This window comes from Nocardioides aurantiacus (assembly GCF_003752505.1).
Classification (GTDB): domain Bacteria; phylum Actinomycetota; class Actinomycetes; order Propionibacteriales; family Nocardioidaceae; genus Marmoricola; species Marmoricola aurantiacus.
Window position 1 is genome coordinate 2,272,858 of the sequence record NZ_RKHO01000001.1, and the last position, 56,189, is coordinate 2,329,046.

54 protein-coding genes (2 of these 54 only partly in view) are annotated in these 56,189 nt (G+C 73.9%); 22 read left to right on the top strand and 32 right to left on the bottom strand.

What is annotated here, in order from left to right:
• A protein-coding gene (locus tag EDD33_RS10900; RefSeq protein ID WP_123390801.1) for an aconitate hydratase crosses the window boundary here: on the bottom strand, positions 1 to 1,796 show its 5' portion. The gene continues 1,039 nt to the left of window position 1, outside the view; the window shows 1,796 of its 2,835 coding nt (coding positions 1-1,796); it begins with the start codon at positions 1,794 to 1,796; the stop codon falls past the left edge of the window.
• Positions 1,797 to 1,961: 165 nt separating this feature from the next.
• Here EDD33_RS10900 and EDD33_RS10905 point away from each other — a divergent pair, with 165 nt between their 5' ends.
• On the top strand, positions 1,962 to 2,990 hold the full coding sequence (locus tag EDD33_RS10905) for an aldo/keto reductase (protein WP_123393295.1): 1,029 nt from the start codon (positions 1,962 to 1,964) through the stop codon (positions 2,988 to 2,990).
• Between the two features lie 53 nt (positions 2,991 to 3,043).
• Here EDD33_RS10905 and EDD33_RS10910 read toward each other — a convergent pair whose 3' ends face one another.
• From EDD33_RS10910 to EDD33_RS10920, 3 genes are read right to left on the bottom strand one after another with little or no spacing between them, the layout of a single operon-like run.
• Positions 3,044 to 3,391 carry an MmcQ/YjbR family DNA-binding protein gene (locus EDD33_RS10910; protein WP_211332514.1) on the bottom strand — a complete coding sequence of 116 codons (348 nt, stop codon included), beginning with the start codon at positions 3,389 to 3,391 and terminating at the stop codon, positions 3,044 to 3,046.
• Between the two features lie 14 nt (positions 3,392 to 3,405).
• Positions 3,406 to 4,596, bottom strand: coding sequence for a class I SAM-dependent RNA methyltransferase (locus tag EDD33_RS10915; RefSeq protein WP_123390803.1), 1,191 nt, complete (start codon positions 4,594 to 4,596; stop codon positions 3,406 to 3,408).
• On the bottom strand, positions 4,593 to 6,620 hold the full coding sequence (locus tag EDD33_RS10920; RefSeq protein ID WP_123390805.1) for an APC family permease: 2,028 nt from the start codon (positions 6,618 to 6,620) through the stop codon (positions 4,593 to 4,595). The genes EDD33_RS10915 and EDD33_RS10920 overlap by 4 nt, the downstream gene beginning before the upstream one ends.
• 75 nt (positions 6,621 to 6,695) lie before the next feature.
• Between EDD33_RS10920 and EDD33_RS10925 the strand changes: the two genes are divergently transcribed.
• Entirely contained in the window at positions 6,696 to 7,343 is a 648-nt protein-coding gene (locus EDD33_RS10925; protein WP_425463865.1) for a potassium channel family protein, read from the top strand.
• Positions 7,343 to 8,017, top strand: coding sequence for a potassium channel family protein (locus EDD33_RS10930; RefSeq protein WP_123390809.1), 675 nt, complete (start codon positions 7,343 to 7,345; stop codon positions 8,015 to 8,017). Before EDD33_RS10925 ends, EDD33_RS10930 begins: the two co-directional genes overlap by 1 nt.
• Positions 8,018 to 8,023: 6 nt before the next feature.
• On the opposite strand, the gene EDD33_RS10935 is transcribed toward EDD33_RS10930, so the two are convergent.
• The 4 genes from EDD33_RS10935 to dut are packed head-to-tail and all read right to left on the bottom strand — an operon-like array spanning position 8,024 to position 10,398.
• Positions 8,024 to 8,764 (bottom strand): DUF3159 domain-containing protein, encoded by a 741-nt coding sequence (locus EDD33_RS10935; protein ID WP_123390811.1) that lies wholly within the window; start codon positions 8,762 to 8,764, stop codon positions 8,024 to 8,026.
• On the bottom strand, positions 8,764 to 9,231 hold the full coding sequence (locus tag EDD33_RS10940) for an OB-fold nucleic acid binding domain-containing protein (protein ID WP_246003470.1): 468 nt from the start codon (positions 9,229 to 9,231) through the stop codon (positions 8,764 to 8,766). Before EDD33_RS10940 ends, EDD33_RS10935 begins: the two co-directional genes overlap by 1 nt.
• 13 nt (positions 9,232 to 9,244) lie before the next feature.
• A complete protein-coding gene (locus tag EDD33_RS10945) occupies positions 9,245 to 9,916 on the bottom strand; it encodes a DUF3710 domain-containing protein (RefSeq protein WP_123390813.1) in 672 nt (223 codons plus the stop codon).
• On the bottom strand, positions 9,913 to 10,398 hold the full coding sequence (gene dut / locus EDD33_RS10950) for a dUTP diphosphatase (RefSeq protein WP_123390815.1): 486 nt from the start codon (positions 10,396 to 10,398) through the stop codon (positions 9,913 to 9,915). Before dut ends, EDD33_RS10945 begins: the two co-directional genes overlap by 4 nt.
• Before the next feature lie 52 nt (positions 10,399 to 10,450).
• Here dut and EDD33_RS10955 point away from each other — a divergent pair, with 52 nt between their 5' ends.
• Entirely contained in the window at positions 10,451 to 10,948 is a 498-nt protein-coding gene (locus EDD33_RS10955; protein WP_123390816.1) for a DUF3093 domain-containing protein, read from the top strand.
• Positions 10,949 to 11,013: 65 nt separating this feature from the next.
• Positions 11,014 to 11,349 carry a DUF4235 domain-containing protein gene (locus EDD33_RS10960; RefSeq protein ID WP_056543547.1) on the top strand — a complete coding sequence of 112 codons (336 nt, stop codon included), beginning with the start codon at positions 11,014 to 11,016 and terminating at the stop codon, positions 11,347 to 11,349.
• Between the two features lie 105 nt (positions 11,350 to 11,454).
• Here EDD33_RS10960 and EDD33_RS10965 read toward each other — a convergent pair whose 3' ends face one another.
• The 3 genes from EDD33_RS10965 to EDD33_RS10975 all read right to left on the bottom strand — a co-directional run bounded on the left by EDD33_RS10965 (position 11,455) and on the right by EDD33_RS10975 (position 13,874).
• Positions 11,455 to 11,745, bottom strand: a complete 291-nt coding sequence (locus tag EDD33_RS10965) for a DUF4193 domain-containing protein (RefSeq protein ID WP_091727494.1) — start codon at positions 11,743 to 11,745, stop codon at positions 11,455 to 11,457.
• Positions 11,746 to 11,959: 214 nt separating this feature from the next.
• The gene (locus EDD33_RS10970) at positions 11,960 to 12,772 is read right to left on the bottom strand and encodes an inositol monophosphatase family protein (protein ID WP_123393300.1); all 813 of its coding nucleotides are present in this window, start codon (positions 12,770 to 12,772) and stop codon (positions 11,960 to 11,962) included.
• Between the two features lie 10 nt (positions 12,773 to 12,782).
• Positions 12,783 to 13,874, bottom strand: a complete 1,092-nt coding sequence (locus tag EDD33_RS10975; protein ID WP_123390818.1) for a ferrochelatase — start codon at positions 13,872 to 13,874, stop codon at positions 12,783 to 12,785.
• Here EDD33_RS10975 and EDD33_RS10980 point away from each other — a divergent pair.
• Positions 13,873 to 15,141 (top strand): MFS transporter, encoded by a 1,269-nt coding sequence (locus tag EDD33_RS10980; protein ID WP_123390820.1) that lies wholly within the window; start codon positions 13,873 to 13,875, stop codon positions 15,139 to 15,141. The two genes, EDD33_RS10975 and EDD33_RS10980, sit on opposite strands and share 2 nt — an antisense overlap.
• Positions 15,101 to 16,396, top strand: coding sequence for a D-arabinono-1,4-lactone oxidase (locus tag EDD33_RS10985; protein WP_123390823.1), 1,296 nt, complete (start codon positions 15,101 to 15,103; stop codon positions 16,394 to 16,396). The genes EDD33_RS10980 and EDD33_RS10985 overlap by 41 nt, the downstream gene beginning before the upstream one ends.
• 13 nt (positions 16,397 to 16,409) lie before the next feature.
• Here EDD33_RS10985 and EDD33_RS10990 read toward each other — a convergent pair whose 3' ends face one another.
• On the bottom strand, positions 16,410 to 17,051 hold the full coding sequence (locus EDD33_RS10990; RefSeq protein WP_211332516.1) for a trimeric intracellular cation channel family protein: 642 nt from the start codon (positions 17,049 to 17,051) through the stop codon (positions 16,410 to 16,412).
• A gap of 101 nt (positions 17,052 to 17,152) precedes the next feature.
• Here EDD33_RS10990 and sepH point away from each other — a divergent pair, with 101 nt between their 5' ends.
• From sepH to EDD33_RS11005, 3 genes are all read left to right on the top strand, one after another.
• Positions 17,153 to 18,154, top strand: coding sequence for a septation protein SepH (gene sepH, locus EDD33_RS10995; RefSeq protein WP_123390824.1), 1,002 nt, complete (start codon positions 17,153 to 17,155; stop codon positions 18,152 to 18,154).
• A gap of 145 nt (positions 18,155 to 18,299) precedes the next feature.
• Complete coding sequence (locus EDD33_RS11000; RefSeq protein WP_123390826.1) at positions 18,300 to 20,309, top strand: SDR family oxidoreductase; 2,010 nt, start codon at positions 18,300 to 18,302, stop codon at positions 20,307 to 20,309.
• 2 nt (positions 20,310 to 20,311) lie between these two features.
• On the top strand, positions 20,312 to 20,827 hold the full coding sequence (locus tag EDD33_RS11005; RefSeq protein ID WP_123390828.1) for a DUF952 domain-containing protein: 516 nt from the start codon (positions 20,312 to 20,314) through the stop codon (positions 20,825 to 20,827).
• A 12-nt stretch (positions 20,828 to 20,839) separates the two neighbouring features.
• Here the strand turns inward: EDD33_RS11005 and EDD33_RS11010 are convergent, their stop codons facing one another.
• Positions 20,840 to 21,598 carry a class I SAM-dependent methyltransferase gene (locus EDD33_RS11010; RefSeq protein WP_123390830.1) on the bottom strand — a complete coding sequence of 253 codons (759 nt, stop codon included), beginning with the start codon at positions 21,596 to 21,598 and terminating at the stop codon, positions 20,840 to 20,842.
• Complete coding sequence (locus EDD33_RS11015; RefSeq protein WP_123390832.1) at positions 21,591 to 22,541, bottom strand: EamA family transporter; 951 nt, start codon at positions 22,539 to 22,541, stop codon at positions 21,591 to 21,593. The genes EDD33_RS11010 and EDD33_RS11015 overlap by 8 nt, the downstream gene beginning before the upstream one ends.
• Positions 22,542 to 22,612: 71 nt before the next feature.
• Between EDD33_RS11015 and EDD33_RS11020 the strand changes: the two genes are divergently transcribed.
• Positions 22,613 to 23,515 carry a LysR family transcriptional regulator gene (locus EDD33_RS11020; protein WP_123390834.1) on the top strand — a complete coding sequence of 301 codons (903 nt, stop codon included), beginning with the start codon at positions 22,613 to 22,615 and terminating at the stop codon, positions 23,513 to 23,515.
• A 1-nt stretch (position 23,516) separates the two neighbouring features.
• On the opposite strand, the gene EDD33_RS11025 is transcribed toward EDD33_RS11020, so the two are convergent.
• Positions 23,517 to 24,362: a sulfurtransferase gene (locus EDD33_RS11025; protein WP_123390835.1), complete on the bottom strand. Its 846-nt coding sequence runs from the start codon at positions 24,360 to 24,362 to the stop codon at positions 23,517 to 23,519.
• A 16-nt stretch (positions 24,363 to 24,378) separates the two neighbouring features.
• Here EDD33_RS11025 and EDD33_RS11030 point away from each other — a divergent pair, with 16 nt between their 5' ends.
• Positions 24,379 to 25,038 carry a thymidine kinase gene (locus EDD33_RS11030; protein WP_123390837.1) on the top strand — a complete coding sequence of 220 codons (660 nt, stop codon included), beginning with the start codon at positions 24,379 to 24,381 and terminating at the stop codon, positions 25,036 to 25,038.
• Positions 25,039 to 25,054: 16 nt separating this feature from the next.
• Here the strand turns inward: EDD33_RS11030 and EDD33_RS11035 are convergent, their stop codons facing one another.
• The 3 genes from EDD33_RS11035 to EDD33_RS11045 form a co-directional block, all read right to left on the bottom strand.
• Positions 25,055 to 26,206, bottom strand: a complete 1,152-nt coding sequence (locus EDD33_RS11035) for an alkaline phosphatase family protein (RefSeq protein ID WP_123390839.1) — start codon at positions 26,204 to 26,206, stop codon at positions 25,055 to 25,057.
• A 5-nt stretch (positions 26,207 to 26,211) separates the two neighbouring features.
• Positions 26,212 to 26,802 carry a DUF5998 family protein gene (locus EDD33_RS11040; RefSeq protein WP_123393304.1) on the bottom strand — a complete coding sequence of 197 codons (591 nt, stop codon included), beginning with the start codon at positions 26,800 to 26,802 and terminating at the stop codon, positions 26,212 to 26,214.
• Positions 26,803 to 26,866: 64 nt separating this feature from the next.
• Positions 26,867 to 29,584, bottom strand: coding sequence for a bifunctional acetate--CoA ligase family protein/GNAT family N-acetyltransferase (locus tag EDD33_RS11045; RefSeq protein WP_123390841.1), 2,718 nt, complete (start codon positions 29,582 to 29,584; stop codon positions 26,867 to 26,869).
• Positions 29,585 to 29,661: 77 nt separating this feature from the next.
• On the opposite strand from EDD33_RS11045, the gene EDD33_RS11050 reads away from it, so the two are divergent.
• Genes EDD33_RS11050 through EDD33_RS11065 form a run of 4 tightly spaced genes read left to right on the top strand, consistent with a single transcriptional unit; the run spans position 29,662 to position 35,240 of the window.
• Complete coding sequence (locus tag EDD33_RS11050) at positions 29,662 to 32,139, top strand: DNA gyrase/topoisomerase IV subunit A (protein ID WP_123393307.1); 2,478 nt, start codon at positions 29,662 to 29,664, stop codon at positions 32,137 to 32,139.
• Positions 32,140 to 32,143: 4 nt separating this feature from the next.
• Positions 32,144 to 32,854, top strand: a complete 711-nt coding sequence (locus tag EDD33_RS11055; protein WP_123390842.1) for an LppX_LprAFG lipoprotein — start codon at positions 32,144 to 32,146, stop codon at positions 32,852 to 32,854.
• A gap of 9 nt (positions 32,855 to 32,863) precedes the next feature.
• Positions 32,864 to 34,681, top strand: coding sequence for an MFS transporter (locus EDD33_RS11060; protein WP_123390844.1), 1,818 nt, complete (start codon positions 32,864 to 32,866; stop codon positions 34,679 to 34,681).
• 58 nt (positions 34,682 to 34,739) lie between these two features.
• Positions 34,740 to 35,240 carry a beta-class carbonic anhydrase gene (locus EDD33_RS11065; RefSeq protein ID WP_123390846.1) on the top strand — a complete coding sequence of 167 codons (501 nt, stop codon included), beginning with the start codon at positions 34,740 to 34,742 and terminating at the stop codon, positions 35,238 to 35,240.
• Positions 35,241 to 35,294: 54 nt separating this feature from the next.
• Here the strand turns inward: EDD33_RS11065 and EDD33_RS11070 are convergent, their stop codons facing one another.
• Entirely contained in the window at positions 35,295 to 37,352 is a 2,058-nt protein-coding gene (locus EDD33_RS11070; RefSeq protein ID WP_123393309.1) for a DNA gyrase/topoisomerase IV subunit B, read from the bottom strand.
• A 354-nt stretch (positions 37,353 to 37,706) separates the two neighbouring features.
• Between EDD33_RS11070 and EDD33_RS11075 the strand changes: the two genes are divergently transcribed.
• The 3 genes from EDD33_RS11075 (at position 37,707) to EDD33_RS11085 (ending at position 39,345) form a co-directional block, all read left to right on the top strand.
• On the top strand, positions 37,707 to 37,931 hold the full coding sequence (locus tag EDD33_RS11075) for a DUF7455 domain-containing protein (protein ID WP_056543607.1): 225 nt from the start codon (positions 37,707 to 37,709) through the stop codon (positions 37,929 to 37,931).
• 89 nt (positions 37,932 to 38,020) lie between these two features.
• Positions 38,021 to 38,506: a DUF456 domain-containing protein gene (locus tag EDD33_RS11080; RefSeq protein ID WP_123390854.1), complete on the top strand. Its 486-nt coding sequence runs from the start codon at positions 38,021 to 38,023 to the stop codon at positions 38,504 to 38,506.
• Positions 38,503 to 39,345 (top strand): EamA family transporter, encoded by an 843-nt coding sequence (locus EDD33_RS11085; protein ID WP_211332517.1) that lies wholly within the window; start codon positions 38,503 to 38,505, stop codon positions 39,343 to 39,345. Before EDD33_RS11080 ends, EDD33_RS11085 begins: the two co-directional genes overlap by 4 nt.
• A gap of 30 nt (positions 39,346 to 39,375) precedes the next feature.
• Here EDD33_RS11085 and egtD read toward each other — a convergent pair whose 3' ends face one another.
• The gene (egtD, locus tag EDD33_RS11090) at positions 39,376 to 40,347 is read right to left on the bottom strand and encodes an L-histidine N(alpha)-methyltransferase (RefSeq protein WP_123390856.1); all 972 of its coding nucleotides are present in this window, start codon (positions 40,345 to 40,347) and stop codon (positions 39,376 to 39,378) included.
• A gap of 295 nt (positions 40,348 to 40,642) precedes the next feature.
• Here egtD and EDD33_RS11095 point away from each other — a divergent pair, with 295 nt between their 5' ends.
• On the top strand, positions 40,643 to 41,734 hold the full coding sequence (locus tag EDD33_RS11095; RefSeq protein WP_123390858.1) for an acyltransferase family protein: 1,092 nt from the start codon (positions 40,643 to 40,645) through the stop codon (positions 41,732 to 41,734).
• On the opposite strand, the gene egtC is transcribed toward EDD33_RS11095, so the two are convergent.
• From egtC to EDD33_RS11140, 9 genes are all read right to left on the bottom strand, one after another.
• Positions 41,731 to 42,423, bottom strand: a complete 693-nt coding sequence (gene egtC / locus EDD33_RS11100) for an ergothioneine biosynthesis protein EgtC (RefSeq protein WP_123390860.1) — start codon at positions 42,421 to 42,423, stop codon at positions 41,731 to 41,733. The genes EDD33_RS11095 and egtC overlap by 4 nt on opposite strands.
• Positions 42,424 to 43,788, bottom strand: a complete 1,365-nt coding sequence (gene egtB, locus EDD33_RS11105; protein ID WP_246003471.1) for an ergothioneine biosynthesis protein EgtB — start codon at positions 43,786 to 43,788, stop codon at positions 42,424 to 42,426.
• The gene (gene egtA, locus EDD33_RS11110) at positions 43,781 to 45,142 is read right to left on the bottom strand and encodes an ergothioneine biosynthesis glutamate--cysteine ligase EgtA (RefSeq protein WP_123390862.1); all 1,362 of its coding nucleotides are present in this window, start codon (positions 45,140 to 45,142) and stop codon (positions 43,781 to 43,783) included. The genes egtB and egtA overlap by 8 nt, the downstream gene beginning before the upstream one ends.
• A gap of 164 nt (positions 45,143 to 45,306) precedes the next feature.
• A complete protein-coding gene (locus tag EDD33_RS11115) occupies positions 45,307 to 46,446 on the bottom strand; it encodes an aminotransferase class V-fold PLP-dependent enzyme (RefSeq protein ID WP_170169786.1) in 1,140 nt (379 codons plus the stop codon).
• A gap of 152 nt (positions 46,447 to 46,598) precedes the next feature.
• Positions 46,599 to 47,318 (bottom strand): hypothetical protein, encoded by a 720-nt coding sequence (locus EDD33_RS11120; RefSeq protein ID WP_123390865.1) that lies wholly within the window; start codon positions 47,316 to 47,318, stop codon positions 46,599 to 46,601.
• Positions 47,319 to 47,480: 162 nt separating this feature from the next.
• Positions 47,481 to 48,191, bottom strand: a complete 711-nt coding sequence (locus EDD33_RS11125; RefSeq protein ID WP_123390867.1) for a gamma-glutamyl-gamma-aminobutyrate hydrolase family protein — start codon at positions 48,189 to 48,191, stop codon at positions 47,481 to 47,483.
• A complete protein-coding gene (locus EDD33_RS11130) occupies positions 48,191 to 48,970 on the bottom strand; it encodes a 3-oxoacyl-ACP reductase (protein ID WP_056543632.1) in 780 nt (259 codons plus the stop codon). The genes EDD33_RS11125 and EDD33_RS11130 overlap by 1 nt, the downstream gene beginning before the upstream one ends.
• 61 nt (positions 48,971 to 49,031) lie before the next feature.
• Positions 49,032 to 50,393: an aldehyde dehydrogenase family protein gene (locus EDD33_RS11135; RefSeq protein WP_123390869.1), complete on the bottom strand. Its 1,362-nt coding sequence runs from the start codon at positions 50,391 to 50,393 to the stop codon at positions 49,032 to 49,034.
• Between the two features lie 57 nt (positions 50,394 to 50,450).
• A complete protein-coding gene (locus EDD33_RS11140) occupies positions 50,451 to 51,815 on the bottom strand; it encodes a glutamine synthetase family protein (protein ID WP_123390871.1) in 1,365 nt (454 codons plus the stop codon).
• Between the two features lie 228 nt (positions 51,816 to 52,043).
• Between EDD33_RS11140 and EDD33_RS11145 the strand changes: the two genes are divergently transcribed.
• Positions 52,044 to 52,643 (top strand): hypothetical protein, encoded by a 600-nt coding sequence (locus EDD33_RS11145; protein WP_123390872.1) that lies wholly within the window; start codon positions 52,044 to 52,046, stop codon positions 52,641 to 52,643.
• A gap of 320 nt (positions 52,644 to 52,963) precedes the next feature.
• On the opposite strand, the gene EDD33_RS11150 is transcribed toward EDD33_RS11145, so the two are convergent.
• Complete coding sequence (locus EDD33_RS11150; RefSeq protein ID WP_425463866.1) at positions 52,964 to 54,184, bottom strand: RNA polymerase sigma factor; 1,221 nt, start codon at positions 54,182 to 54,184, stop codon at positions 52,964 to 52,966.
• 166 nt (positions 54,185 to 54,350) lie between these two features.
• Positions 54,351 to 54,911 carry an HhH-GPD-type base excision DNA repair protein gene (locus EDD33_RS11155; RefSeq protein WP_123390874.1) on the bottom strand — a complete coding sequence of 187 codons (561 nt, stop codon included), beginning with the start codon at positions 54,909 to 54,911 and terminating at the stop codon, positions 54,351 to 54,353.
• A gap of 78 nt (positions 54,912 to 54,989) precedes the next feature.
• On the opposite strand from EDD33_RS11155, the gene EDD33_RS11160 reads away from it, so the two are divergent.
• The gene (locus EDD33_RS11160; RefSeq protein ID WP_123390876.1) at positions 54,990 to 55,499 is read left to right on the top strand and encodes a hypothetical protein; all 510 of its coding nucleotides are present in this window, start codon (positions 54,990 to 54,992) and stop codon (positions 55,497 to 55,499) included.
• Between the two features lie 11 nt (positions 55,500 to 55,510).
• Here EDD33_RS11160 and EDD33_RS11165 read toward each other — a convergent pair whose 3' ends face one another.
• On the bottom strand, positions 55,511 to 56,189 hold the 3' end of the coding sequence (locus EDD33_RS11165; protein WP_123390878.1) for a glutamate-cysteine ligase family protein. 800 nt of this gene lie beyond the right edge of the window; only the last 679 of its 1,479 coding nucleotides appear in the window; its start codon lies off the right edge, out of view; it ends in the stop codon at positions 55,511 to 55,513.

Sequence of the window (56,189 nt, forward strand, 5' to 3'; positions counted from 1 at the left end):
TTCATCTTCACGTCGGGGTTGATCCGGCCCTCGAAGTTGCGGTTGCCCGAGAGCACCGAGACGACCGCGAGGTCACCGGCGTTCACGGCGTCGCTGACCTCGGGGATGAGCGGGCCGGAGTTGCCGATGCAGGTGGTGCAGCCGTAGCCGACGAGGTTGAAGCCCAGCTTGTCGAGGTACGGCGTGAGCTCGGCGCGCTCGTAGTAGTCCGAGACCACCTTCGAGCCCGGCGCCAGCGTGGTCTTGACCCACGGCTTGGTCGTGAGGCCCTTCTCGACCGCGTTCTTGGCCAGCAGCGCCGCGCCGATCATCACCGAGGGGTTGGAGGTGTTGGTGCACGACGTGATCGCCGCGATCGTCACCGCCCCGTGGTCGAGCTCGAACTCGGTGCCGTCGTCGAGACGCACCTGCTGCTTGTTGGAGGGGCGGCCGTGGCCGCTGCCCGCCGGGTGGTTGCGCCAGTCGTCGGGCTTGCCCGCGCCGTTGCCGCCCTCGGAGATCGAGGGGGCGTCGCTGGAGGGGAAGGACTCCGCCGAGGCCTCGTCGACCTTGGAGCTCACCGAGTCGGTCTCCTCGCCGTCGACGTAGTCGGCCAGCGAGGTGCGGAAGGCCTGCTTGGCGTCGGAGAGCGAGACCCGGTCCTGGGGACGCTTGGGGCCGGCGAGCGAGGGCACCACGGTGGCCAGGTCGAGCTCGAGCCGCTCGGAGAAGCGGGGCTCGGCCTCGGGGTCGTGCCAGAGGCCCTGCTCCTTGGCGTAGGCCTCGACCAGCGCGATCTGCTCCGCGCTGCGGCCGGTGAGCTCGAGGTACTTCGTGGTCTCCTCGTCGATCGGGAAGACCGCGATCGTGGAGCCGAACTCGGGGCTCATGTTGCCGATGGTGGCGCGGTTGGCGAGCGGCAGCGCGGAGACGCCGGGGCCGTAGAACTCCACGAACTTCCCGACCACGCCGTGCTGGCGCAGCATCTCGGTGATGGTGAGCACGAGGTCGGTCGCGGTCGCGCCCTCGGGCAGGTCGCCGCCGAGCTTGAAGCCGACCACGCGCGGGATCAGCATCGACACCGGCTGGCCGAGCATGGCCGCCTCGGCCTCGATGCCGCCGACGCCCCAGCCGACCACGCCGATGCCGTTGACCATCGTGGTGTGGGAGTCGGTGCCGACGCAGGTGTCGGGGTAGGCCACGACCGTGCCGTCGGCGGACTCGCGGGTGAAGACCGTGCGTGCCAGGTGCTCGATGTTGACCTGGTGGACGATGCCGGTGCCCGGGGGGACGACCTTGAAGTCGTCGAAGGCGCCCTGGCCCCAGCGCAGGAACTGGTAGCGCTCGCGGTTGCGCTCGTACTCGATCTCGACGTTGCGCTCGAAGGCCTCCGGCGTGCCGAAGACGTCGGCGATCACGGAGTGGTCGATGACCATCTCGGCGGGGGCGAGCGGGTTGATCTTCGAGGGGTCGCCGCCGAGGTCGCTCATCGCCTCGCGCATGGTGGCGAGGTCGACGACGCAGGGCACACCGGTGAAGTCCTGCATGATCACGCGGGCGGGGGTGAACTGGATCTCCTTGTCGGGATCCGCGTCGGCGTCCCACCCGGCCAGCGCCCTGATGTCGTCGGCGGTGATGTCGGAGCCGTCCTCGGTGCGCAGCAGGTTCTCGAGGAGCACCTTGAGCGAGTACGGCAGCGAGGCGACGTCGAGCCCCTCGCCCTGCACCGCGTCGAGCCGGTAGATCTCGTAGCTGTCGTCCCCGACCTCCAGGGTGCCCTTGGCACCGAAGCTGTCCTGTCGCTCGCCTGCGCTCATGGTTCTCCTCGTTGCCTCGTCTGACCCGGTGGTGTCCGCTCCATCTTGCCGCCGTCGCGGCAGCGGTGGGAAGGAAGGGGACCCTCACCTCGGGATGTATCTTGACGTCAAGATATCACGTGGGGCCACGCCCCGGGTGCTGGTGCGACGGCTACGGTGACCGACATGCGCTACCGCACCCTGGGCCACAGCGGCTGCTCGGTCTCCGAGCTCTGCCTGGGCACGATGACCTTCGGGGCCGAGACCGACGAGGCCGGCTCCCACGCCCAGCTCGACCGCTTCGTCGAGGCGGGCGGCACCCTCGTCGACACCGCCGACGTCTACTCGGCCGGGGTCTCGGAGGAGATCATCGGACGCTGGTGGGCCGACCGCCCCGCCGACGTCACCGACGGGGTGGTGCTGGCCACCAAGGGCCGCTTCCCCACCGGCACCGGCCCCAACGACGTGGGCACCTCGCGCCGGCACCTGACCCGCGCGCTGGACGCCTCGCTGGCGCGGCTCGGCGTCGACCACGTCGACCTCTACCAGGCCCACGCCTGGGACCCCCACACCCCGCTCGAGGAGACGCTGCGCACCCTGGACTCCTTCGTCCGCAGCGGCAAGGTCGGCTACTACGGGTTCTCCAACTTCTCCGGCTGGCAGCTCACCAAGGCGGTGCACCTGGCCCGGGCGCTGGGCCTGGCCGCCCCGGTCACGCTGCAGCCGCAGTACAGCCTGATCGTGCGCGAGATCGAGTGGGAGGTCGTCCCGGCCGCCCTGGACGCCTCCATGGGACTGCTCCCCTGGAGCCCGCTCGGCGGCGGCTGGCTCACCGGCAAGTACGACCGCGACCAGCGCCCCACCGGCACCACCCGCCTCGGCGAGGACCCCGGGCGGGGCATGGAGGCCTGGGAGCGCCGCGGCACCGACCGCACCTGGGCGATCGTCGACGCCGTCCAGTCGGTGGCGCAGGCCCGCGGCGTCTCGATGGCCCAGGTGGCGCTGTCCTGGGTCACGGACCGACCGGCCGTCACCTCGACGATCCTCGGCGCCCGCACCCTGGAGCAGCTGGAGGACAACCTGGGAGCGGTCGACGTACGCCTGGCTCCGGAGGAGACCGCCCGCCTCGACGAGGCCAGCGACCTCCGCGCCACCGACTACCCCTACGGCTCCCTGGGCCTCGACCAGCGCTCCCGGGACCTCGCGGGCGGCTGACGCCTCCCGCTCTCCTGCCCCTCGGGGACGCCGGGCCTCCGCCGCCGGACCACCTACTCCGGCAACCGCTCCCCGCGGGCCTGGACGAGGTCGGGCGGGGCGGTGAGGCGCCAGGCCTCGAAGACCAGCTCGGCGAGCTCGGCGCGGTCGAGGCCGTCGAGGTGCACGACGACCCAGCCGAAGCCCCCGGCGGTGAACTGGACCTCGAACACCCCGGGACGCTCCCCCACCAGCGCCGCCTGCTCGACCAGGGTCTGCTTGAGGCCCATCGTGCGGGTGGGCTCCCACAGGTAGCCGAAGGTGCGGCCCGTGACCTGGAACGACCGGTAGCGGCGGTGCTCCTGGACCGCCACGTCGTCGAGCTGGGCGACCAGGGCGAGGGCGTCGGCGGTGGTGGGCACGGGTCGGGGTCCGGTCAGGCAGGCACGAACAGCGCCACGCACTCCACGTGGTGGGTCATCGGGAACAGGTCGAAGGCGCGCAGCGTCTCCAGCCGGTAGCCCTGCTCGGCGAAGTAGCCGACGTCGCGGGCCAGCGCTGCCGGGTCGCAGGCGACGTAGACGACCGCGCGGGGGGCCAGCGCGGTGACGTGGCGCACCACCTGGCGCTTGGCGCCGACCCGCGGCGGGTCGAGCACGACCACGTCGGCGGGCCCGACGCCGTGGTGCAGCGCGCGGTCGACGCGACCGGTGACCACGCTGGCGGCGGGCACGTCGGCCAGGTTGCGACGGGAGAGCCGCGAGGCCGCGCCGTCGCCCTCGACGGCCACGACGGAGCCCTCGGGACCCACCTCCTGACCGAGGTACGCCGCGAACAGGCCGACGCCGGCGTAGAGGTCCAGCACCCGCTCGCCGGGCTGCAGCGCGGCCAGCTCCAGGACGGTCTCGACCAGCAGCCGCGGCGCCTCGACGTGGGGCTGCCAGAACCCGTCGGCGGCCACCTCGAAGGAGCGCGTGCCGGCGTAGGTCGTCACGGTCTCGGTCACCGTGGCCGCCGGTGCGCCGGGGCGCGGCCCGGCCCCCGCCCGCCGGTCGTCGGTGGTGGTCGAGACGGTCACGACCGCCTCGGGCGACTGGATCAGGCAGTCCTCCACGGCGACGACGTCGTGCGAGCGGTGGGCGCGCAGGCCGACCTGGTCCTCGGGGAGGGCGACGTACTGCATCCGCGAGCGCCAGCGCAGGCCGTCGTCGTCGCCTGCACCCGTCACGGGCACCGGCTCGACGACGACCTCGCGCTCGACGCCGGCGAGGCGGGACAGCTGCTCGGAGACGACGTCGCCCTTGAGCCGTCGCTGGGCGGGCAGCGCGACGTGCTGGAGGTCGCAGCCGCCGCAGGCGCCCGGACCGGCGTACGGGCAGGGCGGCTCGACGCGGTCGGGCGAGGCGTCGAGCACCTCGACGGCGTCGGCGCGCAGGAAGCGGCCGTCGTCCTCGGTCACCTCGGCGAGCACGCGCTCGCCGGGCAGCGCGTGGCGCACGAAGACCACGAGGCCGGACTCGCCGGTGCGGGCGACCACGTGGCCGCCGTGGGCGATCGGACCCGCGGCCAGCTCGAGCCGGTCGCCGACCTGGGGGCGCGAGGGCTCCAGCGCCTCGGGGGCGCTCACTTGCCGGTCCTCGTCCGGCCGCGCCGCTCGTCACCGGGACGCACCCGCGTGAAGTCGCGGTCGGTGCGGCGCTTGGCCTCCTCGGCACCGCGCAGCTGGTAGGGCACCGAGGTGACCATGACGCCCGGGCTGAACAGCAGCCGGCCCTTGAGCCGCAGGGCGGTCTGGTTGTGCAGCAGCTGCTCCCACCACCGGCCCACGACGTACTCCGGGATGTAGACCGCCACCACGCCGCGCGGGTTGGACCGGCGGATCTCGGAGGTGTAGGCCACGATCGGGCGGATCACCTCGCGGTAGGGCGAGTAGAGCATCTTCAGCGGGACGTCGATCCGCATCGCGTCCCACTCGTCGACCAGGCGCGTGGTGCGCTCGCTGTCGGCGTCGACGAAGACGGCCTCCAGCACGTTGGGCCGGGTCGCCTTGGCGTAGGCCAGCGCCCGCATCGTGGGCTTGTGCAGCTTGGAGACGAGCACGATCGCGTGGACCCGCGTCGGCATGATCGGGTCGGAGTCACCGACCTCGAGCTCGAGCTCGACCCGGTCGTAGTGACGCCGGATCGCGCTCATGATGGCGTAGAAGGTGCCCATGGCCAGGATCGTGATCCAGGCGCCGGAGAGGAACTTGGTGACCAGCACGATCACCAGCACCACCGCGGTCAGGCCCAGGCCGAAGGTGTTGATGGCCCGCGAGCGCACCATCCTGCGGCGCTCGGCGGGGTCGCGCTCGGACTGCAGGAGGCGGGTCCAGTGCCGGATCATGCCGAGCTGACTGAGGTTGAAGGAGACGAACACCCCGACGATGTAGAGCTGGATCAGCTTGGTGGTCTGGGCCTCGAAGACCACGATGAGCACGATCGCCATCACGGCCAGGAACACGATGCCGTTGCTGTAGGCCAGCCGGTCGCCCCGGGAGCCGAACGCGCGCGGCATCAGCCCGTCCTTGGCCAGGATCGAGCCCAGCACCGGGAAGCCGTTGAACGCGGTGTTGGCGGCGAGCACGAGGATCACGCCGGTCACCGTCACCACGAAGTAGAAGCCGGGCGGGAACCCGTCGAAGATGGCCCGGGCCAGCTGGGCGATCACGGTCTGCTGGACGAAGTCCTCCGGGAGCGCGGCGCCACCGGGCAGCCGGAGGTTCTCCAGCTCGGCGGGGTCGACGTAGCGCAGCCCCATCTGTCGGGCCAGCGTGATGACGCTGACCATCATCGTGACCGCGATCAGGCCGAGCAGCAGCAGCGTGCTCGCCGCGTTGCGGCTCTTGGGCTTGCGGAAGGCCGGCACGCCGTTGGAGATCGCCTCGACCCCGGTCAGCGCGGCGCAGCCCGAGGAGAACGCCCGCGCCAGCAGGAACACCAGCCCGATCGTGGTCAGCGGCTGGTCCCAGCCCTCCCGGGGGACGATCTCGTAGCCGGCGGTCTCCACGTCGGGCAGCGTGCCGGTCGCGAGCCGGAGCAGGCCCAGCAGGCACATGCCGAGGATCGCGACCATGAAGAGGTAGGTCGGGATCGCGAAGAGGGACCCCGACTCGCGCACGCCGCGCAGGTTCAGCGAGGCCAGCACCACGACCAGCAGCGAGGCGGCGACGACCTGGTGCTCGTGGACGAACGGCAGCGCCGCCCCGGCGTACTGCGCGGCCGAGGAGATCGACACCGCCACGGTGAGGATGTAGTCGACCAGCAGCGCGCTGGCGACGGTCTTGCCCGCCTTGACGCCCAGGTTGACGGTGGCGACCTCGTAGTCGCCGCCGCCCGAGGGGTAGGCGTGCACCGTCTGGCGGTAGGACGCGACGACGGTCAGCATCACCAGGGCGACCGCGAGCGCGATCTTCCACGACCAGACGTAGGCCGAGCTGCCGGCGATGGCCAGCATGATGAAGACCTCGTCGGGCGCGTAGGCCACCGAGGACAGCGCGTCGCTGGCGAAGACGGGGAGGGCGATGCGCTTGGGCAGCAGGGTCTCGCCCAGCTGCGAGCTCCTCAGCTTGCGTCCGAGCAGGATGCGCTTGCTGACATTTCCCACGCCCACCAGGCGAGGCTATGGCACGCCCGGCCACCGCCGTGCCCTGACTCCACTACTGTGCGAGATGTGCACGTCGTGATCATGGGCTGCGGCCGCGTCGGCTCGACGCTCGCCCGCAGCCTCGAGGACCGGAACCACACCGTCAGCGTGATCGACAGCAACCCCGACGCCTTCCGACGACTGGGGCCCTCGTTCAACGGCACCAAGGTCACCGGCTACGGCTTCGACCAGGCCGTGCTGACCGAGGCGGGCATCTCGCGCGCCGACGCCTTCGCGGCCGTCAGCAGCGGTGACAACTCCAACATCATCGCGGCGCGCGTGGCCCGGGAGTCCTTCGGGATCGACCAGGTCGTGGCCCGGATCTACGACCCGGGGCGTGCCGAGGTCTACCAGCGTCTCGGCATCACCACCGTCGCCACCGTGAAGTGGACGGCCGACCAGGTGCTGCGCCGGATCCTGCCCGCCGGCGCCGAGCCCGACTTCCGCGACCCCTCCGGCACCATCCGTGTCGACCAGGTGCCCGTGCCCGAGCACTGGGTCGGCGTGCGGACCATCCACTTCCAGGAGCAGTCCGGCAGCCGGATCGCCTGGATCGACCGGCTCGGCGAGGGCATGCTGTCCAGCCGCGAGACGGTGCTGCAGGAGGGCGACGTCCTCCACCTGGTGATGCGCGAGGAGAACGCCACGCGCGTCTACGACGTGCTCAAGAAGGGCCCGGAGACAGACTGATGAAGGTCGCCATCGCAGGAGCCGGCGCCGTCGGCCGCTCGATCGCCCGCGAGCTGATCGGCAACGGCCACCAGGTCCTGCTCATCGACAAGTCGCCGCACGCCATCAAGCCCGACCGGGTGCCCGACGCCGAGTGGCTGCTCGCCGACTCCTGCGAGCTGTCCTCGCTGGAGGAGGCCCGGCTCCAGGAGTGCGACGTCGTCATCGCCGCCACCGGCGACGACAAGGTCAACCTGGTCACCTCGCTGCTGGCCAAGACCGAGTTCGGGGTCCCCCGCACGGTCGGCCGGGTCAACCACCCCAACAACGAGTGGCTGTTCACCGAGGCCTGGGGCGTCGACGTCAACGTCTCCACCCCGCGCATCATGTCGGCGCTGGTCGAGGAGGCGGTCACGGTCGGCGACCTGGTCCGGCTGTTCACCTTCCGCCAGGGCGGCGCCAACCTCGTGGAGATGACGCTGCCCGCGGACTCGCCGTACGTCGGGAAGCCCTCGGGCCTGATCCCCTTCCCCGACAACTGCGCGCTGGTGACGATCCTGCGCGACGGCCAGGTCTACGTGCCCGACCCGGACCAGCCGGTCGAGGCGGGCGACGAGCTGCTGCTGGTCGTGCCCGCAGAGCTGGAGGACCAGCTCGAGGTGCTGCTCGCCCCCGAGGAGCACCGGGCCAAGTAGGCGCTGCTAGACCTGCGGGGCCGGCCGGCCCGGCTCGACGGGGGTCTTGTTGCGCGTCAGCACCCAGACCATCCCGGCCAGGCAGGCCACCTGCAGCGGCCAGCCCATCACGAGCTTGGCGACGCCGAGCGCGGCCACGGCCGACCCCGTCGACCACCAGCCCTCGGTGCCGGCGTACCAGATCGGCAGCTGCACGGCGACGCGCAGCAGGCACGGCAGCGCCAGCAGCCAGGTCAGCAGCGAGCACAGCCGCACCACGCGCCGGTCGGCGTGCCAGGCCGTGGGGTCGCCGGTGACGCTGCCGACGATGAAGCCCACCAGCGGCCAGCGGATCGCGATGGTGAAGACCATCAGCGCGGCGTAGACGGCGTTGTAGATCAGGCCGGGCAGGAAGTAGGCCAGCGCCTGCTCCCCCTCGTCGCCCCCGCCCCGCGCGGCGCGCCACGCGAACAGCGCGCCGATGCCGATGCCGAAGAGCGCGTTGAGCACGAACTGCACCGAGGACCGTTGCACCAGCCGTACGACGAGCAGCACCGCCGCCGCCGCGACGCTGACCGTGATCGCCAGCCGCAGGTCGTGCAGGGTCAGGAAAAGCACCGTGAAGCAGACCGTCGGCACCGCGGCCTCGAGCATGCCCCGGACGCCGCCGAGGGCCTCGCCGAGCTGCTTGCGCACGACCTCCTCGACGGTCGCCGCCGACGGAGGGGCGGCGGGGGGCGTGGTGGCGGGTGCCTCGGGCTCGGTCATCAGGGCCTCAGGAAGTAGCGCGGGTTGTACATCACGCGGTGGCCGTCGTGGACGCCCACGCGTCCCATCACGCGGATGCCGCGGCCCGGCGTGATCCCGGCGATCCGGCGCCGGCCGAGCCACAGCACGGTGATCGACCCGGACCCGTCGTAGAGCTCGGCCTCCAGCGCCGGCACCCCGCCACGGGGACGGAGCGAGACGGTCTTGAGCGTCCCCTGGAGGATGACCGGCTCGCGGTCAGGGGCCTCGGCGACGGTCACCAGGCCCGCCTTGCGGGTGTCCTGGCGCAGCTCGCGGGCCTCCTCGCGGTCGCTGCTGGCCCATCGGCTGATGGACGCGCGGAGCCGGCTGCGGTGCTTGTGGTCCTCCCCGTCGTCGCCGTGGTGGTGACCGCCCCGGGGTTCGTCGACCTCCCGGTCGGACTGACGGGCCGCCCGGGCGGCGCGGCGCTCGTGCTGCTCGGCCATGTGCGGGTCTCCCCTACTCCGACGCGGGCCTGGCGTCGGGCGGCAGCACCAGCGGCAGCGGGGAGCCGGGCGGCATCGCCTCGGCACCGCGACGCACGACCACCGACCGGATCAGCGCGTCCCACGGCAGCGCCTTCTCGGGGTCGACGGCCGGGTTGCCCATCAGGTTGGAGCGCAGCAGCCAGGTCGGGCCGAGGTGGCCGACGAAGCGGCTCGCCTGGGTGGCCGACTCGCCCTCGGAGGAGGTGACCGGCACCAGGCACAGCAGCTCGGTGCCGAAGGGGCCCTCCTGCTCGGTGGCGGTGCCGCCGACCCGCTCGGTCTCGGTCGCGATCCGCGGTCGCAGCTCCTCCCAGGCCTCGCCGCCGCGCGAGGCGGCGAAGGGACGCAGCTCCAGGGCGCCGTCGGCGCCCACGAGCAGCACGGCGGCGACGTTGCCGGAGTCCTCCTCGACCTGGAGCCGCAGCTCGACGCCGTCGGCGGGCTCGAGCAGCAGGCTGCCCAGGTCGACCAGCTGACGCTCCTCGAGGTCGACCTCGGAGACGTCGTAGGGACCGGTCTCGGGGGTCTCACGGGTGCGCGCGGGCGGCTCCTCGCCGTCCCGCTCCCCGTCCTCGACCACCTCGTCGACGGGAGCGTCTGCTCCCTCGTCGCCGGGTCCCGAACGCCTGCGGCCGAACCTCACGATGCTGCGCCTTCCCTCGTCGACTGCTCCGCGGAGGCGAAGCCTCCCGTCGAACCGTAGCCCCCGTCGCCCCGGTCGGACGCGCCCAGGTCGGCGACGTCGGCGACCTCCTCGAACACGGCCGTCTCGCAGCGCTGCACGACCAGCTGGGCGATCCTGTCGCCGCGGCGCACGGTGAACGGCGCCTCGCGGTCGGTGTTGACCAGGCACACCTGCACCTCGCCGCGGTAGCCCGCGTCGATCGTGCCCGGCGCGTTGACGATCGAGATGCCGTGGCGCGCCGCCAGCCCCGAGCGCGGGTGCACCAGGCCGACGTGGCCCTCGGGCAGCGCCAGGGCGATCCCGGTCGGGACCAGGGCGCGCTCGCCGGGGGCGAGGGTGACCTCGGTGGCGGCGTGGAGGTCGGCGCCGGCGTCGCCGGGGTGGGCGTACGACGGGAGCGGCAGCCCGGGGTCCAGCCTGGTCACAGCGATGCGCACCATGGGGCGCGACCCTACCCGCGCCGGCGGACCGCGCGGGTGACAGGCTTGGACCGTGCCGCCGACCGACTCCCCCGCGCCGTCCGGCGCGTCGGGGACCGCCTACTCCGAGCGCCTGCACGTGCCGCTGCGCTGGTGGGTGCAGGCCACGATGCTGCTCGCGACGGTCTGGCTGGCGTTCGTGGTCGCGATGCCCCCGTGGGTGGCGTCCCTGCTCGCGGGCGGGCTGCTGGTCGCGACGTACGCCTTCTTCGCGTGGGTCGGCAGCGCGGTCGTCGCGGTCCGCGACGGCGAGCTGCGGGCCGGTCGCGCCCACATCGCCACCCGGCTGCTCGGCCCGGCCGAGCCGCTCGACGCCGAGCAGACCCGGCGGGTGCACGGCGTGGACGCCGACGCCCGGGCGTTCCTGGTGACCCGCCCCTACCTCAAGCGGGCGGTGCTCGTGCCGGTGCTCGACCCGGCCGACCCGACGCCGTACTGGCTGGTCTCCACGCGCCACCCCGGCCCGCTGGCCGCGGCGCTCGAGGGCTCGGCGGGCACGCCCGGCGCGTAGCCCTAGGGTGGGTGGGTACCCCTGCAGGACCGTGGGGAACGCACCACGCACACGAGAGGCAGGACATGGCCAAGCACGACGAACCCGCGAAGGACAGCTCGAAGGTCTGGTCGATCTTCTCCCTGGCAGCGGCGCTGCTGGGAGCGACCGTGGCTCGCAAGACGGTGACGAAGTCCTGGCAGGCGGCCACCGGCAAGAACCCGCCCGCCAACCCCGCCGACCCCGACGTCCAGATGTGGGAGGCGGTCCTGTGGGCCGCCGCCAGCGGCATGGCCATCCAGATCGCCCGGATGCTGTTCTCCCGCAAGGCGGCGGACTACTACGCCAAGTCGACCGGACACCTGCCCCCCGGTCTCGGCAAGGACGACCAGAGCACCAAGGCCGACCCCGCCACCACCTGAGGCCACCACCTCAGCGGCACCCAGCGGCACCGCACGACGAAGGGCCGTCCCCCACCGGGGGACGGCCCTTCTCGTCGGTGACCGGCCTCGAGGCCGGCGCGCTGCTCAGATGCAGTCGCGGCAGATGAGCTTCTTCTCGTCGGCGAGCTGGCTGCGGTGGTGCACCAGGAAGCAGCTCATGCAGGTGAACTCGTCCAGCTGCTTGGGCTTGACCTCGACGGCCAGCTCCTCGTGCGAGAGGTCCGCACCCGGCAGCTCGAAGGACTCGGCCGCCTCGGCCTCGTCCTCGTCGACCTTGCCGGAGTTCTTGTCGTGCCGACGGGCCTTGAGCTCCTCGAGGCTGTCTTCGTTCTGCTCCTCCTCGGTCTTGCGAGGGGCGTCGTAGTCGGTTGCCATGTTGCTTCTCCTGCTCCAGGTCCCAGTGGTGTCCGGCGGTGGACGTCCGTGGTGACGGCGCGATTGTGCACCAGTCCCCGCGAAATAGCACACCCGGACCCCGGGGTCGGCCCCCGAGGTGGTGGACCTCACCTGAACACGGGTCGCCCTCGCGATGTTCCCGTAACCGAATCGGTGCGATCCACACGCTCCGAGGGGCCGCGGGCGGGGGGTCTCAGCCCCGGAAGCCGCACTCCCGGACCAGCCGCTCGAACCCGTCGTACGCCGCGGCGGGCGCCGCCACCACGAGGTCCAGCTCGGGCCCCGCCGAGACGTCGACCACCGCCCCCGCCTCGGTGGCCACCAGGCCGGCGGCGGCGTGGTCCCACCAGTACGGCCCCTCCTCGACGTAGGCGTCGACCGCGCCCTCGGCGAGCGCGCACAGGTCGAGCGCGCACGAGCCGCCCCGGCGCACGTCGCGGACGCGGGCGAGCAGCTCGGCGACGGCCCGGCCCTGGCGGGTCCGGACGTCGCGGGAGTAGCTGAACCCGGTGGCCACCAGCGCCGCCTCGGGCGCCGCCGGCTCGCGCACCTGCAGCCGGACGCCGTCGCGCCAGGAGCCGGCGCCGTGGAGCGCGGCGTACTCGCGGCCGAGCACCGGGGCGACGACCGCGCCGGCCACGACCTGCTCCACGCCGTCGACGGTGCGGGCCGCGGCGACCGAGACCGCCCAGTGGGGCAGGCCGTAGAGGTAGTTGACGGTGCCGTCGACCGGGTCGAGGACCCAGCGCACCCCGGAGCCGCCCCGGACGTCGTCGCCCTCCTCCCCCACGATCGCGTCGTCGGGGCGTGCGGCCAGGATCCGCTCGCGCAGCAGCTCCTCGCTGGCGCGGTCGGCCCGGGTGACGACGTCGGTGTCGCTGGACTTGGTGGCCGCGACCTCGACCCCCTCGTGGCGCATCCGCAGCGCGAGCGCGCCCGCCTCGCGGGCGACCCTCAGCGCCAGGTCGAGCAGCTCCCGGTCGGTGCCGTCCCCCTCGGGGACCACGCCGGCCACCTCAGTCCTGCCCGCTGAGCGCGGGCCGGGCGCCGCGCGGGTTGGGGCAGCAGCCCACGGGGCAGACGTCCCACGAGGCGGGGCTGCCGACCGCGGCCCGCTCGACGGGCTGGTCGGTGGGCTGGTCGGCCTCGACCGCGGCCCGCTCGAGCAGCAGGTCGCGGGCCATCGCCACGAAGCGCGGGTCGACGCCGGCGGTAGCGGCGCGGGCGAAGGGCAACCCGATCTCCTCGGCCGTGGCGCGGGCCTCGGTGTCGAGGTCGTAGATGACCTCCATGTGGTCGGAGACGAAGCCGATCGGCACCACGACCGCGCCGGGCACCTCGCGGGCGTGCAGGTCGCGCAGGTGGTCGTTGACGTCGGGCTCGAGCCACGGCACGTGCGGCGGGCCGGAGCGGGAGCAGAACACCAGCTCGGCCGGGTAGCGGTGGCCGGTCTCCTGGCGGACCCGGGCGACGACCTGCTCCATCACCAGGCGGTGCTGCGCGGTGTAGGCGTTGCCGTCGGGGCCGCTGCTGTCGTCCATCGAGACCGGGATCGAGTGGGTCACGAAGGCCAGGTGGCCCGCCCGGCGGGCCGCCTCGGGCAGCTCGGCGAGGGCCGCCAGCGTCGCGTCGACCATCGGCTCGAGGAAGCCCGGGTGGTTGTAGTAGTGGCGCAGCTTGTCGATGCGCGGCGCGCCGGGCACCTCCGCGACGGCGGCGGCGAGGTTCTCGCGGTACTGGCGACAGCCGCTGTAGGAGGAGTAGGCGCTGGTGACCAGCGCGGCCGCACGCTGCACCCCGTCGTCGCGCATCTGCGCCAGGGTGTCGGCCAGGTAGGGGTCCCAGTTGCGGTTGCCCCAGTAGACCGGCACGTCGACGCCGTCAGCGGCGAGGTCGGCCCGCAGCGCCTCGACGAACGCACGGTTCTGGTCGTTGATCGGGCTGCGGCCACCGAAGCCGTAGTAGTGCTCGCCGACCTCCTCGAGGCGGGCGTCGGGGATGTTCTTCCCGGCGGTCACGTTGCGCAGGAACGGGACGACGTCCGCGGGCTTCTCGGGCCCCCCGAAGGAGACCAGCAGCAGGGCGTCGTACGGGGTCGGGGAGGCCATGGCGACCAGCCTAGAGTTCGACCCGATGCTCACCCCCTACCGCCGGGTCTTCGCGCACCCCGGCGCCGCCCTGTTCTCCGCGACCGGCGTGGTCGCCCGGCTGCCGATCTCGATGACGACGCTGGGGATCGTGCTGCTGGTCAGCGCGCTGTCGGGGTCCTACGCGCTGGCGGGCCAGGTGACGGCCGCCTTCATCGCCGGCAACGCCGGGTTCGCGGTGCTGCACGGCCGGCTCACCGACCGGTTCGGCCAGACCCGGGTGCTCTCGGTGGACACGGTGGCCTTCGGGCTCTCCTCGAGCCTGATGGTGGTGGCGGTCACCGAGGGCTGGTCCTTCCCGTGGCCCCACCTGCTCGCCGTGGTCGCCGGCACGGCGATGCCCCAGGTCGGCACGATGGTCCGCGCCCGGTGGGCCCACCTGCTCGACGACCCGGCCGAGCGGCACACCGCCTTCGCGGTCGAGGGCGTCGCCGACGAGGTCGTCTTCGTGACCGGGCCGGCGCTGGTCACCGTGCTGGCGACGTCCTTCGCCCCGCAGTCCGGGCTGGTGGTCGCCGTGGTGGCGGGCACGCTCGGCTCGGTCGCGCTCGCGCTGCAGCGTCGTACGGCGCCGCCGGTGCAGGTCCGCTCCGCCGACACGGTCCGCACCCCCATGCCGTGGCGGCTGATCCTCCCCCTCGCGGTGGGCGCCCTCGCCCTGGGCAGCCTGTTCGGTGCGCTCGAGGTCGCGACCGTGGCCCTGGCCGAGGACGAGGGCCGCAAGGTGCTCTCGGGACTGATGCTGGCGGCGTTCTCCTTCGGCAGCCTCGTGGCGGGCGTCGTGGCGGGCACGATGACCATGCGTCGTACGCCGCTGGCCCGGGCCCGGCTGGGGATGACCCTGCTGGCGGTCGGCACCTGCGCGCTGCCGCTGCTGCCCGGCCTGCTCGTCGTCTCGGTGGCGCTGCTGCTCACCGGGCTGGCGCTGGCCCCGACGCTGATCAGCCTGTTCTCCCTCATCGAGGGGTCCGTGCCGTCGGGGCGGCTCAACGAGGCGATGGGGGTCGTCCAGACCGGGATGAGCGCCGGCATCGCGCCGGGGGCGTGGGGCGCCGGCGTGGTGGCCGACGCGTCCGGCGGGTCGGCGGCGTACTGGGTGTGCGTGGTCGCGGCCGTGCTCGCCGCGCTGGCCGGGCTCACCGTGCGCGGGGACGTCGCGACGGGTCCGCGCGGCTACGCTCGGACGGGTGAGCACGTGGACCAGCTGGGCGGGGCTGAGCAGCTGTAGCCCGGCGCAGGAGCGCCGACCCGTCGACGTCGGCGACGTCGTCGAGGCCGTCCGCGACGCCGCCGACCGCGGCGGCCGCGTCAAGATGCCCGGCACCGGCCACTCCTTCACCGACATCGCGCTGACCGACGGCACCCTGCTCCACCCGACCGCGCTGACCGGCGTGGTCGGCGTCGACCGGGCCGCGATGACGGTGACCGCGCTGGCCGGCACCACGCTGCGCGAGCTCAACGCGACCCTCGCCCGGCTCGGACTGTCGCTGCACAACATGGGCGACGTCGAGGAGCAGACGGTCGCCGGGGCCATCTCCACCGGCACCCACGGCACCGGCGGCGTCACGGCCTCGCTGAGCGCGCAGGTGGTCGGGCTCGAGCTGGTCACCGGCACCGGCGAGGTGCTGCGCGCCGACCGCACCCGGCACCCCGACGTGCTCGACGTCGTGCGCCTCGGGCTCGGCGCGACGGGCGTCCTGACCGCGGTCACGCTCGAGGTCGAGCCGCTGTTCGTGCTCGAGGCCCACGAGCGGCCGATCCAGTGGGACGAGGCGGTCGCCGGGTTCGACGGGCTCGCCGAGCAGCACCACCACGCCGAGATGTACTGGTTCCCCCACACCGACCGGCTGCTGCTCAAGACCAACGACCGCACCCTCGAGGACCCCGAGCCGCTCTCGCGGCTGCGGGAGTGGTGGGACGACGACCTGCTCTCCAACCACGTCTTCGACCTCGTCAACCGGGTCGGCAACGCCCGTCCGGCGCTGGTCCCCCGGCTCAACGCGCTCTCGGCCCGGGCGCTGGGCGAGCGCCGCTACCGCGACGTCCCGCACCGCGTCTTCACCACGCGGCGCACGGTCCGCTTCCGCGAGATGGAGTACGCCGTGCCGCGGGCCGCCGGCCTGACCGCGCTCGCCGAGGTCCGGGACCTGGTCGAGCGCTCGGGCTGGCGGATCGGCTTCCCGTTGGAGTACCGCGTCGCCCCGGCCGACGACGTGCCCCTCTCCCCCGCCCACGACCGCGACGTCGCCTGGATCGCGGTGCACGTCAACGCCGCCGCCGACCACACCGACTACTTCGCCGGGGTCGAGGCGGTGCTGCGGGCCCACGACGGCCGCCCGCACTGGGGCAAGCTGCACACCCGCACCGCCGCCGACCTCGCGCCGGCGTACCCCCGGTGGCAGGACGCCCTGGCGGTCCGCGACCGGATCGACCCGCAGCGGCTCTTCACCAACGCCTACCTCGAGCGGGTCCTCGGGCCCTGACCGGCGCGCCGGCTCAGACGCTGGCGGGGCCCCGCGGCAGCGGGGCCTTCCAGTCGCGCCACAGCGCCAGCATCCGCAGCCCGAAGCACAGCAGTGCGCCGGGCACCGTGACCGCGACCTCCACGAACCCGGCGAGGGTCGCCAGCACCGCCCACGTCGCACCCAGCAGCGCGGGCGTCGCGTAGAGCTCGCTGGAGAACACCGCCGGGGTGCGCCCGGCCAGCAGGTCGCGCGCGATGCCGCCGCCGATGCCGGTGACCATGCCCATCAGCGCGGCCGGCACCGGGCCGAGGCCGTACTCCAGGGCCTTGACCGCCCCGGTCACGCAGAACAGCCCGAGCCCCGCGGCGTCGAAGAGCGTCACCACGCGCTCGGCCCGGCCCAGCGCCGGGTGGAAGGCGAAGGTCAGCAGCCCCGCGAGCACCGGCACCAGCAGGTAGCGCCAGTCCGACAGCGCGGCCGGCGGGGTGGCGTCGATCAGGACGTCGCGCAGGAAGCCGCCGCCCAGCCCCGTGGTGCCCGCGAGGACCAGCACACCGAAGACGTCGAGCCGGCGGCGTACGGCCACGAGGGCACCGGAGATGGCGAAGACGAAGATCCCGCTGAGGTCGAGGACCAGGAGCAGGAGGCTCGGCCCGCCGGTCGCATCACCCACGGGAGCACAGCCTAGGTAGGCTCGGCCACCACCACGACGTCAGGCACCCCAGCCCGGACCGGGAGCACCAGGACCCGGACGGCGCAGAAGCAGGAGAACCGATGGACAGCGCGCTGCGGCCCCGCGACATCCAGGCGCGCATCCGCTCCGGCGAGTCGGCCGAGGAGGTCGCCGCCGCCGCGGGCACCTCGGTCGAGGTGATCATGCCCTACGCCTCGCCGGTGCTCGCCGAGCGTGCGCACGTCGCGTGGAACGCCCAGAAGTCCTCGCTGCGCCGCGCCTCCGGCCCCTCCGGCGGCGGCCGCACGCTGGGCGAGGCGGTCGAGCTGTTCCTGGGCGAGCACCGGCTCCACGACGACGACGTCGCCTGGGACTCCTGGCGCCGGGCCGACGGTCGCTGGGTGCTCACCGCCGACATCGACGCCCAGGGCGTACGCCGCTCCGCGGAGTTCGTCCACGACGTCGCCGGCCGCTACGTGGTGGCCGAGAACGACGACGCCCGCACCATCACCGGCGAGCTGGGCGCCGGCCCCGCCGGCCCGGCGCCGCGCCGGCTGACCTCGCTGGTCGGTGGCCACGACCAGGACCTGCCGCTGGGCGACGACGCGATCGAGCTGGTCCGCGACCGCGAGGACGAGCCGACCGACGTCGAGCAGCCCGACGTCGAGCAGCCCGAGGTCGAGCAGCCCGAGCACCGGCCCTTCGAGGTGCCGGTGGGCGACGCCGACTGGATGCGCGTCGACGGGGCGGCCCCGGTCGAGGAGCCGACCGACGTCCCGCCGCCTGGGGCGACCCGGTCCGCCGAGGAGCCGGACCCCGTCGCGGACGCCGACGCACGCCCGGACCCGGACTCCGAGGACACCGCCGAGATCGTCGTCGCCGCGGCCGACCCCGAGGTGGTGGCCGAGGTCCGCGAGCGGCCGGCGGGACGGTCCCCCGAGCCCGACTCCGGGCCCGAGCGGCCCGCCGAGCCCGAGGAGCCCGAGCTCGACCTGGGCGTGGAGCCGCAGGAGACGGCCGCCCAGAAGACGGCCAAGCGCAAGGGCCGCGCCTCGGTGCCGTCGTGGGACGAGATCATGTTCGGCGGCGGCCCCGACAGCTGACGCCGTCGGCTCCCACGGGGCCCGACGGGCCCTCGACGCCGTCGTTACCGGACGGTAATCTCGCCCGACACGCGGACCTCCACCCGCATCCGGGGTTGGATGGGGGACCTCGCGCATCCGACGCAACCCGAGAGTGGTGGGGCCCGTGGCCTACTTCGTGACCGGCGCGACCGGCTTCATCGGTCGCTACCTCGTCCAGCAGCTCGTCGACAACCGGGAGGGCACGGTCTACGCGCTCTGCCGGGAGGGGTCCCGGCACCGGCTCGACGCGCTGGTCGAGCAGTGGGGCACCGACCGGGTCGTCCCCGTCGTGGGCGACCTGTCCGAGCCCGACCTCGGCGTCGACCCGCAGTGGATCGCGTCCGAGGCCGGCGAGGTCGAGCACTTCTTCCACCTCGCGGCCATCTACGACATGACCGCCTCCGACGAGCTCAACGAGCAGCTCAACGTGGGCGGCACCCGCAACGCCCTGGACCTCGCCGCCCGGCTGCGGGTCGGGCACTTCCACCAGGTCTCCTCGATCGCGGCCTCCGGGGACTTCCGCGGCGTCTTCGACGAGTCGATGTTCGACGAGGGCCAGCGGCTGCCCTCGCCCTACCACCGCACCAAGTTCGAGTCCGAGCGCATCGTCCGCGAGCAGGCCGAGGTGCCGTGGCGGGTCTACCGTCCTGCCGTCGTGGTCGGGGACTCCGAGACCGGCGCGATGGACAAGGTCGACGGGCCCTACTACTTCTTCCCGCTGCTCAAGCGGATGCGCGACCTGCTGCCCGGCTGGGTCCCGCTCGTGGGCATCGACCTCGGCGACACCAACGTGGTGCCGGTCGACTACGTCGCCAGCGCGATGGACCACCTCGCCCACCAGCCCGGCCTCGACGGCCGGGCGTTCCACCTGGTCAACCCCGAGCCGCAGAGCACGGTCGGGCTGATCAACACCTTCGCCGCCGCAGCGAGCGCCCCGCAGTTCGCGGTCCCGGTCGACCGCACGATCACCTCGCGCGCGACCGGCCTGCTCCCCCGCGGCCTGCGGCCGGCCTCGCTCGTCGCCCGCGCGGTGCGGCTGGCGCCGGTGCACGCCGCCCTCGACCAGACCCTCGGTCGCCTCGGGATCCCGCCCGAGGTGCTCGAGCACGTCTCGTTCCCGACCGTCTACGCCTCGCGCGAGACCGAGAAGGCGCTGGCCGGCTCCGGCATCTCGGTGCCCGACATCGACTCCTACGCCTCGGTGCTGTGGTCGTGGTGGGAGGAGAAGCTCGACGAGTCGATCCGCTCCGACGCGCCGGTCGTGCGCGCGCTGGCCAACAAGACGGTCGTCATCACCGGCGCCTCCTCGGGCATCGGGCTGGTCACCGCGATCCAGGTCGCCAAGGCCGGCGGCGTGCCCATCCTGGTGGCGCGCGGCCAGGAGAAGCTGGAGGAGACGGTCCGGCTGATCCAGAGCCAGGGCGGCACGGCGTACGCCTATCCGTGCGACCTCTCCGACCTCGACGCCATCGACGCGCTCACCAAGCAGCTGCGCGAGGACTTCGACCACCTCGACTTCGTCGTCAACAACGCCGGGCGCTCGATCCGGCGGTCGTTGAAGCTCAGCGAGGACCGCTTCCACGACTTCGAGCGCACCATGCAGCTCAACTACTACGGCGCGATCCGGCTGGTGATGGGCATCCTGCCCGCGATGCGCGAGCAGGGCTCGGGCCACGTCGTGAACATCTCCAGCATCGGGGTGCTCACCAGCCCGCCGCGGTTCTCGGCGTACGTCGCCTCCAAGGCCGCGCTCGACGCCTGGAGCAACGTCGTGTCCAGCGAGCTGGTCGGCGACGGCATCTCGTTCACCACGATCCACATGCCGCTGGTGCGGACCCCCATGATCGCGCCGACCAAGCTCTACGACCGGTTCCCGACGATCAGCCCCGGGCAGGCCGCCCGCAAGGTGATCACCGCGATGGTCGAGCGGCCGCACGAGATCAACACCCTCACCGGCAGCCTGGGCGCGCTGGCGCACTACCTCGCACCCAAGTCGGCCTTCCGGGTGCTGCACCTCGCCTACCAGGTGTTCCCCGACTCCACGGCCGCCAAGGGCGGCAGCACCGGCGAGAAGCCGCACTCCGAGAACGAGCAGCTGATGCTGGCGCGGCTGCTCAAGGGGGTGCACTGGTAGGCGTGCAGGTCTTCCACGTCGCCACCGCCGCGGACTGGGAGGAGGCGCAGCGCACCGGCGCGTACACCACCTCCACCCGCGGCCGCACCCTCGAGCAGGAGGGCTTCATCCACGCCGCCCGCCGCGAGCAGGTGCCGGGGGTCTACCAGCGCTACTACGCCGACCTCGCCGAGCCGATGGTGCTGCTCACCATCGACACCGACCGCCTCGACGTGCCCTGGCGCGAAGACCCCGTCGGCGAGGACACCTACCCCCACCTCTACGGGCCGCTCCACCCCCGCGCCGTCGTCGCCGCCCAGCCCTTCGGTGCCAACGGCAGCGGCGACTCGTTCACCTCGATGTTCGTCTCCGAGATGGTCTGGCGCATCGGCCTCGCCCTGGTCGCGATGGTGCTGGCCGGTCTCGGCAGCGTCCTGCTCGGCCTCACCGGCTGGGCCCAGGGCCCGCTCGTCGGCGCCCTCGCCGGCCTGGCCGTGGGCGTCGTGGTCTTCGTGGTCGTGCTGCGCCGCCGCCGCTAGCCCCGCGCGGCGTCAGGCGCGGGTGGCGCTGACCATGACCCGGCGGGTGAGGTCGAAGGTCTCCAGGACGGTGAGGGCCTCTTCGCGCAGCTCCTGCAGGGCGCGGTCCTCGCCGGGGGCGAGGGTGGCCGCCTCCTCCCAGAGGGCGCGCTCCGACGCCGCCCAGTCGGGGCAGTCCTCGACCTCGACCTCGGTGAAGCCGGCGACGGTGAGGCCGTCGCGCCAGCGGCGGCCGCGCAGGCCGGGGGCCACCCGCTCGTCGTCGGGGTCGCGGGCCTCCCAGGCGGTCAGCACCAGCCGGCCGTCGACGTCGAGCACCCGCGCCGCCTCCGCGAAGGCCCGCTCGGGCAGGTCCACGAACTGGAGGGCGTCGACCACCAGCACCGCGTCGACGCTGGCGTCGGGCAGGCCGGTGTCGGTCAGCGAGCCGACCTCGAAGGTGGCGGCGCGGTCCTGGGCTGCGGCGTTGGCCGTGGCCTGGCGCACCGCCTCGACGGAGAAGTCCATGCCCAGCAGGCGGGCCCGGGTGCGGCTCGCCACCTCCAGGCCGTAGCCGCCACGTCCGCAGGCGAGGTCGAGCAGCACCTCGCCGGGCACCAGCCGCAGCGAGGTGGTCACGGCCTCCAGCCCCGACCAGGGCAGCAGGCTGGTCGAGAGCATCTCGGGCGGCAGCCCCAGGTGGCGGCGGACGAGGTCGTCCTTGACCCGGGAGACCGCGAGGTCGGCGTACCAGCGGTCGAAGGCCTCGCTCGAGGTGCTGTCGTCAGTCACGCCCCGACCCTAGTGCTCCGGCCGGGACCGGCCCCGACATCGGCCCCGACATCGGCACCGGCACCGGTGCGGCCCGTACGCCGCGGCGCAGCGTCGCGAGCAGCACCCCGCCCACCACCAGCGTCGCGCCGGCCAGCTCCAGCGGCGCGGCCTGCTCGCCCAGCACCACCCAGGCGCCGCTCATGCCGACCACTGGCACCAGCATCGAGAACGGCGCCACCTGGCTGGCCGGGTGCCGGGCCATCAGCCAGGTCCACAGCCCGGAGCCGACGACGGTCCCGACGAGCACGGTGTAGGCCAGCCCGGCCAGTGCCAGCACCCCGCTCGGGCTGGCCAGGGTGGTCAGCGAGGTGGCGATCGGCTGCGGCCCCTCCACGGCCAGCGCGAGCACGAGCATCGGGACCGGTGGCACGACCGACATCCACAGCGTCAGGTGCAGCGGCTGCGGCGCTCGGGCGAGCCGGCTGCACAGGTTGCCGATCGCCCAGCCGAGCGCGCCGGCGAGGACCAGCAGGAACGGCAGCAGCCCGGCCGCCTCGGCGCGGTGCCAGCCCACGACGGCCAGTCCCGCCCCGGCGAGCACCACGCCCAGCACGCCGCGGGGGCCGACCCGCTCCCCCAGCAGGGCGGCCCCGAGCACGAGGGTGAAGGGCGCGGAGGCCTGGAGGACCAGGGAGGCCGTCCCGGGCGGCATCCCCGCCTCCATCCCCCAGTAGAGGAAAAGGAACTGCAGCGTCCCGAACCCCAGCCCGTAGCCGACCAGCCACCGCACCGGCACCTGCGGTCGCGGCACCAGCAGCACGGTCGGGACCGCGATGACGGCGAACCGGAGCGCGACCAGGAAGAACGGCGGGAAGTGTCCGAGCGAGGCGTCGATGGCGAGGAAGTTCAGGCCCCAGGTGCAGGCGACGAGAACGGCGAGGAGCTGGTGGCGGGGAGGCACGCGACCATCGTGGACCCGCGCACCATGAAGGACAATCGACACCTGGGACAGCTGCTCATTAGGTTGACTACATGGACGTCCGCCACCTCGACCTGCTGCGCGAGCTCGCCGACCGGGGTAGCCTCGCCGCCGTGGCGCAGGCAACCCACCGCACCCCCTCGGCGCTCTCCCAGCAGCTCCGCACGGCCGAGCGGGCCTTCGGCGCGGCCCTGGTCGAGCCGCACGGCCGGGGACTGCGGCTGACCGAGGCCGGGGCGCTGCTCGCCCGCGGCGGGGCCGACGTGGCGACGGCCGTCGCCCGGGTGACGGCGGCCTGGGAGGACTACCGCGGCGGCCCCCGCGGCACCGTCTCGGTGGCGGCGCTGCCGAGCGCGGCGACCTTCCTGCTGCCGCGCCTGCAGCGACGGCTCGCCGGCACGGGCCTGGAGCTGCGCTGCCGCGACTACGACCTCGCCGAGACCGACTTCGCCGGGCTGACCGCCGACAACGACCTGGTGATCGGGCACAGCGTGACCGCACGACGACCCGCCGGCACCGCCGGGCTGACGGTGACGCCGCTGGTGACCGAGCCGCTCGACGTCGCGCTGGCCGAGGACCACCCGCTCGCCACCCGACCCTGGCTGCACTGCCGCGACCTCGTCGACCAGTCGTGGATCGGGGTGCCGCCGGGCTACCCCTTCGACAGCGTGCTGACCTCGGTCGAGCAGGCCACCGGGGCCACGCTCGACGTCCGCCAGCGGCTGCGCGACAACCGGCTGGTGGAGGCGCTGGTGGCCTCCTCCCGCCACGTGGCGATGCTGCCCCGGTTCACCACCCCGGCGGGCCAGGGCCTGGTGCTGCGCGAGCTGCGCGGCGTACGCGCCCAGCGGCACGTGGTCGCCATCGCCCGCCCCGACCGCGCGGCCCGCCTGGCCGCACGCACCGTGCTGGACGGGCTGGTCGCCGTGGCGGCCGAGGTCGCCGCCGGCGGCTGACTCAGGCCGACCCGCCGGGCTCACGCCCGGTCGCCACGGCGCGCGTCGGGTCGGTGACCCACTCGCTCCACGAGCCGGGGTAGAGCGCGGCGCCCGGCATCCCGGCCACCTCGAGTGCCAGCACGTCGTGGGCGGCGGTGATCCCGGAGCCGCAGTAGACGGCCGTGGGGCGCTCGCGCGCCGCGGCGTACACCTCGGCCAGGGCGTCCGGGGCGAGGAACCGGCCGTCCTCGGCCAGGTTGGCGCCGGTCGGCACGTTGCGCGCACCCGGCACGTGGCCGGCCACGGGGTCGACGGGCTCGGTCTCGCCGGCGTACCGCCCGGGGTCGCGCGCGTCCAGCACGACCCCGGCCGCCACCACGCCGGGCAGCTCGTCGGCGGTCACCGTCGGCATCGCGCCGGGGCGTACGACGACGTCGCCGGGCTCGGCGACCACCGGCCCGGTGGCGACCTCGAGGCCCGCCGCGACCCACGCGCCCCAACCGCCGTCGAGCACGGAGGTGTCGCGGTGGCCGGCCCACCGCAGCAGCCACCAGCACCGCGCGGCGGCACGCCCCTGCCAGTCGTCGTAGACCACCACGGGACGGTCCTCACGCACCCCGGCGGCCCGCAGCGCCTCCTGCAGCCGGGCCGGGTCCGGCAGCGGGTGCCGGCCCCGACCCCCGGGCGGGTCGGCGAGCGCCGTGTCGAGGTCGACGTACGCCGCCCCGGGCACGTGCCCCGCGGCGTGCTCCTGCTCCCCCGGCGGCCCGCCGAGGCGCCACCGGACGTCGAGGACGGTGACCTCGCCGAGCCGCTCGGCGAGACGGCTGACGTCGATCAGGGGGCTGGGCGAGGAGGGCTCCATGGCATGATCCTGCCCCGTGGCCGAGCTCCAGTTCTTCACCGGCACCATGGACTCCGGCAAGAGCACCCTGGCGCTGCAGACCAACCACAACCACGCTGCCCGCGGTCGGGCCGGTCGCATCTTCACCAGCCACGACCGCGCCGGCCAGGCCCTCGTCTCCTCACGGCTGGGCCTGACGCACGACGCGCTCGAGGTCGACGAGGACTTCGACTTCTGGCGCTACGTCGTCGACGAGCTGACCCACGGGGCACGCATCGACTACCTGATCTGCGACGAGGCCCAGTTCTACTCGGGCCGGCAGGTCGAGGACCTGGCCAAGGTCGTCGACGAGCTCCAGATCGACGTCTTCGCCTTCGGGATCCTCTCCGACTTCCGCACCGCGCTGTTCGCCGGCTCCCGCCGCCTGGTCGAGCTCGCCGACCGGATGCACGTGCTCCAGGTCGAGGCGCTGTGCTGGTGCGGCAAGCGGGCCACGCACAACGCCCGGTCGGTCGACGGCGTCATGGTCGTCGAGGGCGAGCAGGTCGTGGTCGGCGACGTGGAAGGCGACGACCCCGACGCGGCCGTGCCCGAGGTGGTCTACGAGGTGCTGTGCCGCGCGCACCACCGTCGCCGGATGACCGCCGCCCGCGCCCGCGCGGTGTCGATGGTCGCCGAGCCGCTGCCGTTCGCCTGAGCGCGCCCCGTGCCGGTCAGCAGACCAGCAGCGGGATCTCCATCTCGCGGGCGGTGAGCGAGCCGTGCAGGCCCACCAGACGGGTCTCGTAGGCGAAGTCGACCGAGCTGAAGAGCGCCCAGTCGTCGTGGGCGGCGGCGACGACGTCCCCGATGCGCAGCCGCACGCCGGCGTCGACCCGGCCGAACCAGCCCCGGGCCACGGCCTCGTCGCGGGTCAGCACGGTCGCCCGACCGGCGAGCTGCTCGCGCCAGGTGGCCGCCACGTCGTCGAGGGCACCGGCGTGGCAGTAGACGTGGCGGAACCGCGCCTCCCCGCCCAGCAGGGTGACCCCGTCGCGGAGGCCGGGCAGCGCGTCGAGGTCGAGGCTGGTCGCCGGGGTGGTGTCGACCATGCCGTGGTCGGCGACGACCACCAGCCTCACGTCGGTGGGCAACGCGTCCCGCAGCTCCTGGGCGTCCTCGTCGATGTCGCGCAGCTGGTGGCGCCAGCGCTGGGAGTCCACGCCCGCGCGGTGGCCGTGCCAGTCGAGGTCGCCGTCGTAGACGTAGGTCACCGAGGGCCGGCGGGCGGCCGCGGCGACCGCGCCCGCGACCCGCTCGGCGACGTCGTCGGCCCCGACGTACGACGCGCCCCGCTGGCCGGCCCGGGTCAGGCCGGATCCGGCGAAGTCGCGCTTGCTGACCACGGTGGTGTGCACGCCGGCCGCGCCGAGCCGGTCGAAGGCCGTGGCGTGCGGCTGCCACACCGTCGGCTCGACCGGCTGGTCCCAGAACAGGGCGTTGAGCAGCTCGCCGCTCTCGGGCACCCGCGAGGTGAAGCCGACCAGGCCGTGCTGGCCGGCGGGCAGGGCGGTGCCCAGCGAGGTGAGCGAGGTGGCGGTGGTCGAGGGCACCCCGCAGGTCACCGGCGCCTCACCGAGCAGCGAGTGCAGGAAGGGCGCCTGGGCCCGGTGCTCGGCGAGCAGGCGGTGGCCGAGGCCGTCGACCAGCATCACGACGTACGCCGGGGCGGGCGGCAGCTCGAGCCCGCCGGTCGGCAGCCCTGCGTCGACGCCGAGGGCACGCGAGACGGCGGGCAGCACGTCGGCGAGCGTGCGACCACCGCCGGAGAGGTCGGGCTCGACGAAGTCGGTGTCCGCCGGGACCGGCCCGAAGGGTGCGGGCACCCGGCTCAGCCCCGGGTGCGCGCCGACAGGCTCTCGGCGAAGACGAGCAGGTCGTCGACCGCGCCCTGGCCCTCGGCCGCGGAGCTGACGCGCAGCGAGAAGTCGTCGGAGGCCAGGACGCCGGTGTAGCCGTGGTCGGCCTCGCAGTCGGGGTCCGAGCAGGCGGCGGGCTCGAGGTCGAGCCGGTTGAGCCCGCCCCAGCCGACCGTCAGCACGGCCTCGCTCGGGACCGGCTGGCCGCCGCCGGCGAACTTCTCGGGGTTGGCCACCATCCGGTTGACGACCACCGAGCGCACCGCCGAGAGGCGCACCGCCTCGGTCGAGGTCGAGGTGTAGGGCTCGGGCAGCAGGTCGTCGGGGGCGTACTCGTCGGTGTGGCACAGGATCAGCCGGCTCGCGGTGAGCACGACGACGGTGATGTGGCGCCGGACCTCGTCGCGGTCGATGGTGGGCTCGTGGTGGACCAGGAAGGCCTCGACCTGCTCGCCGGCGACCGCGGCGCCCACCCCGGCTGCCACGACCTGGGGGTAGTAGCCGGTCTTCTCGATGGCGGACACCAGGTCACCGAAGCGGTCCTGGGCGGTTGCGGGACGCATGGGCGTCATCTTGTCACGCCCGTGCGGCAGCGGCTCCCGGCCGCGCACACGCCGTCCCACGCGCTCAGCCGGGGAGCGTGTCGGCCGCGGGCGCGGTCAGGCGGCGCACGAACAGGTCGGAGCGGGCGTCGGCGACCTGGTCCACGCGGGCGGTGGCGTGGAGCACGCTGACGCCCTCGGCGTTGGCGTGCACCAGGACGAGGTCGAGCGTGCTGACCTGCGGCAGGTCGATCTTGAGCTGGGCCACCCGGCGGATCAGCTCCTCCACCGCCTCGACGTCGACCTGCTCGCTGCCCCGGAAGCCGAACAGCAGCGGCGCGGCCTTGACCGAGCGCACCGTCTCGGCCGCGTCCAACGGGCTGATCGGCGGGATCCGGAAGGCCCGGTCGCCGACCAGGTCGGTGAGCGCGCCGGCGATGCCGAAGGAGACGGCCGGCCCGAACAGGGGGTCCTCGAGCCCGTTGACCGCGATGGGCACGCCGGGAGGAGCGGTGCGCTGCACCACGAACTCGGCGTCGGCGGGGTTGCTCACCAGCTGGGTGAGCGACTGCCAGGCGTCGGCCATCTCGGCGGCGTCGTCGATGTTGCGCCACACGTGGGCCTGGTCGGGACGCTGCCGCAGCCGCTCCGCGGTCGCCTTGAGCACGACGTCCCAGCCGAGCCGCTCGCCCGCGGCGACCGCCTCGTCGGCGGTGGCGACGAAGGCGCGCTCCCAGAGGTCGACGCCGTAGCAGGCGAGCAGCGCCCGCAGCTCCTCGTCGTCGAGCTGGTGGCCCTCGGGGTGGTGCATGAGCAGCTCGTTGACCTGGCGGGTGGCCTGGTCGAGCTCGATGCCCTCGAGCACGGCCGCCGACTCGTCGTCGCGGGTGCGCCACGCGGCGTACTCCGAGACGCGGGCCAGCGCACGCACCGCGGCCTCGACCGCGGGGTAGGACGGGACCGACCCGCGGCCGGCGGTGTCGCCGGACAGGTCGGGCACGCGCAGCAGCTCGGGGACGCCCTCGCGGCCCAGGAAGGTGGAGACGAGCGGCTTGTCGGACTGCTCCCCCACCGCGGCCAGGACGTTGGCGACCTCCTCGCCGCCCGCGTCCAGCGGCGGGATGTAGACCGCGACGACGGCGTCGACGTGGTCGTCGTCGATGGCGGCGTCGAGCGCGTCCTCGAAGTCCTCGGCCGTGGCCTCGGAGCCCAGCGCGGTGGCGCTGGTGACGGTGAGGCCCTGGGCCACGGCCGCGTCGACGGCCAGCAGGCCCAGCGCGTCGGAGTTGCCGACGATCGCCACCCGCGACCCCGAGGGCAGCGGCTGGTGGGCGAGCAGCTGGGCGACGTCGAACATCTCGTCGAGGGTGTCGACCTGGATGATCCCCGCCTGCTTGAACATCGCGTCGACGGCCTCGGGCGGTGCCGCGATGTGGCGTACGGCGTGGCCCATCGGGACGCCCTGGGTGGTGCGACCGGAGCGGACGGCGATGATCGGCTTGACCCGCGAGACCCGGCGGGCGATCCGGGAGAACTTGCGCGGGTTACCGATGGACTCCAGGTAGAGCAGGATCACCTCGGTGGCGTCGTCCTCCTCCCAGTACTGCAGGAGGTCGTTGCCCGAGACGTCGGCCCGGTTGCCGGCGCTGACGAAGGTCGAGAGCCCGAGGCCGCGACCGCGCACCTTCTCCAGGATGGCGGTGCCGAGCGCGCCGGACTGGCAGAAGAAGCCCGCGCGCCCGCGCGGCGGCATCACCGGCGCCAGCGAGGCGTTGAGCGAGACCTCGGAGGCGGTGTTGATGACGCCGAGGCAGTTGGGCCCGATCAGCCGCAGGCCGTAGGAGCGGGCGAGGCCGACCAGCTTGCGCTGCCGGCGGCGGCCCTCCTCGCCGGTCTCGGCGAAGCCGCTGGAGATCACCACGAGCCCGTGCACGCCCTTGGCGGCGCAGTCGAGCACGACGTCCTGGACCGCCTCGGCGGGCACCGCGACGATCGCGACGTCGACGTCGCCGGGGATGTCGCTGACCGTGGGGTAGGACGGCATCCCCGCCACGGAGTCGGCCGCGGGGTTCACGACGTAGACCCGGCCGGTGTAGTCGCCGAGCACGAGGTTGCGCACCAGCAGCGAGCCGATGGTGTCGCGGCGCCGCGAGGCGCCGATGACCGCCACGGACCGGGCGTTGAGGAAGGCGGCGATCGAGGCGGCCTCGGAGCGGTGCTCGCGGGCGGCGATCACCCCGATCGAGGTCTCGGTGGGGTCGATGTCGAACTCGAGGTGCATCACCCCCTCCTCCCAGCCGCCCTTGACCGAGTAGCCCTGCTCGCGGAAGACCTGGATCATCCTGCGGTTCTCGGGCAGCACCTCGGCCACGAAGCGCTTCACGCCCCGCTCGCGGCCGGCCTGGGCGAGGTGCTCGAGCAGCAGCTGCCCGATGCCGCGGCCCTGGTGCTGGTCCTGGACGAGGAAGGCGACCTCGGCGCGCTCGGCGTCGATGACGTCGTAGCGCCCCACGGCCAGGATCTTCTGGGCCAGCGTGATCACGAACGCCACCCGCTGGCGGTGGTCGACGTTGGTGAACCGCTGCACGTCGCGATCCGAGAGCGTCGGCATCGGCGCGAAGAAGCGGTAGTACTTCGACTGCTGGCCCACCAGGGCGTAGAACTCGACCAGCCCGTCGGCGTCGGTCGGCAGGATCGGGCGCAGGTGGGCCGTCCTGCCGTCGCGCAGCAGGACGTCGGCCTCCCAGTGGTCGGGGTAGTCCCGGGGGGTGGGAGACGGGGTCTGGGTCTCCGGGGTCGTCACGGTGCGAAATGTACCGTCAGCCCCCCTCCGGCGTGCCCGGTCGAGGCGCGGGGGTCGCGGCGGGGAGAATGCCCGTCATGGCCCGACGTACGACGACACCGCCCCCCGAGGACTTCGAGGAGCACATCGTCGACATCGACGTCGGCGACGAGATGCGCACCAGCTTCCTGGAGTACGCCTACTCCGTCATCTACTCCCGCGCCCTGCCCGACGCCCGCGACGGCCTGAAGCCGGTGCAGCGCCGGATCCTGTACTCCATGCACGACATGGGCCTGCGGCCCGACCGCGGTCACGTGAAGTCCTCGCGCGTGGTCGGCGAGGTGATGGGCCGCTTCCACCCCCACGGCGACGGCGCGATCTACGACGCCCTGGTCCGGATGGCCCAGCCCTGGTCGATGCGGCTGCCCACCGTCGACGGCCACGGCAACTTCGGCTCGCCCGACGACTCCCCCGCCGCGATGCGCTACACCGAGGCCCGGATGGCCCCGGCCGCCGTCGCGATGACCGCGACCATCGACGAGGACACCGTCGACTTCCGGCCCAACTACGACGGCCGCGAGCAGGAGCCGGCGGTGCTGCCCGCCGCGATCCCCCACCTCCTGGTCAACGGCGCCGCCGGCATCGCGGTCGGCATGGCCACCAACATCGCCCCCCACAACCTGGTCGAGGTCGTCCAGGCGCTGCGCCACCTGGTCAAGCACCCCGGCGCCGACCTCGACACCCTGATGCGCTTCGTCCCCGGCCCCGACCTGCCCACGGGCGGCAAGATCATCGGCCTCGACGGCATCCGTGACGCATACGAGAGCGGCCGCGGCAGCTTCCGGATGCGGGCCACCACCCGGATCGAGTCGGTGACGCCCCGCCGCAAGGGCATCGTGGTCACCGAGATGCCCTACGGCGTCGGCACCGAGCGCGTGGTCGCGGCCATCAAGAAGCTCGTCCAGGGCAAGAAGCTCCAGGGGATCAGCGACATCGTCGACCTCACCGACGGCGCCCACGGGCTGCGCCTGGTGATCGAGGTCAAGAACGGCTTCCACCCCGAGGCGATCCTCGAGCAGCTGTGGCGCAGCACCCCGCTCGAGGAGTCCTTCGGGATCAACAACGTCGCGCTGGTCGACGGCCAGCCCCGCACCCTGGGCCTCAAGGAGATGCTCGAGGTCTTCCTGGCCCACCGCTACGACGTCGTGCGCCGGCGCTCGGCCCACCGCCGCGGCAAGGCCGCCGACCGGCTGCACCTCGTCGAGGGCCTGATCACCGCCATCCTCGACATCGACGAGGTCATCCAGCTGATCCGCTCCAGCGACGACGCCGCGATCGCGCGGACGCGGCTGATCGAGGTCTTCGAGCTGACCGAGGTGCAGGCGACGTACATCCTCGACATGCCGCTGCGCCGGCTGACGAGGTTCTCCAAGCTCGAGCTCGACCAGGAGGCCGAGGAGCTGCGCGCCACCATCGCGGCGCTCGAGGAGATCCTCGGCGACGACCAGAAGCTGCGCGAGGTGGTCTCCGCGGAGCTCGCCGAGGTCGCGAAGACCTACGGCACCCCGCGCCGCACCGTGCTCCTGGAGTCCTCGGGCCAGACCGCGAAGGCCACCACGCCCCTGGAGGTGGCCGACGACCCGTGCTGGGTGTTCCTGTCCTCCTCCGGCCTGCTGGCCCGCACCACCTCGCTCGACCGGCCCGGCGACGAAGGCGGCCGGGTGCGCCACGACGTCGTGGTCTCGGCCGTGGCGACCACCGCCCGCGGCGAGGTCGGCGTGGTCACCTCCGCCGGCCGCGTGGTCAAGCTGCCCGTGCTCGACCTGCCCACGCTGCCGAGCACCGCCAGCCACCCCCACCTCCAGGGCGGGGCCCCGGTCGGGGAGTTCGTGACGCTCGACGGCGAGCAGGCGCTCGCCCTGACCGGCTTCGACCCCGGCTCCCCCGGGCTCGCGCTCGGCACCCGCCAGGGCGTGGTCAAGCGGGTCGTCCCCGAGTTCCTCGCCGGCAAGGACGACTGGGAGGTCGTCGCGCTCAAGGACGGCGACGTCGTGGTGGGGGCGGTGGAGCTGACCACGGGCGAGGAACAGCTGTGCTTCGTGAGCAGCGACGCCCAGCTGCTGCACTTCGGGGCCTCGGCGGTGCGGCCGCAGGGCCGCGGCGGCGGCGGCATCGCCGGCATCAAGCTCGCGGCTGGGGCCCGGGTGATCTCCTTCACCGCGTTCGACCCCACCGACGCCGTGCTGGTCACGGTCTCCGGCGCCTCGAGCGCGCTGCCCGGCACCGAGACCGGGTCGGTCAAGGTGACGCCGTTCGAGGAGTACCCCGCCAAGGGGCGCGCCACGGGTGGCGTGCGCTGCCACCGGTTCCTGCGCGGCGAGGACGCCCTCGTCCTCGCCTGGGCCGGCCCGGCGCCGGCCCAGGCCGCCGCCGACAGCGGCGCCCCCGTCGACCTGCCCGAGCCGGTGCAGAGGCGCGACGGCTCCGGGGTGCCCTCGCCCCAGCCGATCGCCGCCTGCTCCGGGCCTGTCGCACGCCTCCTCGGGGCTTCCGCCTCGGCTGACGTGGCAGGCTGACGCCATGCCTGCGCCCACCCGCCGCCTCGCCTCCGCGCTGTCCGTCCTCGTGCTCGCCGCCACCGCGGCCGGGTGCGGCGGGGGCGGCGGCGAGAAGGCCGACGAGCCCACCCCCGCCGAGGTGATGCAGTCGGCCAAGAAGGCCTTCGACGACGCCGCCAGCGTGCGCGTCCAGCTCGCCACGACCTCCACCCCGACCCAGGGCAACGGCGTCCTGGGCGCCTCCGGCGTCGTCACCCCGGCGCCCGCGTTCGAGGGTGACGTGAAGGTGCTGCTCAGCGGGCTCACCGCCACGGTGCCGGTCACCTCGGTCGACGGCACCGTCTACGCCAAGCTCCCGCTGACCACGAAGTACGCCGAGATCGACCCGACCGAGTACGGCGCCCCCGACCCGGCCAGCTTCGGCGAGCCCGAGGGCGGGCTGTCCTCGCTGCTGACCGACCTCGACGGGCTGAAGGAGGACGGCAGGACCCGCGACGGCGAGGAGGTCCTCACGACGTACGCCGGCACGCTGCCCGGCGACGCGGTGAAGCGGATCGTCCCCAGCGCCGACGCGAAGGCCGACTACCCCACCAAGGTCGGCGTGGACGACGACGGCAGGGCGACCACCGTGCGCATCACCGGGCCGTTCTTCGCCGACGGCGCCGACGTCACCTACGACGTCGACTTCTCCGACTACGACCGCGAGGTCACCGTCGACTCCCCGGCCACCTAGGCCACGACGGTGCCCGACGCCCCGGCCCCGCGTCCCGACCCGGCCGCGCGGGTCCTGCTCGCGCTGGCGGCGGTCGCCGTGGCGTTCGCGGCGGCCGACACCTACGTCGTGGTGCTCGCGCTGCCCGACATGATGGGCTCGGTCGGACTCTCGGTCGACCAGCTGCAGCGGGCGGCCCCGATCGTCAGCGGGTTCCTGCTCGGCTACGTCGCGATGCTGCCGCTCATCGGGCGGATCGCGGACCTGCGAGGCCGTACCCCGGTGCTGCTGGCCTCGCTGCTGGTCTTCGCGCTCGGCTCGCTGGTCACCGCCGCGGCGTACGACCTCCCGAGTCTGGTCGCCGGGCGCTTCCTCCAGGGCGTGGGCGGCGGCGGGCTGGTGCCGGTCACCCTCGCGCTGGTCGCCGACCTCTACCCCGCCGAGCGGCGCGGCGTGCCGCTGGGCGTGGTGGGGGCGGTCCAGGAGCTCGGCAGCGTCCTGGGACCCCTGCTCGGCGCCGTCGTGCTCGCGGTCGGCGACTGGCGCGACATCTTCTGGCTCAACCTCGCGGTCGGCCTCGTCCTCGCCGCAGCGATCCGGGTGCTCGCCGCCCGGGGGGGCGATAGTCCGAGACGTTCGGCACCCCCTGGCGACCCAGAACCGTGCCGAACGTCTCGGACTACCCCCGCGGGGCGCCCGGACGTCGTCGGCTGGCTGCTGCTCGCGCTCACCCTGACGAGCGGGCTGCTGGTGATGCGGCAGCCCGACGGCCTGGTCACCTCGGTCGCCTGGGGCGCGCCCTTCGTGCCGTACGCCGAGGGCGGGTCGGTGTGGCTCTCGCCGCTCGGCACCGCCGCGATGGTGCTCGCCCTGCTGCTGCTGGCGTGGTGCGTGCTGGCCCCGCGGCCGCTGTTCGACGCCCGCGGCTGGTGGGGCTCGGTGCGCGAGGCCGACCTCCTCGGGGCGGCGCTGCTCGCCGTGACGCTCGGCGGGGTGATCCTCGCCTTCGCGACCGCCGATCCCGAGGTGCAGGTGTTCTCCGAGGCCGGACCCGTCTACCTCGGTGTCGCCGCGGTGGCGGCGGTGCTGTTCGTGCTGCACAACCGCCGCGCGGCCCATCCGCTGGTGCCGCACGGCGCGTTCCGCGAGCGGCCGGCGTGGGGCGCGGTGCTGGTGAGCTTCTTCGTCGGGTCGGCGCTGATCGCCGCGCTGGTCGACATCCCGATCTTCGCCCGGCTGACCGTCGCCGACGGCAACCAGCTGCAGGCGGCGCTGGTGCTCGTGGAGTTCCTGGTCGCGCTGCCGGTCGGGGCCCTCGTCGGGGGCTACCTCGTGCGTCGGGTGCCGGTCGCCCTGGTCGCGGCGGGCGGGATGCTGCTGGCCGCCGCCGGCTTCGCCGTGATGACGACCTGGGGACCCGACTCGATGGGGCAGGCCCCCTCGGTGGCGGTGCTCGCGCTGACCGGCCTCGGGTTCGGCCTGGCGCTGGCACCGGTCAACGCCGCGCTGCTGGCCGCCACCCCCGCCGCCGTCCACGGTGTCGCGAGCGCCCTGCTCGTCGTGGCCCGGATGGTCGGCATGCTCGTCGGCATCTCGGCGCTGACCACGATCGGGCTGCGGCGCTACTACAGCGTGCAGACCGACATCCCGTCCCCGCTGGAGGTGTGCGGCGACGGACGCACCCGCTGCCCGGCGTACACCGAGGCGCTCTCGCTGGCCGGGCTCGAGCAGCTGCAGGCGATCTTCGCGGGCGCCGCGGTGTGCGCGGTCGTGGCCGCGGTCCTGGCGCTGCTCACGCTGCGGGCGGGCCGCAGCGCCATGCCTGCGGGCGCGTCGTCCCCGGCGTGACCCACGTCGCGTCCGTCACGCCTCGCGGGCCACCGTGGGGACGCACTACCGTCGGGGCGTGGCCACCGCTGACTTCGACGACCTGCTCGCCGCCAACCGACGCTTCGCCGAGACCTTCGACCTGGGCGGCTTCGACGGCGTCGCCCATGCCGGCATCGCGATCGTGACCTGCATGGACTCGCGCATCGACCCGCTGGGGATGCTGGGGCTCACGCCCGGCGACGCCAAGATCTTCCGCAACCCCGGCGGCCGCGTGACCCCCCAGGCGCTCGAGGCGCTCGTGCTCGGCGTCCACCTGCTGCGCGTCGAGCGCATCCTGGTCGTGCCCCACACCCGCTGCGCGATGGCCTCGGCCAGCCAGGAGGAGCTGCGCGAGCGCGTCTCCACCTCGGCCGGCCAGGACGCCTCGTGGCAGACCTTCGGCGTGGTCGAGGACCAGCGGGCCGCCCTGGCCGACGACGTCCACAAGGTGGTGGCCCACCCCCTCATCCCCGAGGGCACGCGCGTCGGCGGGTTCCTCTACGACGTCGACTCGGGCCTGCTCGAGCAGCTCGTCTAGGCGCGCGACGGGGCGGCCTGGCGGGCCGATGGGCTCGCCTGCCCGCCTGCCCGGCTAGGCGTCGATCTGGTCGGCGTCGACCTCGTAGGCGCCCGCGACGATGAAGTCCTTGCGGGGGGCGACCTCGCTGCCCATCAGCAGCTCGAAGACCTCGCTGGCGCGGGCGGCGTCGTCGGCGGTGATGCGGCGCAGGGTGCGCTTGCGGGGGTCCATCGTGGTCTCGGCCAGCTGGTCGGCGTCCATCTCGCCGAGACCCTTGTAGCGCTGCACCGGGTCCTTCCAGCGGACGCCCTTCTTGGCCAGCTCGGCGAGCTTGCGCTGCAGCTCGGGGTCGGAGTAGGTGTAGACGTACTTCTCCATCCCCTTCTTGGGGTTGGTCAGCTCGATGCGGTGCAGCGGGGGCACGGCGGTGAACAACCGCCCCGAGGTCACCAGCTCGGGCATGTACTTGAAGAACAGCGTGGCCAGCAGGCACCGGATGTGGGCGCCGTCGGAGTCGGCGTCGGCCATCAGGATGATCCGGCCGTAGCGCGCGGCCTCGAGGTCGAAGGTGCGGCCCGAGCCGGCGCCGACGACCTGGATGATCGAGGCGCACTCGGCGTTCTTGAGCACGTCGGCCACGGTGGCCTTCTGCACGTTGAGGATCTTGCCGCGGATCGGCAGCAGCGCCTGGAACTCCGAGCTGCGCGCCACCTTGGCCGTGCCCAGCGCCGAGTCGCCCTCGACGATGAACAGCTCCGACATCTCGACGTCGTTGGAGCGGCAGTCGACGAGCTTGGCCGGGAGCGCCGAGGACTCCAGGGCGTTCTTGCGACGCTGGGTCTCACGGTGCTGACGGGCGGCCAGCCGCGTCTTGGCGGCGCCGGCGACCTTCTCCATCACCAGCTTGGCCTGGGCCTTCTCGGCCCGCTTGGTCGTGGTGAGGAACTCCTTGAGCTCGCGGGCGACGACCTTGCGCACCACCGAGCGCGCAGCGGGGGTGCCGAGCACCTCCTTGGTCTGGCCCTCGAACTGCGGCTCGGCCAGGCGCACCGTCACCACGGAGGTGAGCCCCTCGAGCACGTCGTCCTTGACCACGTCGGCGTCGCCGGCCTTGAGCACCCGCCCCGCCCGCATCGCCTCGTTGAAGGTCTTGGTCAGCGCGGCCTCGAAGCCCGTCACGTGGGTGCCGCCCTTGGGGGTGGCGATGACGTTGACGAAGGAGCGCAGCTCGGTCTCGTAGCCGGTCCCCCACCGCACCGCCACGTCGACCAGCAGCTCGCGCTCGACGTCCTGCGGGGTCATGTGGCCCTGGTCGTCCAGCAGCGGCACGGTCTCGGTGAAGGTGTCGCCGCCCTGCAGCCGCAGCACCTCGGTGACCGGCTCGTCGTGGGCCAGGAAGGTGCAGAACTCGGTGATGCCGCCGTCGTGGCGGAAGGACTCGGTGACCGGCTCCTCGCCGCGGGCGTCGGTGAGGGTCAGCTCGAGCCCCGGGACGATGAAGGAGGTCTGGCGGGCGCGGGTGACGAGCTCGTCCCAGGTGAAGGTGGCGTCCTTGGTGAAGATCTGCCGGTCGGGCCAGAACCGCACCCGGGTGCCGGTGACGCCCTTCTTGACCCGGGCGCCCCGGTGCAGCCCCGAGGCGGGCTCGAAGTCGCCGACCGGGCCCGGGGCGGCGAACACGCCGGGGACGCCGCGGCGGAAGGACATCCGCTGGGTGGCCGGCGAGCGGTCGACCTCGACGTCGAGCCGCGCCGAGAGCGCGTTGACGACCGAGGCGCCGACGCCGTGCAGGCCGCCGGTCGCGGCGTACGACCCGCCGCCGAACTTGCCGCCCGCGTGCAGCTTGGTGAAGACGACCTCGAGCCCGGACAGGCCGGTCTTGGGCTCCTTGTCGACCGGGATGCCGCGACCGTCGTCGTGGACCTCGGCCGAGCCGTCGGCGTGCAGCGTGACCAGGACGCGCGAGCAGAAGCCGCCCAGCGCCTCGTCGACGGCGTTGTCGATGACCTCCCACAGGCAGTGCATCAGCCCGCGGGTGTCGGTGGAGCCGATGTACATGCCCGGCCGCTTGCGGACGGCCTCCAACCCCTCGAGGACGAGGAGGTGCTGGGCGTTGTAGGTGTTGTCGATGACGGTGACCTCGGGTCCGGGAGAAGCGGGTGCGACGTACGTCGAACCTACCCAGCGCCGCCTCCCGGGGACGCGCCGCCACCCCGGGGTGCGGGGAGGTGTTGGCGCCGTGTGCTGCACTGGGCCGGGACGGACAGAGCACGACCCGAACGCGGGTCTTTGTCGGTTTCGCTCCCGCTCGACCGGGGAGCGAGCAGACTCGGGCCACGACCTGTGAGGCGTACCACCCCGCACGACTGCGGTGGACACCTCGCCAACGGGAAGCATCGACCGTGGTTGACTGTTGTGACTGTCGAGATGAACGAACTGGCTTTTCCCCCCTCCCAGTCCCCCCGAACGAGAGTGAGGCCCGACGTGACCACTGCGACAGCCCCGAGCGCGCCGCTCACCGCCATCGACCGCTGCGACCGCTGTGGCGCGCAGGCCTACCTCCGCGTCCAGCTCAAGGGCGGTGGCGAGCTGCTCTTCTGCGCCCACCACGCCCGCGAGCACGGCGAGAAGCTTCGTGAGGTCGCCGAGCACGTGCAGGACGAGACCGACAAGCTCGGCACCCCCACCCCGAGCCCCGAGGCCGGCTGACCCAGCCGCCCCACCCAGCACCTCCGACGAGACCCCGGTCAGCGACCGGGGTCTCGTCGCGTCCCGGGGGCCGTGAGACCGTCGGGGCCATGAGCACCCTGGCCGTGGTCGAGACCCTGGTGGCGCTGGCGATCCTGGTGGGTCTCGTCGGGGTCGTCGTCCCCCTGCTGCCCGGCTCGCTGCTGGTCGGCGGCGCCGTGCTGGTGTGGGCGCTGTACGTCGGCACCTCGGCCGCCTGGGTCACCTTCGCCGTCGTCGTGACGCTGCTCATGGTCGGCCAGGTGGCGATGTACCTCGTGCCGGGACGACGCCTCCAGGCCGCCGGCGTCCCCGGACGCACCCTGGCCGCCGGGGCCGCGCTGGGCGTGGTCGGCTTCTTCGTCATCCCGGTGGTCGGGCTGTTCGTCGGCTTCGTCGGCGGGGTCTACCTCTCCGAGCTGGCCCGCGTCGGCTCGCGCGAGGCGTGGCCCGCGACGGTGCACGCCCTCAAGGCGGCCGGCCTGTCGATCATGATCGAGCTCACCGCCTGCCTGCTCGCCGGCAGCGCCTGGGTGGTGGGCGTGGTGCTGCGGTGACCGCGGTGCTGCTCGCGCTGGCCTCGGCGGCGGCGTACGGCACCTCGGACTTCGTCGCCGGCGTCGCGTCGCGGCGTACGTCGGCCTGGGCGGTCGCGGTGGTCGGGTCGGCCGTCGGCGGACTGCTCGCGCTGGCCCTCGCGCTGCTGCTGCCCGGACGGCCCGGGGTGGGCGACCTCGCCTGGGGAGCCCTGGCCGGTGTCGGCAACGGCCTCGGCGGCGCCTTCCTCTACCGCGGTCTCTCCCGCGGCCGGATGGGCGTCGTGGGTCCGGTCTCGGCCGTGGGGGCGGCGGTGCTGCCTGTGGCGGTCGGTGTCGTGGGCGGCGAGCGGCCGGACCTGCTGGTCTGGCTCGGCATCCTGGTCGCCCTGCCCGGCATCTGGCTGGTGGCCCGCGAACCGTCCGCCGCGACCGCGGCCTCCCCCGGTGCAGCCGCCCTGGTCGACGGGCTGCTGGCGGGGGCCGGCTTCGGCCTGCTGTTCGCCGCGATCGGCCAGGTGCCGGACGGGGCGGGCTACTGGCCCGTCGCGGTCAGCCAGGCGGTCGCCGTCCTCGCCGTGGCCGCGCTGGCCACGACCCTCGGCGCGAGCTGGGTGCCCCGTGACCGGGCCGCCGTGGTCGGCGGGGCGGGCGCCGGGGCGCTGTCGGCGGCCGCCGTCGTGGGGTTCCTGCTCGCGACCCAGCAGGGCCTGCTCACCGTCTCGGCCGTGCTGGCCTCGCTCTACCCCGCCGTGACGGTGCTGCTCGCGGCGGTGCTGCTGCACGAGCGGGTCCATCGCGTGCAGGGCGCCGGGCTGGCGCTGTGCGCGGTCTCGGTGGTCTGCGTCGCCGTCGGCTGAGCCCCGGGCGCGACACCCCGGACGCGACGTCTAGGCGGGCACCGACAGCGAGAGCGCGAAGTCGCCGGCCGCGTCGGTCCACCAGTGGGTCAGCCGCAGCCCCGCCGCGGCCAGCTCACGCTCGACGCCCTCGCGGCGGAACTTGGTGGAGATCTCGGTGCGGACCTGCTCGCCGGCCACCAGGTCGACGTCGAGGTCGAGCGACCCGATGCGGACCGTCTGGTCGCGCACGGACTCCAGGCGCATCTCGATGCGCTCGTGCTCGGCCACCCACACCGCGCGGTGCTCGAAGGCGTCGGGGTCGAGCTCGGCACCGAGCTCGCGCTGCAGCACGCGCAGCACGTTGAGGTCGAACTGCGCCGTCACGCCCGCCGCGTCGTCGTACGCCGCCACCAGCCGCTCCTCGGCCTTCACGAGGTCGGTGCCGAGCAGGAACGCGTCGCCCTCGACCAGCGTGGCGCGCACCTGCGCCAGGAAGTCGGCTCGCTGGTCGGGGTCGAGGTTGCCGATCGTGGAGCCGAGGAAGGCCAGCAGCCGACGGGGGTGCCGCGGCAGCAGCGTGAGGTGCCGCTCGAAGTCGGCGACGACCGGGGCCACGGTCACGCCGGGGTACTCCTGCGCCACCGCGGCCGCGGCGTCGGCCAGGATCGCGGGGTCGACGTCGAGCGGCACGAAGGTCTCCAGGGTGCCGGCGTCGCGCAGCGCGTCGAGCAGCAGCCGGGTCTTCTCCGAGGTGCCGCTGCCCAGCTCCACCAGCGAGCGGGCCTCGGTGGCGAGCGCGACGTCCTTGGCGTGGTCCTCGAGGATCGCGCGCTCGGTGCGGGTGGGGTAGTACTCCGGCAGCCGGGTGATCTCGTCGAAGAGCAGGCTGCCGCGGGCGTCGTAGAAGTACTTGGGCGGGATCGTGCGCGGCGTCGCGGTCAGCCCCGCGCGGACGTCGTCGGCCATCTGGTCGGCGAGCGCCCCGGGGTCGAGGTGGACCTCGGTGGTGCGGATCGGCATCAAGGCTCCAGGGTGGTCACGACGACCCCGTCGCGGGTCGCCTCGAGGTGGTGGTGGGAACGTTCGTCGCAGGCGGCTCCCCGTGGGATCCGCCGTACCGACCCTAGTCAGGCCCCCGTTACCCCGCCCCCGCGGTGCTGTCCACGGTGCGGGCCGGGTGGAGCAGACCGGGCGGCGCCGGCGGCGGCGAGGCCGTCGGGACCGCCGTCGTGCGCCTTGGGCTCCGCTCGGGGCTCTCGGGCACCGGCCTCACCCGACGTCGGCGCACCCTCCCCACACACCTGGGTTGACGTCGATGTCCCGGTACCTGCCCGCACCCACCGGCGCCGTGCCGGCACCGGGCGAGCAGCGCCCGGGGCGGCTGCTGCCGCGCCTGACCAGCCTCCGGGCGCCCGCGGCCGTCGCGGTGTACGTCGTGCACCTCGAGGCCCACGGGGTCGCGTCCCTGCCGTGGGGCGTGTCGGCCGTGGGTGGGACGGGCGTGGCCTTCTTCTTCGTGCTGTCGGGCTTCGTCCTCGCGTGGGGCACGCGGCCCGGGTTGCCGGCCCGGACCTTCTACCGGCGTCGCCTGGCCCGCGTCTACCCGAGCGACCTCGCAACCCTGCTCGTGGCGATCGTCGTGCCGGTGGTCTCGGTCAACCGCGACGCCCGGGCTGCCGTCGCCAACGCCCTGATGCTGCAGGCCTGGTCCACCGACAACGACGTCGTCTACGGCATGAACGGCGTCTCCTGGTCGCTGAGCTGCGAGGCCTTCTTCTACGCGCTGTTCCCGCTGGCGGTGGTCGTGGTGCGACGCCTCCCCCACCCGGTCGTGTGGACGCTGGTCGTCCTGGGGCTCCTGCTGGCCGTGGTCGCCTACCAGGTGGCTCCGGACCGCGCCGACCACCTGCCACCGGTCCGGGCCGCCGAGTTCGTCCTGGGACTGGTCGCCGGACTGTACTTCCGCGACGGGTGGCGCCCGCGGGTCCCGTCGGTCGTCGTCGGGGCGGCGCTGGCGCTCGGGGTGGTGCTGAGCACCTGGCTGGAGTCGCCGGTGTCCAACGTCGTGATGGCGGTGCCGTTCCTGCTGCTGGTGCTGCACGTCGCCCAGCGCGACCTCACCGGGCGGCGCGGCGGGCTGACTAGCCGGGCGGCGGTGCTCGCCGGCGAGGTCTCCTTCGCCTTCTACCTCGTCCACGAGCTCGTCATCGTCAACCTGCTGCCCGTGCTGCCGGCCGACCCGGCGCTGCAGCTGCTGGTGATCTCGCCCGTGTGCGTCGCGGCCGCCGTCGCGCTCCACCTCGTGGTCGAGCGGCCCTGCCACCGGCTGCTGCGCGACCGGCCGGGCAGCCTGGCCCTCGCACCGACCGGCGGTGCTGCTGCGGCGGGCCTCGGCCCACGCCCCTAGCGGTCGAGCGCGGTCACGACGACCCCGTCACGGGTCGCCTCGAGGTGGTGGTGGTCGGGCACGTCGACCCAGCCGGGGTCGTCGTCGAAGGGCTCGCTGGCCACCACGACGCCGTCGTCGTCCAGGCGGTAGGACAGCCCGTCGCCCCAGGTGGTCGCGAGCACGCGCTGCCCGTCGAGCAGCAGCAGGCTCAGCCGTGCCGTCGGGTCGAGACCGGCCACCTCGACGACGGTGTCGGCCAGCCGGTCGACGCCGTGGGCGAGCACGTGCGCCGCCAGGACCGCCGCGTCGCACACCGACTCCGCCTCGGCGTACGACGGGAGGACGGAGCGCTCGACGCGGCCGTTGTGCGAGACCAGCCAGCGTCCGCCCGCGAACGGCGCCGCCGCGGACTCGTCGGTGGGCATGCCGGGCGTGGCCGACCGCACCGCGGCCAGCACCGAGCCGGAGGAGATCGTGGGGGCGACCGAGGCGAACGAGGCGTCGCTCCACAGCGGCCGGGACGAGCGCCAGCGGGCGGGCTCCGCGCGACCGGGCACGTGGAAGCCCACGCCCCAGCCGTCGGCGTTCATCGTGCCGTGCGACTGGCGCCGCGGGTGGTGGCTCTGCTGGAGCAGGCCGTGCTCGGGGGCGAGCACGAGCGCGTCGAGGGTGCGTGGCTCACCGAGCCACGCGAGGTGCCGGCACACTCAGGCGCCCCCCTCGGGACGGTCGGCGCCCTCGACGTCCCACGCCAGGCGCAGGCCGGTGAAGATCTGCCGCCGCACCGGGTGGTCCCAGTTGCGGAACGACGGGCGCACCGCGCCCTCCCCCACGGCCCAGGAGCCGCCGCGCAGCACGCGGTAGTCGCCGCCGAAGAAGGGGGCGCTGTACTGCGCGTAGAGCATCGGCTCGAAGCCGGGCCAGGGCTCGAAGGACGAGGACGTCCACTCCCACACCTCGCCCATCAGCTGCTCCACGCCGTAGGCCGAGGCGCCGCCGGGGTAGGCGCCCACGGGAGCCGGACGCAGCGCCTCGCCGCCGAGGTTGGCCAGCTCGCGGGTCCATGCCGAGTCGCCCCACGGCCAGCGGCGCCGACGACCCAGCGCGGGGTCCCAGGTGCAGGCCTTCTCCCACTCCTGCTCGGTGGGGAGCCGGGCGCCGGCCCAGGCGGCGTACGCCTCGGCCTCGAAGAACGAGACGTGCTGCACGGGCTCGTCGGGCACGAGCTCCTCGTGGTGGCCGAAGCGGCGCCGGGAGCCGTCGCCGGCCCAGAACAGCGGGCGCTCCAGCCCGGCCTCCTGGCGGTGGGCCCAGCCGCGGGCCGACCACCAGCGGGGCTCGGCGTAGCCACCGGCGTCGACGAAGCGCTGCCACTCGGCGTTGGTGACCGGCACCCGGCCGATCCGGAACGCCGGCAGGTCGACCACGTGGGCCGGACGCTCGTTGTCGAGCGACCAGGGCTCGGCGTGGCCGTCGACGCCGAGCTCGAACGGCCCGGCGGGCACCAGCACGGCGTCGTGCGGCACGTCGCGGCCGGGCGGCAGCGGCGTGCCGGCCCCGAGCAGCGGGGCGCCGTCGCGGAGCTGGTGGGTGGCGAGCATCGTCTCGACGTGCTGCTGCTCGTGCTGCAGCACCATGTGGGTCGGGAACAGTGCCTTCGCGGAGTCGTCGGGCACCCGCTCCAGGCCGCCCACGACCCGGCTGCGGACGTCGGCGAGGTAGCGGCGGGCCTCGGCGGGCCCGAGCAGCGGCAGCGAGACGCGCGAGGCGCGTGGGTGCTCGAAGGCGTCGTAGAGCTGCTCGACACGGCACGACAGCAGCCCCTGGGCCGCGCTGTCGCCGCCCCGCAGCAGCCAGAGGTCCTCCTGCTGGCCGATGTGGGCGAGGTCCCACACGAGCGGGCTCATCAGCGGGCTGTGCTGCGCGGTCAGCTCGGGCTCGTCGACGTCGGTGAGCACGAGCGTGCGCCGGCGCGCCTCGTCGAGCGCCCGGGCCGCGGCCTCGCGGCCGCCGGGCACCTCGGCCGGCGAGGTGGTGGTCAGGGTGGTCCGGGTGGTCCGGGGCTCAGGCACGGGCCTCCTCCAGCAGCACGGCCAGCGGGCCGACGGCGTCGATGCGGTCGCGCAGCTCCTGGGCGGGGCTGCTGCCGCGGGCGAACAGGTCGTGCAGGGCCACCAGCTCGCTGCGCAGCTCGACCGGGCCGCGGCTCAGTGCCAGCTCGACGCAGCCCAGCACCGCGCGGCGCGCCGCCGGGTCGGCCAGGCCCTCGCGGGCCGCGGTCTCCCAGCGGTCGTGGACCGGCGCGACGATCTCGGCGGCCAGGTCGGCGGCCACCGGGTCGTCGACCAGCGTCACGGTCAGCGCCGTCATCGCGGGCCACCAGCGGTCGGGCAGCGCGTCGAGGCAGCGCAGCTCGAGGTAGCCGCGCGGGCGGACCGGCGGGAACAGCGTGGTCAGGTGGTAGTCGAGGTCGGCCTGCACCGCGGGCCGCGAGAACAGCGCGTCGCCGCTCAACCAGTCACGGAAGCGCACCCGCTCGGTCACCGGTCGCAGCACGCCGTCGTCGAGGACCAGCATCACCGGCGCGTCCAGGGCGTACGCCGCCCACGCGGCCGCCGGCGGGCCGGAGGGGAACGGGTCGCTGCGACCGTGGTCGATGCCCTGCCACACCCCCTGGCGCATCGAGTGCCAGCCGCTGGCCTCGCCGGCGAGGTAGGGCGAGGTGGAGGACGCGGCGACCAGCACCGGCACCATCGCGCGCAGGTGGGCCATCCGCGAGGACCACTCGGCCTCGGGTCCGGCGTCGAGGTTGACCTGCAGCGCGGCGGTGGCGCTCATCATCGCCTTGCCGGCCCCCGCGCAGCCGAGGGCGTCGAAGTGGCGCTCCATCGCGCTGTAGCGCGGGGCGGGGTTGACGCGGCGCACGGGACGGGCGGGGTCGGTGCCGAGGGGCGCGGCCCCGAAGCCGGCGGCGGCCAGGCCGCGGCGCAGGTGGTCGCGGTCGATGCCGAGCGCGGCGATCGAGAGCACGACGTCGTCGGCGGGCGGGGTCGAGAGCTCGACCTGCCCACCGGGCTCGACGGTGACCGAGCTGCCCATCGGCAGGGCGGGCAGGTCGTGGACGAGCCGGCGCACCTCGTCCCAGATGGGCCGGCGCCCGGGGCGCTCGAGGTCGACGAGGTGCATCTCGAGCTCGAGCCCGACGCGGCCGCCGCCCTCGTGGCCCGGCGGCGTCTCGCGCAGGGCGGTGGCGGCGACGTGCTCCTCGGCGGCGGCGACGGGGTCCGCCGCGCGGAGCAGCGGGTCGCTGGAGGCATCGGGGAGCCGACGGCGGGCGAGGACCGAGGGGGCGTCCCCGTCCCGGTCGGTGGTGGTCCCGGTGGTCTGCGCGGTGAGGCCCCCGGGGCGGGTCTCGTGGCTGGTCATCGGTGCTGCCCCTCCTGGTCCGGACCGGTCGCCTCGTGCGACCGCGGGTCGGTGCGGGGCCGGCCGCGGGGGCCGTCCTCGTCAGCGGCTGCCAGTCGTGCCGGAGCAGCCGTCCCTCAACACAAGCACACGGGACCCGCCGGTCCAAGTGGCCACCCGGGCGTTCACCCCGCGGCCGCGACCAGGCCGCGGACGAGCGCGTCGAGGTCGTCGCCGACCACGTCCACGTGCGGACTGACGCGCAGGCTGCCCGGGTCGTGCTCCCCCACCTCGCCGGGCGCGCGCCACGGCAGGCACAGGGTGGTCAGCACCCCGGCGGCGAGCAGGCCGGCCCGGACCCGGGCCGGATCCTGCCCGGCGGTCGGCGCCACGGACGTGATCGCGGCCGCGGGCGCGTCGGGCCCCACCACGCGCCAGCCCGGGACCTCGGCCACCCGGTCGCGGACCTCCTGGCCCACCTCGACGAGCCGTGCTGCGACGGCCTCCGGGCCGACGGCCAGCAGCTCGGCCGCCGCGAGGCCGAGGCCCAGCCGACCGGCGACGTGCGCCTCGTCGGACTCCAGCAGCGCGACCGGTCCCGTGTCCGGGTGCTTGGCGCGCGCCGGCACCCGCAACCGGTCGTGGTGCCCCGACGCGACCCCGACCAGGCCGACGCCGCGCGGACCGGTGAGCCACTTGCGGCTGGTGGCCACCACGGCGTCCGCGCCGGTGTCCGCGTCGACGTGACCCAGGCCCTGCGCGACGTCGACCCACAGCGGCACGCCGTGGCGGCGGGCCACCGCCGCGAGCTCCCGGGCGGGCTGCACCAGCCCACGGTGGGCGGCGACGAGATCCAGCAGCACCAGGTCGGGCGGGTCCGTCGTGAGGGCGCCGTCGAGCAGGTCGGGCGTCAGCACGCCGACCCCGTCGACGGGCAGCGGGACGGGGAGGTGTCCGCGGCGGCGTACGAGCTCGACGTTGGGGCCCCACGCCGACGGCGGCACGCCCACCCGCGACCCCGCGGGCAGCGGCCAGACGTCGAGCAGCACGTCCAGGGCGGCCGTCGCGCTCTCGACGAACGCCAGGTCGCCCGCCCCGAGGCCCAGCAACCGGCCCAGGTCGGCGCGCGCCCGGTCCAGGGCGGGAGCCGCCTGGTCGGCCGCGACGTAGCCGCCCACCTGGGCCTCGAGGAGCAGGTGGTCGCCGACCGCCTCCAGCACGGCGTACGACGACCGCCCGGCCGACGCGCTGTCGAGGTGCACCAGCCGGGTCGGTGGGCGTGCCTCGCGCCAGACGGCCCAGGGGTCGGTGGTCGCGTTCGTCACGGGCACAACCTGCCACGCACGGACGGACCTCGGGACACCAGCGTCGTCCCGGCGGCGTGGTGGCGACGCTCACGTCCCGAGGGTCGCGGGCAGACGTCGCGACGCACGACAACCCCCGGTCGCGCGTGCGACCGGGGGCTGTCGTGGCGGGGCTACCTGGCGGAGGCGAAGGAGCTGACGCAGTCGCCCTGGTTGCGGAAGACGGGCTTGGTGCTGGTCGCCCAGCCGCCGTCCTTGCACTCCTGCGCGGACCTCAGCACGACCGCGTTCGCGAAGGTGTAGCGGGTGTCGGCGAAGCGGATCGCGTCCAGGACCCCGTCGCCCTTGACGCCGGAGCCGAGCGAGAAGCCGAAGGCCGCGACCTGGGCGTCCGGGAAGGCCGCCCGCCACTGGTCGAGGGTGCCGTGGTTGGCGCTGCCGGAGCCGGGTGCGTGGGAGGGGGCGCCGTCCTTGACGAACTGCTCGGCCCCGTTGTTCAGCCACCAGTCGTTGCCGTAGACACCGGGCTCGCCGATCAGGATGCCGTCGGGGGTGCCGTCGAGGTCGAAGTCCACGACCAGCTGGGCACCCGGCACCCCGCCGCCCGAGGTGTTCGTGAAGTCCAGGGTCGGCTCGCCGGCGGCGGCCAGCGGGGTCGCGGTCGCGACGTACTCCGCGACCTTGTCGGTCGAGGTGCTGCCCGTGGTCCGGATCTGCAGACCCGTGCCGACGACCTGGTAGCTCCCGGTGGCGCGGGTGTCGGAGAGGGACCGGACGACGTCGTCGGGGACGGTGATGGTGCCGGAGGTCGCCCCGAGTGCGGGCGCGGTGACGAGGGCGGCGGTGAGACCGGCGAGGACCGCGGTGAGGCGGCGGGCGTGACGCAGTGACATGGAGTCCCCTGGGATCGGCTCCCTGCGGCCGGGCCGCGACCGGGTGCCGTCACCCGAGAGAGCCCTCGGAGCCTGTCGCGCACCGTTGGTCCCGACAACCAGATCGGTCCGGTGCTCCCGCCAGCTGGGACCCAGGCGTGAGACGGACCAGACCGCGCCCGGTCACGCCGGCGTGGCGGCCTCGACGAGCCCACGGAACAGCTCGGCGTCGCCGTGGACCTCGGGGTGCCACTGCACCCCGAGCCAGAAGCCCTCGCCCGGGCGCTCGAGCGCCTCGACGGTGCCGTCGTCGGCCCAGGCGACCGGGGTGAGCCCGGGGTGGGTGGCCACGGCCTGGTGGTGGTGGCACCGTACGCCGGTCCGCTCGGCGCCCAGCAGGTCCGCGAGCCGGCTCCCGGGCTGCAGCCGCACCTCGACCGCGCCGAAGCCGTCGCCTCCCGGGTCGTGCACCGGCGTGCCGGTGACCTCCGGCAGGTGCTGCACCAGCGACCCGCCGGCCGCCACGGACATCACCTGCATGCCCCGGCAGACCCCGAGGACGGGCAGGCCCCGCTCCTGCGCCGCCGCCAGCAGGGCCAGCTCCCAGGCGTCGCGGTCGCGGCGGGGCGGACCGGTCGCCGGGTGCGGCACCTGGTCGTACAGGGTCGGCTCGACGTCGGCGCCGCCGGACACCACCAGGGCGTCCAGCCTTGCCACGACGACCTCGGCCGCCGCGGCGTACGGCAGCGTGGGCGGGAGCAGCACCGGCACGCCCCCCGCCACCTCGACCGCGCGGGCGTAGGAGGAGGGGAGCAGGTCGGCGGACTGGTCCCAGACCCCCCACCGCGCGGGTTCGCGGTAGGTGGTGAGACCGACGAGCGGCGCGGTCGTCATCACACGGGCGTGACGTAGGCCCCGCTGATGCCGCCGTCCACGAGGAACGTCGAGGCGGTCATGAAGCTGGACTCGTCGGAGGCGAGGAAGAGCACGGCGTTGGCCATCTCCTCGGGCTCGCCGAACCGGCCCATCGGCACGTGCACCAGCCGGCGCGCGGCGCGCTCGGCGTCGCTGGCGAACAGCTCCTGCAGCAGCGGGGTGTTGACCGGACCGGGGCACAGCGCGTTGACGCGGACGCCCTGGCGGGCGAACTGCACGCCGAGCTCACGGCTCATCGAGAGCACACCACCCTTGGAGGCGGAGTAGGAGATCTGGCTGGTGGCCGCGCCCATGACCGCGACGAACGACGCGGTGTTGATGATCGAGCCCTTGCCCTGCTCGATCATGTGGGGCAGCGCCGCCTTGCAGCACAGGTAGACGCTGGTGAGGTTGACCTCCTGGACCTTGCGCCAGGCCTCGAGGTCGGTGGTGAGGATCGAGTCGTCCTCCGGCGGGGAGATGCCCGCGTTGTTGAAGGCGACGTCGACCGAGCCGTAGGTGTCCTTGGCCGTCTGGAACAGCGCGTCGACCTGCTCGGCGTCGGTGACGTCGACGTGCACGAAGCTCAGCAGGTCGGTGCCGCCGAGCTGGCCCACGACCTCGTGGCCGCGCTGGTCGTCGAGGTCGCCGATGACGACCTTCGCACCCTCCTCGACGAACCGCTTCACGGTCGCCAGGCCGATGCCGCTGCAGCCGCCGGTGACGACGGCGACCTTGCCGTCGAGACGTCCCGCCATGTGGTGCTCCTCCCCCGACCGTCCCCGGTCGAGTCTCGTGGACCCCTCGCAGAGGGGTCGGTCAGTAGCTGATGAAGACGTTCTTGGTCTCGGTGAACGCCTCGGGGGCGTCCGGTCCGAGCTCGCGACCGAGGCCGGACTGCTTGAAGCCGCCGAAGGGCGTCCAGTAGCGCACCGCCGCGTGGCTGTTGACGCTGAGGTTGCCGGACTCCACGCCGCGGGCCACGCGCAGCGCGCGGCCGACGTCGCGGGTGAATATCGAGCCCGACAGGCCGTACTCGCTGTCGTTGGCCAGCGCGACCGCCTCGGCCTCGTCGTCGAAGGGCATCACCGCCACGACGGGGCCGAAGACCTCCTCGCGCCACACCGGCTCGGCCACGTCGTGGCTGAGCACGACCGTCGGCGGCACCCAGAAGCCCGGGAGGTCGGGGACGTCGCCGGCGAAGGCCACCTCGCGCGCGCCGTCGACGTAGCCCTGCACCCGCGCCTGCTGGGCGGCCGAGATCAGCGGGCCCATCTCGCTGTCGGGGTCCTCGCCGGGGTGGGTGACCCGCATGCCGCGGACCGCGGTCTCGAGGCGGCCGAGGAACTCGTCGTACGCCGAGCGCTGCACCAGGATCCGCGAGCGGGCGCAGCAGTCCTGGCCGGCGTTGTCGAACACGGCGTACGGCGCGCTGGCGGCCGCCGCGGCCAGGTCGGCGTCGTCGAAGACGATGTTGGCGCTCTTGCCGCCGAGCTCCAGCGTCACGCGCTTCACCTGGTCGGCGGCGCCGGCCATGATCTGCTTGCCCACCCGCGTGGAGCCGGTGAAGCAGACCTTGCGCACCAGCGGGTGGGTCACGAACCGCTCCCCCACGACCGGCCCCTCGCCGGGCAGCACCGTGAGCACGCCCTCGGGCAGCCCGGCCTCGCGGGCCAGCTCGCCGATGCGGATGGCCGTCAGCGGGGTGAGCTCGGCGGGCTTGAGCACCACCGTGTTGCCCGCGGCCAGGGCCGGGGCCGTGCCCCACGCGAGGATCGGCATCGGGAAGTTCCAGGGCACGATGATGCCGACGACGCCGAGCGGCTCGTGGAAGGTGACGTCGATGCCGCCCTCGACCGGGATCTGGCGGCCGTGGAGCCGCTCCGGGGCGGCGCTGTAGTAGTTCAGGCAGTCGCGGACGTTGCCGGCCTCCCAGCGGGCGTTGCCCAGGGTGTGCCCGGCGTTGCGCACCTCGAGCGCGGCCAGCTCCTCGACGTGGGCGTCGACCACGGCGGCGAAGGCCCGCAGCAGCCGGGCGCGCTCGCCCGGGGAGACCGCGCGCCAGGAGGCGAACGCCTCGTGCGCCCGCTCGATCGCGGCGTCGGTGGCGGCCAGGTCGGCCATCTCGACCTCGGTGACCGCCTCGGCGGTGGTGGGGTCGACCACGGTGTAGGTGGACATGCGGGCGCTCCTGCGGTGCGTGGTGGTGCGGGCGGTGAGGCGGTCCCGAGCGCCTCGCTACATGCGCTCGAAGCTGCGGCGGCGCTCCCAGTCGGTGACGGCCGACTCGAACGCGGCCAGCTCGACGTCGGCCATGTTGGTGTAATGCTCCACCACGTCCTCGCCGAGCGTGCGCCGGGTCAGCTCGGAGGTGGCGAACGCCTCACGCGCGGCCCGCAGCGTGCGCGGCACGGTGGGCTTGCCCGAGGTGTAGGCGTTGCCCTCGGTCGGGTCCTCCAGCTCCAGCCCGCGCTCGATCCCGTCGAGGCCGCAGGCCAGCATCGCGGCGATCGCGAGGTAGGGGTTGACGTCGCCACCGGGCACGCGGTTCTCCATCCGGGCGCCCGCGCCGTGGCCGACCAGGCGCACCGCGCAGGTGCGGTTGTCCTCGCCCCACGCGATCGCGGTCGGGGCGAAGGAGCCGTCGGCGAAGCGCTTGTAGGAGTTCACGTTGGGGGCGTAGAGCAGCGTGAAGTCGGCCAGCCCGTCGAGGATGCCGGCCACGAAGGAGTCGTAGAGCGGCGTACGGCCTCCGGCCTCGTCGTCCCAGAAGACGATCTCGCCGTCGAGGCCGCGCAGCGAGAGGTGGATGTGGCAGGAGTTGCCCTCGCGCTCGTCGTACTTCGCCATGAAGGTCAGCGACTGCCCGTGCTGCGAGGCGATCTCCTTGGCCACCGTCTTGTAGACCGCGTGGTTGTCGGCGGTCTCCATCACCTCGGCGTAGAGGAAGCCGATCTCGTGCTGGCCCAGGTTGCACTCGCCCTTGGCGCTCTCCACGTCCAGGCCGGCGGCGTACATCGTGTTGCGGATGTCGCGCAGCAGCGGCTCGACGCGGGTGGTGCCGAGGATGGAGTAGTCGACGTTGTACTGGTTGACCGGCGTCAGCCCGGTGTAGCCGGCCCGGCTGGCCGCCTCGTAGGTGTCCTCGAAGGCGATGAACTCCAGCTCCGTGCCGGCCACCGCGCCCCAGCCGCTCGCGGCCGCCTTGTCGATCTGTTTCTGCAGGATCGACCGCGGGCTCTGCACCACCGGCGAGCCGTCGGGCCAGGCGAGGTCGCACTGGATCAGCGCGGTCGCGGGCAGGTGCGGCAGCAGCCGGATGGTGTCGTAGTCGATGACGAACTCCATGTCGCCGTACCCCCGCTCCCAGGAGGTGATGGCGTAGCCGTCGACGGTGTTCATGTCGACGTCCACGCCGAGCAGGTAGTTGCAGCCCTCGGTGCCGTGCCCGAGCACCTGGTCGCGGAAGTACGCCGCGTGCAGCCGCTTGCCCTGGAGCCGGCCCTGCATGTCGGTGAACGCCACCACGACGGTGTCGATGGTGCCCGCGTCGATCCGGGTGACGAGGTCCTCGGTGGACAGGTGCCGGTCGTTGCGGGTCATGGGGTCTCCGTGTCGTCAGGGTGGTCGGTCCCGGAGGGGGCCGCCGAGCCGTCGTGGGCGCCCGAGCACGCACGGTGGTGGTCGAACTCTGCTGGTACGACGCGGTGATGTCGACCCCGGCCCGCCGTCGTCACGGATCCCGGCGTTCACCTGACGACAAGATGTCCGATTTGTCATAGTCGTGGGTGGACGCGCACCGGGCGCGCCCGCCTCCCCCGAAGGACCACCATGAGCCACCCCCTCGCCCGCCTGGCCGCCGCCGGCACCCTGACCGCCCTCGTCCTCGGCGGGGCCGCCACCCCGGCCCACGCCGACGACGCCCCCACCTCCGCGCCCACCTGCGACGTCGCGGCGCTGACGACCGGCGTCGACGCTGCCAGGGGCACCGCGCGCGCCGCGCAGAAGGCCTTCACCGACGCCGGCCGCGGCAGCGCGCACCAGCAGGCCCAGCGGCACCGCGCCCACGAGGCGCGCGAGGCCCGCGACGCCGCGAAGGCGTCGCGGGACGCGGCGCGCGAGGCCGCCGGGGCCAGGGGCGCCGAGGGCCGCGCCGCGCGCGACGCCGCAAGGGCCGCCGCGGCGCGGGCCCGGGTCGAGGCCCGCGAGGCCGCCGCCGCCAAGCGCGCCAGCGACCGACAGCTCAAGGGCGCCGTGAAGGCGGAGAAGGCCCGGCTCAAGGCCGCCTGGGACGCCGCCAAGAAGGCGCTCCACACCGCGCAGGACGCCCTCGAGGACTGCCAGGCGGCCACCGCCCCCGCCCCGGTCGTCCCGGTCCCGGTGCCCCCGGGCGAGGGCGCCCCGGACACGACCCAGCCGATCGCCCCCTGACCTCCGGCACCCCGGTGCGTCCGGGGGTGTGCGAGGTCACGGTCGAGCCGGCGTACGCCGGGGATGGGGCGCGGGACCCACGAGGTTGAGCCGGAGCCACGACGACGTGGCGACGACCCTGCGAAGGACCACCATGCACTCCCTGCTCGACCTCGAGCTCGCCCGCTCCGCCGACCACGACCGCTCCGCCGTCGTGCTCTCCCCGCTCCGACCGACGCTGGTCCGGCTGCTGGGCCTCGGCACCCGCTGACACCGCGCGGCACGACACAGCCCCCGACCACGAGGTGGTCGGGGGCTGTGTGCGTCGGGTGCGGGAGGACTCAGTCCAGGTAGTCGCGCAGCACCTGCGAGCGGCTCGGGTGGCGCAGCTTGGACATCGTCTTGGACTCGATCTGACGGATGCGCTCACGCGTCACGCCGTAGACCTTGCCGATCTCGTCGAGCGTCTTGGGCTGGCCGTCGGTGAGACCGAAGCGCATCGAGACCACGCCGGCCTCGCGCTCGGAGAGGGTGTCGAGCACCGCGTGCAGCTGCTCCTGGAGCAGCGTGAACGACACCGCGTCGGCCGGCACGATGGCCTCGGAGTCCTCGATGAGGTCACCGAACTCCGAGTCGCCGTCCTCACCCAGGGGCGTGTGCAGCGAGATCGGCTCACGGCCGTACTTCTGCACCTCGATGACCTTCTCGGGGGTCATGTCGAGCTCCTTGGCGAGCTCCTCGGGCGTGGGCTCGCGGCCCAGGTCCTGGAGCATCTGCCGCTGGACGCGGGCGAGCTTGTTGATGACCTCGACCATGTGCACCGGGATCCGGATGGTGCGGGCCTGGTCGGCCATGGCGCGGGTGATGGCCTGCCGGATCCACCAGGTGGCGTACGTCGAGAACTTGTAGCCCTTGGTGTAGTCGAACTTCTCGACCGCGCGGATCAGACCGAGGTTGCCCTCCTGGATCAGGTCCAGGAAGAGCATGCCGCGACCGGTGTAGCGCTTGGCCAGCGAGACCACCAGGCGCAGGTTGGCCTCGAGCAGGTGGTTCTTGGCCCGACGGCCGTCCTGGCAGATCCACTCCAGCTCCTCGTGGACCTTGGGCGTGATCTTGCCGCCCTTGGCGAGCTTCTCCTCCGAGAACAGGCCGGCCTCGATGCGCTTGGCCAGCTCGACCTCCATCTCGGCGTTGAGGAGGGGGACCTTGCCGATCTGCTTGAGGTAGTCCTTGACCGGGTCGGCGGTGGCACCGGCCACCATCACCTGCTGCTCGGGCTCGTCGGTCTCGTCGGCCGAGGAGACGATGAAGGTGGCGTCCTTCTCGTCCTCCTTGATCGAGGGGTCGTTCTTCACGTCCTTCTCGAACTGCTCGTCGGGGACGTCGGCGAGGAGGCGCTTGCCGTCGGGTCCCACGGCGGCGGCCTCGGCCTGGATCTGCTCAGCTGTCTTGGCCGGAGCCTTGGCGGCAGCCCGCTTGGCGGGGGCCTTCTTCGCCGCCGTCTTCTTGGCGGTCGAACTTGCTGAGGTAGGGGACACGAACCAACTCTCCAAAGCGTTCAGGGAATGTTCAGGAAATCGCGGAGGCGCGACTCGACCCGCTGGTGTCAATGACTCGGCTTCATCATGTCACGCCCCCCAAGGGATCCTGAAAACGGCAGGTGGGACGCGAGACGACGTGCTAGCCGGTCCGCGGGCGCCGCGGGAGACTGCCCCGTCGAGCGGGGTCCTACGCCTTCGCGGCGGCCTTCTTCTCCTTCTTGAACGCCCGCACCCGTGCCAGCGAGTCGGCGTCGACGACGTCGGCCACCGAGCGGTAGCCGTCGAGCGCGTAGTCGCCGGCGACGTCCTCCCACCCCTCGGGCCGGACGCCGTACTGCTTGGCCAGCAGCGCCACGAAGATCCGCGCCTTCTGCTCGCCGAAGCCCGGCAGCGCCTTGACGCGGCGGAGCAGCTCGCGGGCGTCGGAGGCCCCGTCCCACAGCCGGGCGGTGTCGCCGTCGTACTCGGAGACGACGATGCGGGCGACGTCCTGGATCTTGCCGGCCATCGACCCCGGGAAGCGGTGCACGGCGGGCGGCTCGGCGACCAGGCCCGCGAACTGCTCGGGATCGGCCGCGGCCACCTCGGCCGGCTCCAGCGAGCCGAAGCGCTCCAGCACCGTGGCCGGGCCGGCGAAGGCCCGCTCCATCGGGAACTGCTGGTCGAGCAGCATGCCGGTGAGCAGCGCGAACGGACTGTCCTGGAGCACCTGGTCGGCGTGCTCGTCACCGGTGATGTGGATGGCCATGGCGGCCATCCTGCCACCGGGCCCGCACCCTGTGGACGGCCGCCGACGCCGTCCGGGCGACCGCGGCAGGGTGGGCCGGTGAGCGACCCCTCCCCCGTCGTCCCGGTCCCGGGGCCGGTGCTGCGCGCCGAGGCCCGCCGGATGGTCACCGCGGCCGGTCACCGCCGACTGCTGCCCTCGCGCTGCCGGGTCGGGCGACCGGGCGGGCAGGCCGTGGAGCTGCCCGACGACGTCGACCCCGGTGACGCGGGCCTGCTGGCCGACCTGGTGGAGCGGGCGCTCGACGGGCTGGCCGACCTCGCCCCACCGGTCGCCGGAGCACGAGGCGGCCACGAGGTGCCCGTGCTGGCGTGGGTGGCGCGCTCCGGGGAGCTCGAGCCCGGCGACACCGACCTCGCCTGGTTGCGGGCGGCGCGCACCGGGTTCTGGCGCCACGGGCTCGCGCTGCCGTGCTTCCTGGTCATCGGCCGTCACGGCTGGGTCGACCTGGTCGGCGGCACCGGGCACACGTGGTCGCGGGTGCGGGCCTCCCGGTCGGGTGGCGCCCCGAGCCCCCAGGGGGGCCCGGGCCGGCAGGGCCCAGGCTAGGAGCGCACCGGCTAGGAGGGCACCGGCCAGGTGTGGACGGGCTCGTTGGCGTGCATCCGCTCGCGGTACTCCTGCAGCGTCAGCCGCAGCGACTCGTGGCGGTCGGTGCCGGCCGCCTCGTGGGCGGCCACGCGCTCGATGGTCCACGAGGCGCCGTTGCGCTGCAGCACGCACCGCTGCTCGATGATCCCGAGCAGCCGGTCGGCCTCGTCGCCGTCGACGCCCCACCGGGTGAGGCCGTCCCGGGCGACCGGCAGCAGCCGGCGCAGCAGCAGCTCGGTGGCCGGGACCTCGCCCACACCCGGCCAGTAGACCCGCGCGTCGATGCCGTGCTGGGCGGCGACGTGGAAGTTCTCCTCCGCGGCCGAGAAGGACATCCGCGACCACACCGGACGGTCGTCCTCGGCCAGCGCGCGCACCAGGCCGAAGTAGAGGGCGGCGTTGGCCATCGTGTCCACGACCGTCGGGCCGGCGGCCAGCACGCGGTTCTCGACCCGCAGGTGCGGCACGCCGTCCACGACGTCGTAGACCGGTCGGTTCCAGCGGTAGATCGTGCCGTTGTGCAGCTTCAGCTCGGCCAGCGACGGCGTCCCGCCGCTCTCCAGCACCTCGACGGGGTCCTCGTCCTCGGTGATCGGCAGCAGCGCGGGGAAGTAGCGGACGTTCTCCTCGAACAGGTCGAAGATCGAG

Coding starts and splice junctions, on each gene's coding strand:
- EDD33_RS11140 (WP_123390871.1), bottom strand. CDS start 51,815: ATGACCCGCAACGACCGGCACCTGTCCACCGAGGACCTCGTCACCCGG.
- EDD33_RS10940 (WP_246003470.1), bottom strand. CDS start 9,231: ATGGCCGAGCAGCACGAGCGCCGCGCCGCCCGGGCGGCCCGTCAGTCC.
- EDD33_RS10905 (WP_123393295.1), top strand. CDS start 1,962: ATGCGCTACCGCACCCTGGGCCACAGCGGCTGCTCGGTCTCCGAGCTC.
- EDD33_RS10975 (WP_123390818.1), bottom strand. CDS start 13,874: ATGGCCTCCCCGACCCCGTACGACGCCCTGCTGCTGGTCTCCTTCGGG.
- EDD33_RS10930 (WP_123390809.1), top strand. CDS start 7,343: ATGAAGGTCGCCATCGCAGGAGCCGGCGCCGTCGGCCGCTCGATCGCC.
- EDD33_RS10925 (WP_425463865.1), top strand. CDS start 6,696: ATGGGCTGCGGCCGCGTCGGCTCGACGCTCGCCCGCAGCCTCGAGGAC.
- EDD33_RS10980 (WP_123390820.1), top strand. CDS start 13,873: ATGGCGACCAGCCTAGAGTTCGACCCGATGCTCACCCCCTACCGCCGG.
- EDD33_RS11130 (WP_056543632.1), bottom strand. CDS start 48,970: ATGGCGGGACGTCTCGACGGCAAGGTCGCCGTCGTCACCGGCGGCTGC.
- EDD33_RS11080 (WP_123390854.1), top strand. CDS start 38,021: ATGAGCACCCTGGCCGTGGTCGAGACCCTGGTGGCGCTGGCGATCCTG.
- EDD33_RS11050 (WP_123393307.1), top strand. CDS start 29,662: ATGGCCCGACGTACGACGACACCGCCCCCCGAGGACTTCGAGGAGCAC.
- sepH (WP_123390824.1), top strand. CDS start 17,153: ATGGACAGCGCGCTGCGGCCCCGCGACATCCAGGCGCGCATCCGCTCC.
- egtA (WP_123390862.1), bottom strand. CDS start 45,142: ATGACCAGCCACGAGACCCGCCCCGGGGGCCTCACCGCGCAGACCACC.
- EDD33_RS10935 (WP_123390811.1), bottom strand. CDS start 8,764: ATGACCGAGCCCGAGGCACCCGCCACCACGCCCCCCGCCGCCCCTCCG.
- EDD33_RS11055 (WP_123390842.1), top strand. CDS start 32,144: ATGCCTGCGCCCACCCGCCGCCTCGCCTCCGCGCTGTCCGTCCTCGTG.
- egtD (WP_123390856.1), bottom strand. CDS start 40,347: ATGCCGATCCGCACCACCGAGGTCCACCTCGACCCCGGGGCGCTCGCC.
- EDD33_RS11020 (WP_123390834.1), top strand. CDS start 22,613: ATGGACGTCCGCCACCTCGACCTGCTGCGCGAGCTCGCCGACCGGGGT.
- EDD33_RS11120 (WP_123390865.1), bottom strand. CDS start 47,318: ATGTCACTGCGTCACGCCCGCCGCCTCACCGCGGTCCTCGCCGGTCTC.
- EDD33_RS11125 (WP_123390867.1), bottom strand. CDS start 48,191: ATGACGACCGCGCCGCTCGTCGGTCTCACCACCTACCGCGAACCCGCG.
- EDD33_RS11135 (WP_123390869.1), bottom strand. CDS start 50,393: ATGTCCACCTACACCGTGGTCGACCCCACCACCGCCGAGGCGGTCACC.
- EDD33_RS11155 (WP_123390874.1), bottom strand. CDS start 54,911: ATGGCCATCCACATCACCGGTGACGAGCACGCCGACCAGGTGCTCCAG.
- EDD33_RS11145 (WP_123390872.1), top strand. CDS start 52,044: ATGAGCCACCCCCTCGCCCGCCTGGCCGCCGCCGGCACCCTGACCGCC.
- EDD33_RS10965 (WP_091727494.1), bottom strand. CDS start 11,745: ATGGCAACCGACTACGACGCCCCTCGCAAGACCGAGGAGGAGCAGAAC.
- dut (WP_123390815.1), bottom strand. CDS start 10,398: ATGGTGCGCATCGCTGTGACCAGGCTGGACCCCGGGCTGCCGCTCCCG.
- EDD33_RS11040 (WP_123393304.1), bottom strand. CDS start 26,802: ATGCGTCCCGCAACCGCCCAGGACCGCTTCGGTGACCTGGTGTCCGCC.
- EDD33_RS11025 (WP_123390835.1), bottom strand. CDS start 24,362: ATGGAGCCCTCCTCGCCCAGCCCCCTGATCGACGTCAGCCGTCTCGCC.
- EDD33_RS11095 (WP_123390858.1), top strand. CDS start 40,643: ATGTCCCGGTACCTGCCCGCACCCACCGGCGCCGTGCCGGCACCGGGC.
- EDD33_RS10960 (WP_056543547.1), top strand. CDS start 11,014: ATGGCCAAGCACGACGAACCCGCGAAGGACAGCTCGAAGGTCTGGTCG.